The sequence below is a fragment of the Odoribacter sp. genome (assembly GCF_985060555.1).
This window is the reverse complement of record NZ_CFKYFN010000014.1, coordinates 1-57,671: the sequence shown is the minus strand read 5'-3', so window position 1 is coordinate 57,671 and position 57,671 is coordinate 1. Positions and strand designations below refer to the sequence as shown.

General features: G+C 43.7%; 51 protein-coding genes and 2 pseudogenes (1 of these 53 running past the window's edge). 32 read left to right on the top strand and 21 right to left on the bottom strand.

Annotated features, from left to right (window positions below; genetic code table 11):
• Window positions 1–344, top strand: the end of a protein-coding gene (locus tag AC5RDS_RS01960) for a hypothetical protein (RefSeq protein ID WP_013611409.1). It extends 385 nt beyond the left edge of the window; 344 of the gene's 729 nt are visible here — the last part of the coding sequence; its start codon lies beyond the left edge, outside the window; its stop codon occupies window positions 342–344.
• A gap of 19 nt (window positions 345–363) precedes the next feature.
• Entirely contained in the window at window positions 364–2,274 is a 1,911-nt protein-coding gene (locus AC5RDS_RS01955) for a dipeptidyl-peptidase 3 family protein (RefSeq protein WP_013611408.1), read from the top strand.
• Window positions 2,275–2,395: 121 nt separating this feature from the next.
• On the opposite strand, the gene tpiA is transcribed toward AC5RDS_RS01955, so the two are convergent.
• From tpiA to AC5RDS_RS01940, 3 genes are read right to left on the bottom strand one after another with little or no spacing between them, the layout of a single operon-like run.
• The gene (gene tpiA / locus AC5RDS_RS01950) at window positions 2,396–3,163 is read right to left on the bottom strand and encodes a triose-phosphate isomerase (RefSeq protein ID WP_013611407.1); all 768 of its coding nucleotides are present in this window, start codon (window positions 3,161–3,163) and stop codon (window positions 2,396–2,398) included.
• A gap of 55 nt (window positions 3,164–3,218) precedes the next feature.
• Window positions 3,219–4,466 carry a BT_3928 family protein gene (locus tag AC5RDS_RS01945; protein ID WP_013611406.1) on the bottom strand — a complete coding sequence of 416 codons (1,248 nt, stop codon included), beginning with the start codon at window positions 4,464–4,466 and terminating at the stop codon, window positions 3,219–3,221.
• Between the two features lie 13 nt (window positions 4,467–4,479).
• Entirely contained in the window at window positions 4,480–5,031 is a 552-nt protein-coding gene (locus AC5RDS_RS01940) for a DUF1599 domain-containing protein (protein WP_118103364.1), read from the bottom strand.
• A gap of 256 nt (window positions 5,032–5,287) precedes the next feature.
• Here AC5RDS_RS01940 and folP point away from each other — a divergent pair, with 256 nt between their 5' ends.
• Entirely contained in the window at window positions 5,288–6,070 is a 783-nt protein-coding gene (folP, locus tag AC5RDS_RS01935; protein WP_229091337.1) for a dihydropteroate synthase, read from the top strand.
• A gap of 114 nt (window positions 6,071–6,184) precedes the next feature.
• Here the strand turns inward: folP and AC5RDS_RS01930 are convergent, their stop codons facing one another.
• The 3 genes from AC5RDS_RS01930 to AC5RDS_RS01920 all read right to left on the bottom strand — a co-directional run bounded on the left by AC5RDS_RS01930 (window position 6,185) and on the right by AC5RDS_RS01920 (window position 9,386).
• Window positions 6,185–6,739 carry an RNA methyltransferase gene (locus tag AC5RDS_RS01930; protein WP_013611403.1) on the bottom strand — a complete coding sequence of 185 codons (555 nt, stop codon included), beginning with the start codon at window positions 6,737–6,739 and terminating at the stop codon, window positions 6,185–6,187.
• Between the two features lie 8 nt (window positions 6,740–6,747).
• Window positions 6,748–8,079, bottom strand: coding sequence for a tRNA (N6-isopentenyl adenosine(37)-C2)-methylthiotransferase MiaB (gene miaB / locus AC5RDS_RS01925; protein WP_013611402.1), 1,332 nt, complete (start codon window positions 8,077–8,079; stop codon window positions 6,748–6,750).
• A gap of 374 nt (window positions 8,080–8,453) precedes the next feature.
• Window positions 8,454–9,386 (bottom strand): DMT family transporter, encoded by a 933-nt coding sequence (locus AC5RDS_RS01920; protein WP_013611401.1) that lies wholly within the window; start codon window positions 9,384–9,386, stop codon window positions 8,454–8,456.
• 276 nt (window positions 9,387–9,662) lie between these two features.
• Here AC5RDS_RS01920 and AC5RDS_RS01915 point away from each other — a divergent pair, with 276 nt between their 5' ends.
• Window positions 9,663–10,127: a GNAT family N-acetyltransferase gene (locus AC5RDS_RS01915; protein WP_118576904.1), complete on the top strand. Its 465-nt coding sequence runs from the start codon at window positions 9,663–9,665 to the stop codon at window positions 10,125–10,127.
• A 186-nt stretch (window positions 10,128–10,313) separates the two neighbouring features.
• Here AC5RDS_RS01915 and AC5RDS_RS01910 read toward each other — a convergent pair whose 3' ends face one another.
• The 3 genes from AC5RDS_RS01910 to AC5RDS_RS01900 form a co-directional block, all read right to left on the bottom strand.
• Entirely contained in the window at window positions 10,314–10,832 is a 519-nt protein-coding gene (locus AC5RDS_RS01910; protein WP_118103368.1) for a GNAT family N-acetyltransferase, read from the bottom strand.
• Between the two features lie 272 nt (window positions 10,833–11,104).
• Window positions 11,105–12,595 (bottom strand): OmpP1/FadL family transporter, encoded by a 1,491-nt coding sequence (locus AC5RDS_RS01905; RefSeq protein WP_175315753.1) that lies wholly within the window; start codon window positions 12,593–12,595, stop codon window positions 11,105–11,107.
• A 17-nt stretch (window positions 12,596–12,612) separates the two neighbouring features.
• Complete coding sequence (locus tag AC5RDS_RS01900; protein WP_195457647.1) at window positions 12,613–14,307, bottom strand: dermokine domain-containing protein; 1,695 nt, start codon at window positions 14,305–14,307, stop codon at window positions 12,613–12,615.
• A gap of 178 nt (window positions 14,308–14,485) precedes the next feature.
• Here AC5RDS_RS01900 and proS point away from each other — a divergent pair, with 178 nt between their 5' ends.
• From proS to AC5RDS_RS01885, 3 genes are all read left to right on the top strand, one after another.
• Window positions 14,486–15,961: a proline--tRNA ligase gene (gene proS, locus AC5RDS_RS01895; RefSeq protein ID WP_013611398.1), complete on the top strand. Its 1,476-nt coding sequence runs from the start codon at window positions 14,486–14,488 to the stop codon at window positions 15,959–15,961.
• An 87-nt stretch (window positions 15,962–16,048) separates the two neighbouring features.
• A complete protein-coding gene (gene pepT, locus AC5RDS_RS01890) occupies window positions 16,049–17,269 on the top strand; it encodes a peptidase T (RefSeq protein WP_217778157.1) in 1,221 nt (406 codons plus the stop codon).
• Window positions 17,270–17,536: 267 nt separating this feature from the next.
• Window positions 17,537–17,839: an aquaporin gene (locus tag AC5RDS_RS01885; protein ID WP_013611396.1), complete on the top strand. Its 303-nt coding sequence runs from the start codon at window positions 17,537–17,539 to the stop codon at window positions 17,837–17,839.
• Between the two features lie 238 nt (window positions 17,840–18,077).
• On the opposite strand, the gene AC5RDS_RS01880 is transcribed toward AC5RDS_RS01885, so the two are convergent.
• Complete coding sequence (locus AC5RDS_RS01880) at window positions 18,078–18,974, bottom strand: helix-turn-helix domain-containing protein (protein ID WP_013611395.1); 897 nt, start codon at window positions 18,972–18,974, stop codon at window positions 18,078–18,080.
• Window positions 18,975–19,148: 174 nt separating this feature from the next.
• Here AC5RDS_RS01880 and AC5RDS_RS01875 point away from each other — a divergent pair, with 174 nt between their 5' ends.
• Together AC5RDS_RS01875 and AC5RDS_RS01870 are read left to right on the top strand one after the other, a co-directional pair.
• Window positions 19,149–19,409 carry a hypothetical protein gene (locus tag AC5RDS_RS01875; protein ID WP_195305619.1) on the top strand — a complete coding sequence of 87 codons (261 nt, stop codon included), beginning with the start codon at window positions 19,149–19,151 and terminating at the stop codon, window positions 19,407–19,409.
• A 25-nt stretch (window positions 19,410–19,434) separates the two neighbouring features.
• Window positions 19,435–20,517, top strand: a complete 1,083-nt coding sequence (locus AC5RDS_RS01870; protein WP_494222186.1) for an MBL fold metallo-hydrolase — start codon at window positions 19,435–19,437, stop codon at window positions 20,515–20,517.
• 24 nt (window positions 20,518–20,541) lie between these two features.
• Here the strand turns inward: AC5RDS_RS01870 and AC5RDS_RS01865 are convergent, their stop codons facing one another.
• Window positions 20,542–20,922 carry an MmcQ/YjbR family DNA-binding protein gene (locus AC5RDS_RS01865; RefSeq protein ID WP_013611393.1) on the bottom strand — a complete coding sequence of 127 codons (381 nt, stop codon included), beginning with the start codon at window positions 20,920–20,922 and terminating at the stop codon, window positions 20,542–20,544.
• A gap of 445 nt (window positions 20,923–21,367) precedes the next feature.
• On the opposite strand from AC5RDS_RS01865, the gene AC5RDS_RS01860 reads away from it, so the two are divergent.
• The 9 genes from AC5RDS_RS01860 to pncB all read left to right on the top strand — a co-directional run bounded on the left by AC5RDS_RS01860 (window position 21,368) and on the right by pncB (window position 34,002).
• Entirely contained in the window at window positions 21,368–22,537 is a 1,170-nt protein-coding gene (locus AC5RDS_RS01860) for a FecR family protein (protein ID WP_013611392.1), read from the top strand.
• A 183-nt stretch (window positions 22,538–22,720) separates the two neighbouring features.
• Window positions 22,721–26,098 (top strand): SusC/RagA family TonB-linked outer membrane protein, encoded by a 3,378-nt coding sequence (locus AC5RDS_RS01855; RefSeq protein WP_286693630.1) that lies wholly within the window; start codon window positions 22,721–22,723, stop codon window positions 26,096–26,098.
• 11 nt (window positions 26,099–26,109) lie between these two features.
• The gene (locus AC5RDS_RS01850) at window positions 26,110–27,624 is read left to right on the top strand and encodes a RagB/SusD family nutrient uptake outer membrane protein (protein ID WP_013611390.1); all 1,515 of its coding nucleotides are present in this window, start codon (window positions 26,110–26,112) and stop codon (window positions 27,622–27,624) included.
• 6 nt (window positions 27,625–27,630) lie between these two features.
• Window positions 27,631–28,335 (top strand): DUF4843 domain-containing protein, encoded by a 705-nt coding sequence (locus AC5RDS_RS01845; RefSeq protein ID WP_013611389.1) that lies wholly within the window; start codon window positions 27,631–27,633, stop codon window positions 28,333–28,335.
• Between the two features lie 35 nt (window positions 28,336–28,370).
• Window positions 28,371–29,609 (top strand): PKD-like family lipoprotein, encoded by a 1,239-nt coding sequence (locus tag AC5RDS_RS01840; protein WP_118404746.1) that lies wholly within the window; start codon window positions 28,371–28,373, stop codon window positions 29,607–29,609.
• A complete protein-coding gene (locus tag AC5RDS_RS01835) occupies window positions 29,606–29,830 on the top strand; it encodes a hypothetical protein (RefSeq protein WP_118404745.1) in 225 nt (74 codons plus the stop codon). The genes AC5RDS_RS01840 and AC5RDS_RS01835 overlap by 4 nt, the downstream gene beginning before the upstream one ends.
• 21 nt (window positions 29,831–29,851) lie before the next feature.
• Window positions 29,852–31,714: a thioredoxin fold domain-containing protein gene (locus AC5RDS_RS01830; RefSeq protein ID WP_195329082.1), complete on the top strand. Its 1,863-nt coding sequence runs from the start codon at window positions 29,852–29,854 to the stop codon at window positions 31,712–31,714.
• A 258-nt stretch (window positions 31,715–31,972) separates the two neighbouring features.
• The gene (locus AC5RDS_RS01825) at window positions 31,973–32,674 is read left to right on the top strand and encodes an NUDIX hydrolase (RefSeq protein WP_013611385.1); all 702 of its coding nucleotides are present in this window, start codon (window positions 31,973–31,975) and stop codon (window positions 32,672–32,674) included.
• A 170-nt stretch (window positions 32,675–32,844) separates the two neighbouring features.
• The gene (gene pncB, locus AC5RDS_RS01820; protein WP_013611384.1) at window positions 32,845–34,002 is read left to right on the top strand and encodes a nicotinate phosphoribosyltransferase; all 1,158 of its coding nucleotides are present in this window, start codon (window positions 32,845–32,847) and stop codon (window positions 34,000–34,002) included.
• 110 nt (window positions 34,003–34,112) lie between these two features.
• On the opposite strand, the gene AC5RDS_RS01815 is transcribed toward pncB, so the two are convergent.
• Window positions 34,113–34,880, bottom strand: coding sequence for a tetratricopeptide repeat protein (locus AC5RDS_RS01815; protein ID WP_118103380.1), 768 nt, complete (start codon window positions 34,878–34,880; stop codon window positions 34,113–34,115).
• 464 nt (window positions 34,881–35,344) lie between these two features.
• On the opposite strand from AC5RDS_RS01815, the gene AC5RDS_RS01810 reads away from it, so the two are divergent.
• From AC5RDS_RS01810 to AC5RDS_RS01800, 3 genes are read left to right on the top strand one after another with little or no spacing between them, the layout of a single operon-like run.
• Window positions 35,345–36,412 (top strand): spermine/spermidine synthase domain-containing protein, encoded by a 1,068-nt coding sequence (locus AC5RDS_RS01810; protein ID WP_013611382.1) that lies wholly within the window; start codon window positions 35,345–35,347, stop codon window positions 36,410–36,412.
• A gap of 35 nt (window positions 36,413–36,447) precedes the next feature.
• A complete protein-coding gene (locus tag AC5RDS_RS01805) occupies window positions 36,448–36,654 on the top strand; it encodes a hypothetical protein (RefSeq protein WP_013611381.1) in 207 nt (68 codons plus the stop codon).
• 36 nt (window positions 36,655–36,690) lie between these two features.
• Window positions 36,691–37,035 (top strand): TIGR04076 family protein, encoded by a 345-nt coding sequence (locus AC5RDS_RS01800; RefSeq protein WP_013611380.1) that lies wholly within the window; start codon window positions 36,691–36,693, stop codon window positions 37,033–37,035.
• A 143-nt stretch (window positions 37,036–37,178) separates the two neighbouring features.
• On the opposite strand, the gene AC5RDS_RS01795 is transcribed toward AC5RDS_RS01800, so the two are convergent.
• The 3 genes from AC5RDS_RS01795 to AC5RDS_RS01785 all read right to left on the bottom strand — a co-directional run bounded on the left by AC5RDS_RS01795 (window position 37,179) and on the right by AC5RDS_RS01785 (window position 40,900).
• Complete coding sequence (locus AC5RDS_RS01795) at window positions 37,179–38,162, bottom strand: alpha/beta hydrolase (RefSeq protein ID WP_013611379.1); 984 nt, start codon at window positions 38,160–38,162, stop codon at window positions 37,179–37,181.
• A 157-nt stretch (window positions 38,163–38,319) separates the two neighbouring features.
• On the bottom strand, window positions 38,320–39,936 hold the full coding sequence (hcp, locus tag AC5RDS_RS01790; protein ID WP_013611378.1) for a hydroxylamine reductase: 1,617 nt from the start codon (window positions 39,934–39,936) through the stop codon (window positions 38,320–38,322).
• Window positions 39,937–39,985: 49 nt separating this feature from the next.
• Entirely contained in the window at window positions 39,986–40,900 is a 915-nt protein-coding gene (locus AC5RDS_RS01785) for an ATP-binding protein (protein WP_118106994.1), read from the bottom strand.
• Window positions 40,901–41,186: 286 nt separating this feature from the next.
• On the opposite strand from AC5RDS_RS01785, the gene AC5RDS_RS01780 reads away from it, so the two are divergent.
• A complete protein-coding gene (locus AC5RDS_RS01780; RefSeq protein WP_013611375.1) occupies window positions 41,187–41,816 on the top strand; it encodes a Crp/Fnr family transcriptional regulator in 630 nt (209 codons plus the stop codon).
• Window positions 41,817–41,887: 71 nt separating this feature from the next.
• Here the strand turns inward: AC5RDS_RS01780 and AC5RDS_RS01775 are convergent, their stop codons facing one another.
• Both AC5RDS_RS01775 and AC5RDS_RS01770 read right to left on the bottom strand, forming a co-directional pair.
• On the bottom strand, window positions 41,888–42,457 hold the full coding sequence (locus AC5RDS_RS01775; RefSeq protein WP_022159976.1) for a Crp/Fnr family transcriptional regulator: 570 nt from the start codon (window positions 42,455–42,457) through the stop codon (window positions 41,888–41,890).
• A 117-nt stretch (window positions 42,458–42,574) separates the two neighbouring features.
• The gene (locus AC5RDS_RS01770) at window positions 42,575–43,927 is read right to left on the bottom strand and encodes an MATE family efflux transporter (RefSeq protein WP_046403466.1); all 1,353 of its coding nucleotides are present in this window, start codon (window positions 43,925–43,927) and stop codon (window positions 42,575–42,577) included.
• Window positions 43,928–44,687: 760 nt separating this feature from the next.
• On the opposite strand from AC5RDS_RS01770, the gene AC5RDS_RS01765 reads away from it, so the two are divergent.
• The 4 genes from AC5RDS_RS01765 (at window position 44,688) to AC5RDS_RS01750 (ending at window position 47,498) form a co-directional block, all read left to right on the top strand.
• The gene (locus tag AC5RDS_RS01765; protein ID WP_175316019.1) at window positions 44,688–45,755 is read left to right on the top strand and encodes a winged helix DNA-binding domain-containing protein; all 1,068 of its coding nucleotides are present in this window, start codon (window positions 44,688–44,690) and stop codon (window positions 45,753–45,755) included.
• Window positions 45,736–46,041, top strand: coding sequence for a nitrous oxide-stimulated promoter family protein (locus AC5RDS_RS01760; RefSeq protein ID WP_013611370.1), 306 nt, complete (start codon window positions 45,736–45,738; stop codon window positions 46,039–46,041). Before AC5RDS_RS01765 ends, AC5RDS_RS01760 begins: the two co-directional genes overlap by 20 nt.
• A 250-nt stretch (window positions 46,042–46,291) precedes the next feature.
• Window positions 46,292–46,879, top strand: a complete 588-nt coding sequence (gene pnuC, locus AC5RDS_RS01755; protein ID WP_022161289.1) for a nicotinamide riboside transporter PnuC — start codon at window positions 46,292–46,294, stop codon at window positions 46,877–46,879.
• Complete coding sequence (locus tag AC5RDS_RS01750) at window positions 46,863–47,498, top strand: thiamine diphosphokinase (RefSeq protein WP_022161288.1); 636 nt, start codon at window positions 46,863–46,865, stop codon at window positions 47,496–47,498. The genes pnuC and AC5RDS_RS01750 overlap by 17 nt, the downstream gene beginning before the upstream one ends.
• A gap of 93 nt (window positions 47,499–47,591) precedes the next feature.
• On the opposite strand, the gene AC5RDS_RS01745 is transcribed toward AC5RDS_RS01750, so the two are convergent.
• Complete coding sequence (locus AC5RDS_RS01745) at window positions 47,592–48,119, bottom strand: DJ-1/PfpI family protein (RefSeq protein ID WP_013611367.1); 528 nt, start codon at window positions 48,117–48,119, stop codon at window positions 47,592–47,594.
• A 168-nt stretch (window positions 48,120–48,287) separates the two neighbouring features.
• Here AC5RDS_RS01745 and AC5RDS_RS01740 point away from each other — a divergent pair, with 168 nt between their 5' ends.
• The gene (locus tag AC5RDS_RS01740) at window positions 48,288–48,641 is read left to right on the top strand and encodes a winged helix-turn-helix transcriptional regulator (RefSeq protein WP_013611366.1); all 354 of its coding nucleotides are present in this window, start codon (window positions 48,288–48,290) and stop codon (window positions 48,639–48,641) included.
• Between the two features lie 26 nt (window positions 48,642–48,667).
• Here the strand turns inward: AC5RDS_RS01740 and AC5RDS_RS01735 are convergent, their stop codons facing one another.
• Complete coding sequence (locus AC5RDS_RS01735) at window positions 48,668–49,561, bottom strand: AraC family transcriptional regulator (RefSeq protein WP_013611365.1); 894 nt, start codon at window positions 49,559–49,561, stop codon at window positions 48,668–48,670.
• Window positions 49,562–49,669: 108 nt separating this feature from the next.
• On the opposite strand from AC5RDS_RS01735, the gene AC5RDS_RS01730 reads away from it, so the two are divergent.
• The 3 genes from AC5RDS_RS01730 (at window position 49,670) to AC5RDS_RS01720 (ending at window position 52,280) form a co-directional block, all read left to right on the top strand.
• Entirely contained in the window at window positions 49,670–50,836 is a 1,167-nt protein-coding gene (locus tag AC5RDS_RS01730) for a multidrug effflux MFS transporter (RefSeq protein WP_013611364.1), read from the top strand.
• Window positions 50,837–50,905: 69 nt separating this feature from the next.
• A complete protein-coding gene (locus tag AC5RDS_RS01725; protein ID WP_013611363.1) occupies window positions 50,906–51,709 on the top strand; it encodes an MBL fold metallo-hydrolase in 804 nt (267 codons plus the stop codon).
• 40 nt (window positions 51,710–51,749) lie between these two features.
• Window positions 51,750–52,280: a GNAT family N-acetyltransferase gene (locus AC5RDS_RS01720; protein WP_013611362.1), complete on the top strand. Its 531-nt coding sequence runs from the start codon at window positions 51,750–51,752 to the stop codon at window positions 52,278–52,280.
• Between the two features lie 21 nt (window positions 52,281–52,301).
• Here the strand turns inward: AC5RDS_RS01720 and AC5RDS_RS01715 are convergent.
• Window positions 52,302–53,171: pseudogene (locus AC5RDS_RS01715) on the bottom strand (FimB/Mfa2 family fimbrial subunit); the annotation flags it as partial.
• A 28-nt stretch (window positions 53,172–53,199) separates the two neighbouring features.
• Window positions 53,200–54,507: pseudogene (locus AC5RDS_RS01710) on the bottom strand (Mfa1 family fimbria major subunit); the annotation flags it as partial.
• 313 nt (window positions 54,508–54,820) lie between these two features.
• Between AC5RDS_RS01710 and AC5RDS_RS01705 the strand changes: the two are divergent.
• Both AC5RDS_RS01705 and AC5RDS_RS01700 read left to right on the top strand, forming a co-directional pair.
• Entirely contained in the window at window positions 54,821–56,917 is a 2,097-nt protein-coding gene (locus tag AC5RDS_RS01705) for a hypothetical protein (protein WP_087381774.1), read from the top strand.
• 47 nt (window positions 56,918–56,964) lie between these two features.
• Window positions 56,965–57,153 (top strand): hypothetical protein, encoded by a 189-nt coding sequence (locus AC5RDS_RS01700; RefSeq protein WP_013611358.1) that lies wholly within the window; start codon window positions 56,965–56,967, stop codon window positions 57,151–57,153.
• Window positions 57,154–57,671 lie beyond the last annotated feature (518 nt).

Genomic DNA, 57,671 nt, shown 5'->3' with positions numbered 1-57,671 from the left:
AGAAGCAGGGGTATGTACTTTTGCTGGGATGGTCGAAAACCCGGAATACCAACCGGAAAGCGGTATGGGTGGCCTGTTTCCATCCCGACGGAACGGTCACTTATAATCATCCTCTTTTGAGAAAAGGAGAGAGCAGAAGTGCTTCTCTGACCTTTGAATATGCGCTGGATGCGAGTATGCTTTTGAAACAAGATAAAAACGGAAAACGTATCCTTTTCGATCATCTTGCTCCTACAGATCCGAAATATGAAGGCTATTTTATGTTTTATGGGCCCGATGCTTCCTGTGATGCTCTGGTTTTAAAAAAGGAAGAGTGGTGGTATGAAGAGAATCTGACCAATTAATTCAACATATACAAGACAGATGGAAGAAGATAAATTTAATTTTTTAACAGAACAATTCGACGATATAAAAATTCTCCGGTATCAGGTACCGGCTTTCGGGCAACTTCCATTACGGGAAAAGATCTTTGTCTATTACCTGAGTCAGGCTGCTTTGGCAGGCCGGGATATACTATGGGATCAGAATAACCGGTATAATTTGCGTATCCGGAAGATTCTGGAACGGATTGTCCGGGAATATCCCGGGGATCGGAATACCGATGAGTTCGGGCGTTTTCTGATTTATACGAAGAAGGTGTTCTTTGCCAATGGCATCCATCATCACTATTCTATGGATAAGTTTATCCCTGGTTTTTCTAAGACTTATTTTCAGGAATTGTTGGCGTCGATCGGTATTCCGGAGGTGTTTCCCGAATTGGAACGAGTTATGTTCGACTCCGGTTATATGGCCAAGCGGGTGGTTTTGGACGAAGGGAAAGATTTGATCCGGGCTTCGGCTAATAATTATTATATGAATGTAACCCAGCGGGAAGTCGAAGAATTTTACCGCACTTCCGGTGAAGAGGATTCCTGTCCGGTATCCCGGGGATTGAATTCGACCCTGGTCAAAGAGGAAGGGGTAATCCGGGAAGCAGTCTGGAAAATAGGAGGAAAGTACGGTCAGGAATTGGCCCGGGTCGTAGCATGGCTTGAAAAAGCGATACCCTATGCTTATAACGAACAGCAGCAGAAAGTAATTCGGTTATTGATCGATTACTATAAAACGGGAGATTTAAAACTTTTTGACCGGTATTCGATCGAATGGTTGAAAGAGGATCAGGCCCCGGTCGATTTTATCAACGGGTTTATAGAGGTATACGGGGATCCTCTGGCTTATAAGGCCAGTTGGGAATCGGTGGTGGAGATCGTCGATCAGGAAGCCGGAGAACGCACCCGTAAACTGGCCGGAGAGGCACTGTGGTTCGAACAGCATGCCCCTATTCGCGAAGAATTTAAGAAACAAGAAGTGAAAGGCATCACTGCTCGTGTTATGCAGGTGGCTATGCTTGGCGGAGATTGTCATCCGGCTACTCCGATAGGGATCAATTTGCCCAATGCCGAATGGATCCGCGAACGCTACGGAAGTAAATCGGTGACTTTGGACAATATCACTTATGCCTATGATATGGCAGCTAAATCTTCCGGGATGATCGACGAGTTTGCCGGTTCGGACGAAGAAATTCGTTTGGCTCGTGAATGGGGAACTATCGGGAGTAATGTGCATACCGATCTTCACGAATGTCTGGGTCATGGGTCGGGAAAAATGTTGCCGGGTGTGACTACCGAAGCATTGCGTAATTATTATTCTACGATAGAAGAAGCCCGGGCGGATTTGTTCGCCCTCTATTATATCATGGATCCCAAATTGGTCGAACTGGGAATTATCCCTTCGTTGGAAGTGGCTAAAGCGGAATACAACAGCTATATCCGGAACGGTTTACTGGTACAACTCACCCGCATTAAATTCGGAGACCGGCTTGAGGAATCCCACATGCGTAACCGCCAGACGATAGCCGCCTGGGCTTATGAACAGGGGAAAGAAGCGAATGTAATAGAGAAAGTGCAAAGGGCAGGTAAGACCTATTTTATCATTCGTGATTTCGATGCTTTAAGAGTACTTTTCGGGCAATTGCTGGGAGAAGTACAGCGGATCAAATCGGAAGGAGATTTCGAGGGAGCCCGGAAATTGATCGAGACCTACGGAGTAAACGTCGACCGTCGGTTACACCGTGAAGTGTTGACCCGTTACGAAGCTTTGGGAGTGGCTCCATATGCCGGTTTTATCAACCCTGAATATCGCCTCGTCGAACAAGATGGAAAAATTATCGATGTCGGAATCACTTATCCCGACGACTTTCTGGGACAGATGATGGGGTATGGGGAAAAAAGGTAAAAGGATGAAAGGCTATAGGCTAAAAGCAAAAAAGCTATAGGCTTTGGGTTTTCTTACCTTTTGTCTATAGCTTTTAATGCTTCTTCGCCTTTAGCCTTTAGCTTCCTTGCCTTTAGCTTTTTTAATGCTTCTGCCGTGCCGTAATGATAGCCATAAAATCGTCGGCTTTCAGGGAAGCTCCGCCGATAAGGCCACCGTCGACGTCTGCCTGACAGAATAGTTCGTCGGCATTTTTGGGGTTGCAGCTTCCGCCGTATAAGATCGAGGTGTTGTCGGCTACTTCTTTACCATATTTGTCGGCGATGGTTTTACGGATAAAGGCATGCATTTCCTCAGCTTGTGCAGAGGTGGCTGTTTTGCCGGTACCGATAGCCCACACCGGTTCGTAAGCTACGACGATGTGTGCGAACTGATCGGCAGAGAGGTTGAATAAACCGTTTACCAATTGAGATTTTACTACTTCGAAATGTTTGCCGGCTTCCCTCTCGGCTAAAACTTCTCCGACGCAGAAAATGACATCCAGGTTATTTTCCAGGGCACGTTGTACCTTCTTAACCAGGATTTCATCGGTTTCTCCGTAATAGCTTCTTCTTTCAGAGTGACCGAGAATGACATACCGGCTTCCGGTAGAGGCCACCATAGCTGCGGATACTTCACCGGTATATGCTCCGGAGACTTCTGTAGCGCAGTTTTGTGCAGATACGGCAATGACTGCAGGATCTACCATTTTACTTACTTCGGCCAGATGAATGAAAGGGGTACCGATGATGACCTTCACATCCTTTGCATTAGCAGCTTTTACTTTGCTGTTTACCTCTTTAGCCAGTTCAATCCCTTCCTGCAGGGTTTTGTTCATTTTCCAGTTACCGGCAACAATTTTTTTTCTCATGATTCGTTGTTTTAAATTGCTTTATATTCTTTAATTGTCAGTTTGATTTCTTTCTTTATTTTATCATCCTTTTATATTTCCGGATTATATAGAGAAATATGCAGGCGATATAGAGCATAATCAGGCTGTAGATCAGATATCTGTCTGTGATAGCCTGTTGTTCTTGCAGGCAATAGGAAGCTAAGTCTTTGTTCTGTAATTCCTCCACTTCCGGCAGATCCCGGTGGCCCCATTTGTCGAGGATAGTCCCCTGACGTAAAAGGATCAAGCCGGGGTTCGAGCGTACGATCGTTTTCAACTGTATTTCATCGGTTGAACAATAATCATAATTTACCTGATGAGCTTCGGTATATTTCCGGATATCATCGGCGGCAGAAGCACTCAAACCATAAAACCGGTAACCTTTATCTTTGGCATATGCTGCCAGTCGGTTCAATTTTTCCTGATTTTCAGGATCGGTTTTATTGATGTTGTAAGCGATAACCAAAAAGGTATATCCATTATCTTCTAATACTTCCTGGGTGATGTCTCCCAATTCCGGATGTTCGATGACGAAATCATGAATCGGAGCTTTATATCCTTCTTTGATCAGTTTCTGATCCGAGCTGACATATTCCCAGTTTACGGTATCTTGCCAGGGATAGTTTTCTTCTGTAAAGTCTTTTACTTCTCCTGTCTGTTTGTTTTTGTATTTGAGCGTAATCGCATATTCGTCATGCGGAGCTCCGTCGGGGATGGCCATACCCTCGGAGATATTTTTACCGATAGCATAGGGACGGAAATCCACGATAGGCAGGTGACGGAAAGAGTACCATTGTACACAGAACATGAAAATAACCGTCCCCACTAAAACCACAGTTTGTTCCAGAAAGTTGAAAATCGGTTTATACTTATCTCTTGTGTAAAAGATAACTAATGTCATCGCCAGCAGAATGATATTTTTCCAGAAAGTTTCCCAATTGGTTAAGATCAGGGCATCCCCGAAACATCCGCAGTCTGTGACCGGATTCTTGATAGCCAGGATCAGGGTGAGAGGAGTAAAAAATCCCATAAACAAAATGGCTCCCCAGGCAGCTGTTTTTATCTTGATATTCAGGAACAGACAGATACCGATAAGAAATTCTGCCATAGAGAGCAAGAAGGAGAAAAACAGGGTACTGAATCCCATCCAACTCATGCCGAAAGCATTGAAATAATCGGTGAACTTGTAGTCTGAACCGAGCGGGTCCACTCCTTTTACAAAACCAGAATAAATAAATACAATACCGACTAAAATACGGCAGATATTTCTCAATAATTTCATATGGTTGTGTTTATTATAGATTGACATTTTCTACAGTCAGCCGGATCAAAGCGAATACGGCATAATTGATCATATCGTAATAGTTTGCGTCGATGCCTTCCGAAATTAAGGTGTTGCCCTGATTATCTTCGATCTGTTTCGTACGGTTGATTTTCATCAGGATCAGGTCGGTATAAGAACTGGTCCGCATACTTCGCCACGCTTCACCGTAATCGTGATTTTTATCCAGCATCAGGGCTTTGGCTTTTTGAAAATAGTTTTCATATAATTGGGAAATCCGTTGCTGATCGGTCGGGATATCTTCTCCCGGTCCTAATTCCAGCTGAATCAGCCCCATGATGGAGTAATTGACGATACCGATAAATTCAGGGACAATCCCTTCGTTGATTTTGCAGACCCCTTTTTCTTCGATACTCCGGATCCGGTTGGCTTTAATAAATATTTGGTCGGTGATCGATGTCGGCCGTAAAATTCTCCAGGCCATTCCATAGTCGTGCATCTTTTTGGTAAAGATATCGCTGCATGTTCCGATCACTATATCGTATTCTCGAGCTGTTTCAGGCATAGTGTTAAATAATTAAAAACGTACCGATAAAATCGGGTTTATAGACTTTACAGACAAAATAAAAACGGTACGATAAATTTGTTATTATTTTGAACGTGTAAAATTAATGAATAGATTTGAGAAGTAAAAAAGATTGAGGTGAAAGATTGAGGATTAGAAAGAAAGATGGAAAAGAAAAAAGAACTATAATAAATTGAAAGCATTGAAAACAATAAAGTTAGGAAATCAGGAATTGGATTTTACTGTTCCGGTAGTGATGGGGATACTGAATGTAACTCCAGACTCTTTTTATGATGGTGGAAGATACCTGAGTGAGGTAAAAATTGTCGAACGCATTCATCAGATTATGGATGAAGGGGCGGATATGATCGATGTCGGGGCTTATTCTACCCGTCCCGGAGCCGATTATGTAGACGATCGGGAAGAAATCAGACGTTTGTTGCAGGCGGTGGAACTGATTCGGAAACATTATCCGGAGGCGATCGTTTCGATCGATACTTTCCGGGCAAAAGTAGCCGAAGAAATCGTCGCTGCTCAGGGACCTGTTATCGTGAACGATATTTCGGGAGGAACGATGGATGAGGGGATGTTTGATTATGTGACCCGGACCGGTGTGCCTTACATCATGATGCATATCCAGGGGACTCCACAGACGATGCAGAAAAATCCTCATTATGAAAATATCGTAAAAGAAGTAAGGAAATTTCTGACAGATCGGATCGCTTGCCTGAATGCCGAAGGTTTTGATAATATTATTCTGGATCCCGGCTTCGGTTTCGGTAAGACTTTGGCACACAACTATGAGCTGATGAATGGGTTGGAGCATTTTCAGGACCTCGGTTATCCCCTGTTGGTCGGAATTTCCAGAAAATCGATGATTTACAAATTGCTGGGTAATTCACCGGCAGAAGCATTGAACGGTACCGCTGTGTTGAATACGGTCTCTTTACTGAAAGGAGCGAATATTTTAAGGGTGCACGATGTCAGAGAAGCTTGTGAAGCGGTAAAGATCTTCAAGGCATTGTCCGGAGAAATGTAATGCCCCATTTTTGGTAACTGGCTTTCCTTGCAGAAACCGATCGGAAGACCGGCGGAGTTAAAGTTCGGGTTCAGGACCGAAGTGTGTGACTTCGCCGGTCAGCCTTTGGGGCTTTTAATCGGTTTTCAGGGTTCCCAGAAGAGGAGCGATGATTTGCCAAAGGACGATCCCGACAGTCACCGAGATATTGAAAGAGTGTTTCGTCCCGAATTGGGGAATCTCTATACAACCGTCGGACAGATCGATTACCTCTTGTTGCACCCCCTTGACCTCATTCCCGAAGATCAGCGCATATTTCTGACCGGGTGACAGAGAAAAGTTTTCCAGCGAAGTGGTATTTTCGGCTTGTTCGATGGCAAAAATCCGATAACCTTCCTTTTTCAACCGATCGACCGCTTCTGTGGTATCTTTGACATATTCCCAATCGACCGCATCTTCGGCTCCCAGGGCAGTTTTATGCACTTCCCTGTTTTCCGGAGTGGAGGTGATACCGCAGAGAAAGATTTTTTCGATGCGGAAAGCATCGGAGGTTCGGAAGACCGAACCTACATTATTCTGACTGCGGACATGATCCAATAGGATGACCACCGGGAGCTTGGGAGCTTTTTTGAAGGCTTCGGTACTGATCCGGTTCAATTCTTCGTTTTGTAATTTTCGAAAGTTCGTCATGGCGTCTCTTATTGTGTGTTGGCAATTTCTCCGATGAGTGTGGCGGAAGTACAATCCTTGATTTTAACCTGAATCAAAGAACCGATCGGAATATTTTTAGCCGGAAAAACGATTACTTTATTCTGACTACTCCGTCCGAACATCTCGTCGGAGCTCTTTTTAGATACGCCTTCTACCAATACTTCGAAAGTTTTACCGATATCGCGGCGGTTACTTTCCAGCGACCATCCGGTTTGCAGGTCGATCAGTTCCTGCAGACGCCTGCCTTTCGTGGTTTCGTCGATGTTATCCGGGAGGCTTTTGGAAGCTTGGGTACCGGGGCGTTCCGAATATTTGAACATATATGCCAGATCGAACCCCACTTCCCGCATCAATTCCAGTGTTTGCCGGTAATCTTCTTCGCTTTCGTTATGGAAGCCCACAAATACATCTGTCGAGATGCCGCAATCGGGGACGATGCGGCGAATGGCAGCGATCCGGTCGAGATACCATTCCCGTGTATATTTGCGGTTCATATCTTTCAGGACAGAATTACTTCCCGATTGTACCGGCAGGTGAATGGCTTTGCAGATATTGGGCCAACGGGCGATCGTTTCCAGGGTTTTATCGCTCATGTCTTTGGGATGTGAGGTGGCGAAACGAATCCGCATATCCGGGACCGTACGGGCTACTAATTCCAGAAGAGCCGGAAAGTCGACCCTCGTTTGTTCGTCTTTATAAAGATAGGAATTGACGTTTTGTCCCAATAAAGTGACTTCTTTGTATCCCCGGCGTTGCAAATCGATCACCTCGCCGACGATACTGTGCGGACTCCGGCTGCGTTCCCGTCCACGGGTATACGGGACAATACAGTACGTACAAAAATTGTTACATCCCCGCATGATAGATACGAAGCCCGAAATCGCCGTCTCGTCTATGCGCGAGGGGCAAATGTCTTTATAAGTCTCGGTGGTAGAAAGTTCGATATTGATGGCTTTTTTGCCTTGTGCTGCCTGTTCGATCAATAGAGGCAGGTCCATATAAGCATCGGGACCGACGACGATATTGACATTTTTCTCTTCTTCGAAGAGTTTCGCCCCCAGGCGTTCGGCCATACAACCCATCACGCCTACCAGGAGGTGAGGGTTGCGTTTCCGGATTTCCGAGAATCCCTGTACCCGGCCTCTTACCCTTTGTTCGGCATTTTCCCGTACAGAACAAGTATTCACCAGAATGACATCCGCTTCGTTCTTATCGGTTGTATGTTCGAAGCCGGCGGCGGTCAGAATGGCTGCTACAACTTCGCTATCAGCCACATTCATCTGGCAACCATAGGTTTCTATATAAAATTTTTTTACCATAATTTTTGTTGTTTCTTTCTCTCCGAATAGATCGTCCTATTGTTTTTAATCTACCGCAAAAGTAATATTTTCAAATGGAAGAGCTGTCTGATTCATAAATTTTATGGTTGAATGACTAGCGCGGGAGAATAATTCGTTTAAATTTGTGGGATGGATAGAAAACGTATATATTATATGGTTAGTTTTCATCGTTTGATTCATTATCAACTCAATGGTCAACTGCACCATATGGATACGTTTGCCGTGCGTGGTTAACGATACAAAGATACGAATTTATCTTATTTATGTCTTTATAGACTGCATACTTCCCACAAAACATACAGTCTATGGAAGACGTGTTTGTGATTTTCGGTCACTGTTCGTGTTATTAAAAATCATTTTTTTCTTTTGATCGGGAGTCTGGGAAATAATTTCCTGAAACGCACCAGATAAATGGTAATATTTCCTCCTGCAATAATCAGAGTGACTGCGAGAATAATCATCAACATACCGCAACTCAACCGTAGTGTCAGGGATTCTCCGAAAACGACTACTCCGAAGAAGACAGCGGTCAAAGGCTCTAAAGCCCCCAAGATAGCTGTAGGGGTGGAACCGATATATTGTATGGCCTGGGTAGTACAAAGAAATGAAATCGCCGTTGGAAAAATAGCTAAAGCGATCAGGTTACCCCACAAATACCAGGTTTCAGCCACACGAAGACTTTGGCCGAAATCGACCCGGACCAAAAATAAGACTAATCCAAAGAGTAAAACATAGAAAGTCAACGAAAGCGTCGCTAAATTCTTCAGGGTCGACTGGTTCACTCCTACAATATAAATAGCATAGGATAGGGCAGAAATCATCACCAAAATAATTCCTGTCAGATTAAGTGTGCTACCGTCACCGCTTTTATATAGCAGGCCGATACCTCCCAAGGCCAGTAAGATACATAATACTGTCGGTAAGGTTAATTTTTCTTTAAATGCGATCCACATGATCAATGCAACCAGGATAGGATAGACAAACAACAAAGTGGAGGCAATACCGACATCCATATAATTGTAACTCTGAAACAATGCCAGCGAGGAAAGGGCTACCAGTAATCCCATTATGATCAAGGGCAACACTTCTTTACGTTTCAGCTTAAAACTTCTCCCCCTTGCCACGATCATCATCCCCAACACGGGTATGGCAAAAAGATAACGGAAAAAAAGAACCGAATCCGGATTCATACCTGCTTTATACAACGGCAAGGCAAATAACGGATTCATCCCATAAGTGGCCGCTGCAACAGCGCCTAAAATATACCCCTTGGCTTTTACGTTCATAAAATTGAATTTTGTGGTCAAAAATAATTCATTTTTAGTTATCTTATCAGCAACAGGCAAAATTTATCGAGGGAATTAGAGTTACAAGAATTAATAGAATTACAGGAGTTATAAAGGGCAGGATACACCTTTTATAACTCCTTCTTCCAACAAGTAATGAATCAAAAACAGTACCGACAGGTAAGCAGGAGGTAGTAAATAAAACTATAAAGACTTATATTATGTGGTATTTTTCGTAACTTTGCCTGTCGTTTTACATATTGCATTCACTTAAAAATGAAAATAGAAAAATTGCAATCCTTATCAGACGAAATTTTAGATGAATTATTGATCGTATGGGAAAAATCAGTACGTAGTTCTCATCATTTTCTGAAGGAAGAAGATATCGAATACTTCAAACCCTTAGTGAGAGACCAATATTTCCTGGCGGTCAAACTGTTTGTCATACGCAATGAGAACGGAAGGATTGCCGCATTTATGGGATTAAGCGATAATATGCTGGAAATGTTGTTCGTACTGCCCGAAGAGCAAGGACACGGCTACGGTAAAGCATTTGTGGATTATGCCATCAACAAATGTAATACCTATAAAGTGGATGTTAATGAAGATAACACACAGGCTTACCGATTTTATTTGCATATGGGTTATAAGGTTATAGGACGGGATGAATTTGATTCTTTCGGTAAATCTTTCCCTATTATACATTTACAGCAGCCGTCTCTTCCGGATTCAAAACTTTGAATTTATGCACTACAATATCGGATATGGTGAATGGTTTGGGGGTAATCATATGGGTTGCTGCTATGATCTTCGGGGCGAGAAAACAAGGGTTTATCAAATAATCGTGTGATGAAACAATGGTAGTTTTACATATGGGAAAGGCGCATAGCTCTGATGAAGTGACAGATTGTTCGCCAGCAACCAAAATTACGTTGTCGATACTTGTAGCTTTTTTTCTCTCAAATTGCCCTGATATTCTCCATCTGTTATCGTTCTAACATATTCATACCCTAATTTTTCATACCATGAATTCAGTTTTTGATTGCCTACTATACAATCGAGCCTCACAAAGTGCATACCCTGCAATCGTGTATACTCCTCTATTCGTTGGAGAATCTCTTTTCCGGCATTCTTTTCTCCGATAGCAGCTACAAGGTTATGAACATAATATGCTTTGCCATTCGATTGTCCACAACGGACATCTTGCGTTAACAATACAGCACCTGCTATAATCCGATTGCTGTCTTTAGCAGTCAATACATACAGCAATCCTTTTTCAGCAGCCTGAATATAATAACCGTCAGGATAACGTTCACGATAATGGCTTTTATTCCATTGATTTATACCGTTACAATCCATCCATTCAATACGGCGTTCTATAAGTCCGATAATATCGGGGACATCGTAAATGGTTCCTGAACGGAATAGGGAATTATGTAATACCATATCATTTGAGTTCTTTCATTTGGCAGTTACAAAATTAATCATTTTCCGCATATCACATGATGAACAAGTATATATTAGCTGAATAAACCACTTCCTTTTATTTCAGAAAAAGAATTAATTTATCCTTCCGGTAATAATATCGGTATTGTAAAACTTTCGAAAGGAATATTGTTCCTGTCTGACTTCCAGACAGTATCGAAAATACCGAGGGTTACAGATGTTAATTCTAACCGCTGTAACCCTTGTTGCTTAAAAGCGCTTTGATCTTGTTTTTAGAATCTGATTCCCAACGTGATTCGGGCTTCATTACTTAGGTATTTGTTTTTTACAGGTTCGGCTTGAATGTCGTAGTAGGAATAAAATACGGTTTCATTCTCCGAGAACTTATGAATAAATGCTGCATCACAATAGAACATACCGAAATTGAGGCCGGCTCCTGCAGTAAAAGCCTGAATGCGGTTATAATTTTTATGAGTTTCGTTGTGGTAGGGGGAATCCCAGAATGCATAACCGGCCCGCAGGCTGAACAGACTGTTGAAACGATATTCGGCACCAACCCTGAAATTATGGGTAGCACGAAGATAATCTTCGATGTCCTGGTTGGTGGTTTGTTCCATAGAACCGTCATAATCGTCTTCAATCTCGCTGATATTGGCATTCTGGTAATTGACATATTCGTAATCGACACTGACGATAGCCTTTTGGTTGAGTACCGTGGCCATGCTTAACATAGCCCGCCAGGGGGTACGCATATTAAAATCTACCGAATAGTCCGGACTGTAAAAATCGAACTCGTAGCCCTCTCTGCCATTTGACGGATCTTGTGACGTATAGAAAGACGAGTATATCGAAGTGGCCATGCTGTAATTCATATTGTACCAGGTCGGGGTATGGATGGCAGCTCCTAACCGGATTTCCGGGATAGGACGATAAATTACCCCGAATTTCAGATTGGTACCCACTCCATTCATTTTCTTATATTCATAATAAGTATAATAATCTAATCCACTGGGTGAATTTTCGGAGGGAGCTTCCGTATATCCGGAATGCATTTTATACCAGATGGACTGAATACCGATGGTCAATCCCAGGTACAATTTGTCTTTATAATTGGTACCGAAAGAAAAAGCATATTCTCCCTGGTTACCGTCTTCTTTCATGCGTTTGGTCTGGGCCACAATTTCTCCATTATGGAAGATAGAGTGATAGTAGCCGAAATTAGGATCTTCTTCATCCTTGTTCCGGTTGATCAGGTAACATTGATAAGCCAGATAGTTGCGGAAAGAATTCAATTCATCGGAGGGATAATTTCCGCTGCTTGCGGCCAATACGTCCAGCAAAGAGGTGGAGGAGTTCCAGATCACCTGATCGGTTTTTCGGTTGAAATTATTCAAATTGGTATAATTGATACCGAAATTGATGCCTTTCCAGTCGAAGTTGGGAGAATAAAAAGCGAATACAGCTCCCAGATCTCCCAATTGGAAAGAATTATCTTTAGGACTATAGTCGGTAGCCTTGGTGTTGGCAAAATTTAAACTGGGCGTAATGGAGATTTCCGATTTCCTGAAAACGCCGATACCGGCCGGGTTGGAACTTAGGGTTGACAGATCACCCCCCAAAGCTCCGAAGGCACCCGCCATACCTGCCGAACGGGCTGTTCCCCAGTTCTGTATCCTTGAAAATTGTACGGCATCCTCGAAAGTCTGGGCTTGTGAAGCAAATGTGAATCCCAGAAGAACGGATAATATGATTACTTTTTTCATGATGTACTGGTTTAAGTTTATCTTCTAGTTGGACGATTTACTGTGCCCCGGGAGGAACCACCCGAACTCCGGGAAGGGCTGTAACTACTGCCTGAACTCCGGGAAGGCGATGAACTCCGGGAAGGGGTATAACTGCTACCCGAACTCCGGGAGGCCGATGAAGATCTCCGGGGAACATAATTCGAAGAACTGTTGTTATTATAAGTCGGTCTGTAACTATTTTGAGGACGATTATAAGTTTTTACATTACCTGAACCGCTACCGGACGGACGGGTATACCGGTTGTTCGTAGTGGTTGAAGGCCGGGTTGTGGTAGATGGCCGGTTAGTCGTCGTTGATGGCCGCGTTGTCGTTGTCGGGCGATTCGTCGTTGTCGACGGCCGGGTGGTTGTCGACGGCCGGGTTACCGGACGTGTTCCCCCTTGTGAGGGACTGGACGTATTGGTTCCCCGGCGTATATTCGAGCCTGTATTCGGCCGGGTGATCGTTCCTGGACGGGTAGTTGTCGTATTCGGACGTGTCGTACCTGTCGGCCGGTTGATACCGGAAGTATTGGGGCGTGTTGTGCCCGGACGGTTAATCGTTCCGGTTGAACTGCCCGGACGGGTGGTTGTTCCTGTTCCTGGCCGTAAAGAGTTGCTGGTGCCCGGGCGTAACGCACTTCCTGTACCCGGACGGGTGCTGTTCGGGCGGTTCAACCCATTGTTGCTGTTGGGCCGATTTCCGTTTGGGCGTATGCCGCTTACTCCGCCTCCGAATCCAGGCCGTTGTCCTGCCCAATGAGGCCGGTTGGGCCTGTTGGGATAATGACCGCTTCCACCGCCCCAGTGCGGATAATCCCAACCGGGATGTCCCCAATGTGGGTGATGCCAGTGTGGATAACCCCATCCCGGATAGTAACCACCGTACCAGGGGCGATACCAGGGATCGTACCAACCTCCGTACCAAGGATCGTACCAACCTGAATTCCATCCGAATCCGATGCTCCAGCCCGGACCGCCCCAGCCCAGATTCAGACTCCAGTTGAAACGGTTGTTGAAAGTAGCGTCGAAAGCCCAACTGTCGAAGCGGGGATTGTTCCATACGATGGTCCAGATATATTTCGGATAAGTACCGAAAAGCAGGGAAGAATATAAATTGATATTCGTATTGGACGGAAACCACCAGTAACGTCCGTTATCTGTATAGACATTCCAATCCGAATCGAACGAAAGGTTGAGGGCTATTTCCTGCCCATTGCTGAAATTGGCGAATCCTTCGGGATACATGTTGATGATCCGTTGTATTTCTGCCAAATCGCTGGCCGGGCCCCGGTAGCCTCCGATCCAGTATCCGGTATTTTCGTACAAGGTCATATCGATCTCTTCATTGTTGGCAAGCTTCTCTTCTGCTTCCCGGGTCAAGCTTTGGATATTCACTTGCTCCAATTGCCCGCTACGGGCATTGATCTTCGTGTTGTTACTACTCGAGAAGGTGGCAGGCGGTGTACTGCTACCTGCTGAACGGGAGATTTCCCCGGCTAAGACAGTCGGATCGACCGGTTGTTCGGTCCCGATATCATGTCCGGTAAGATTTTCTACTTCCCGGATAGCCAGCGCTTTTTTCCCGGGGACGTAATAGATATCGTCCTCCATGATAGAGCTGAAATTCCGGGTAGTGGAACAGGATACTATTATAAAAGCAAGACCTGCTATGTATAAAGAAAATTTCATGTTGTTTTATTTATTCGTTTTATTATTAATATCAAAAAGTATACCAAGAAAAAATTTGCTATTGTTTTTATAATTCTTTTTTAACCTGTTGCCGATCATGGAATAAAAATAATCAAATTCGGTCACATCTACTATTTTTTTCCTTAAATTTGCTCCCGTTTTATCAAATAATAAGAAGATGGGCAAGTTTTTAACATCAAGAAGCGAAGATTACTCACAATGGTATAATGAATTAGTGGTAAAAGCCGGTTTGGCCGAACAATCCGTAGTGAGAGGATGTATGGTGATCAAGCCTTACGGATATGCGATCTGGGAGAAGATCCAGCGTCAGTTGGACGATATGTTTAAACAAACAGGGCATGTCAATGCTTATTTCCCGTTGTTGATTCCCAAATCTTTTTTCTCTAAGGAAGCCGATCATGTCGAGGGGTTTGCAAAAGAATGTGCTGTTGTGACGCATTATCGCTTGAAAAATGACCCGAACGGAGGAGGAGTTGTTGTCGATCCGGCAGCAAAATTGGAAGAAGAGTATATCATTCGTCCGACTTCGGAGACCATCATCTGGAATACTTATAAAAACTGGATACAATCCTATCGGGATCTGCCGATTTTGTGTAATCAGTGGGCTAATGTGATGCGTTGGGAAATGCGTACCCGGATGTTTTTGCGTACGGCTGAATTTTTGTGGCAGGAAGGACATACAGCCCATGCTACGAAAGAAGAGGCATTGGAAGAGGCCAATAAGATGGTGAGGGTGTATGCCGATTTTGCACAAAATTGGATGGCTGTTCCCGTCATTATGGGCTCGAAGAGTGAGAGCGAGCGGTTTGCAGGTGCCCTGGAAACCTTTACGATCGAAGCTCTGATGCAGGATGGAAAAGCTTTACAAGCCGGTACTTCGCACTTCCTCGGACAGAATTTTGCCAAAGCTTTCGATGTACAGTTCACCAATGCTGAGGGAAAACTCGAATACGTGTGGGCAACTTCGTGGGGGGTATCGACCCGTTTGATGGGCGCTCTGATCATGGCTCATTCGGATGATAACGGTTTGGTATTGCCTCCGAAATTAGCACCTTTGCAGGTGGTTATCGTGCCGATCTATAAAGGGGCCGAAGGATTGAAAAAAATCAGCGATAAAGTACAGGGGCTGATCGAAAAACTGAGAGCTAAAGGAATCTCCGTAAAATATGACGATCGCGATACTCAGAAACCGGGGTGGAAATTTGCCGATTACGAGTTGAAAGGTGTGCCTGTGCGTTTAGCGATGGGAGAACGGGATTTGGAAAACGGTACCATCGAAGTGGCTCGCCGCGATACTTTGACGAAAGAAACTTTGCCTTTGGAGGGTATTGTCGGACATATAGAAAAATTGTTAGAGGATATCCAGGAAAATATTTATAAGAAAGCATTGGATTTCCGCAATAGTATGATCACTAAAGTGGATTCGTACGATGAATTTAAAAATCTGCTGGAAAGTAAAGGCGGATTTTTCCTTTGTCATTGGGATGGTACTGCAGAAACTGAAGAAAAGATAAAAGCCGATACCAAAGCGACGATCCGTTGTATTCCTTTCGATAGCCCTGAAGAAGAAGGAAAAGATATGGTGACCGGTAAACCGTCTCATCGGAGAGTGTTGATTGCGAAAGCCTATTAATGTAATATGTAAAAAGCTAAAAGCTGGCAGGTAAGTTTGCTGTTTTTAGCTTATAGCTTTTTACTTTTAGCTTTTTTGCTTTTTATGATGAATGTTACTGACCGTTTTTTGAAGTATGTAGGTTATGGTACTCAGTCTGATCCGAATACGGGATTGAATCCCAGTACACCGGGACAGATGGAGTTTGCCCATGTATTGAAGGAAGAGATGGAAGCTATAGGTATCCAGGAGGTGGAACTGGATGAATACGGCTATGTGATGGGAGTTATACCTTCTACTGTGGAACGGGAAACGCCGGCTATCGGGTTTATCGCCCATATGGATACCAGCCCCGAAATGAGTGGCAGGCATGTGAACCCCCGGATTATCGAGAATTATGCGGGCAATGATATTGTGCTGAACAAAGAGAAGGGAATCGTACTTTCGACGGAGGAATTTCCGGAATTGATGAATTATGTGGGGCAAACATTGATCACTACAGATGGGAATACCTTGTTGGGTGCTGACGATAAAGCCGGAATCGCCGAGATTTTGACCGCAGCCGAATATTTGATCGGACACCCCGAAGTTAAACACGGTAAAATATGCATCTGTTTCACTCCCGATGAGGAAATAGGGGAAGGGCCCGATCATTTTAATGTAAAAAAATTCGGGGCTAAGTTTGCCTATACGATGGATGGAGGAGAGATCGGAGAATTGGAATTTGAGAATTTTAATGCCGCTAATGCCCGGATCGTTTTCAAAGGACGGAATATTCATCCCGGGTATGCGAAGAATAAAATGGTCAATTCGATTGCTGTAGCCAATGAGTTTATGGCTAGTCTGCCTAAAAAAGAAGTGCCTGAAAATACTTCCGGTTACGAAGGTTTTTTCCATGTGTATTCGATAAAGGGAGATGTGGAAACTACCGAGATCGAAATCCTGATCCGTGATTTTGACCGGGAACGTTTTGAATGGCGCAAAAATACGATCGAGAACGGGGTGCGTGAATTTTCCAAACGTTTTGGGTTGAAAATCGAGTTGGAATTGAAGGAGCAGTATAGCAATATGCGTGAAAAGATCGAACCGGTTCACTACATTATCGATATTGCAAAGCAAGCCATGCAGGAGTTGAATATCAAGCCGTTGATCGTGCCGATCCGGGGAGGTACGGATGGGGCACGGTTGTCGTTTATGGGGTTACCTACTCCGAATCTTTTTACGGGAGGACATAATTTTCACGGGCGCTATGAATATATACCCGTTTATGCAATGGAAAAAGCCGTACAGCTGATTATACGGATTGCCGAATTGTGTACGAAAATCTAGTTTGACTTTTTAAATCGTTTCATAAGGCAGAAATTCAGAAAACCGACTTTCTTTTCCGGCTTCGGATTGTTTTCTGGTTAGAGATGAAATTATATCTCGTCATCACGTTGTGATTGTCATTGATATTCCGGTCCGATCGGGTGATGAGCCGGTAAGAATCGGTATTGTTGCCGAAACCGGTTCAGGAACCGGTTTCGGTTGGGAAATATTGTGATAAATTAAAATAAATTCACTACTTTTGAGGAAGTGTTTTTAAATAGCGTGGTTATGAAAAAGTACATTTCTGAAATGATCTTTACTTTCATCTTTGTACTGGTTGTTTTGGGTGTAACCGATGACAAGAAGGGAACACCGGTGATGTGTGGTTTGGCGATCGGACTGACGTTAGTGTTGGTACATATCGTTTGTATCCCTATCACAGGAACTTCTGTAAATCCTGCCCGTAGCATCGGACCGGCTCTTTTCGAAGGGGGGAAGGCATTGACACAGTTATGGTTGTTTATTGTCGCTCCTTTTGCCGGTGCTGCTTTATCGGCTGTCGTGTGGAAGAGTATCGGCAGCGAAAAATAACGATTCGAATTCTTTCGTTCTTGTCGGGAACAGGACTGCCTCTGTTTGGATAGTCCTATAAATTCTCCCGACCAGAACGAATGAAGTTTCGGTGAACTGAAAAGCGGATAAAGTATAACAATGGGCGGGGAAAGCATCGTCCAATCGACGAAAGTCCCCGGGGGAGCGGGAATCTGACGTATTTCCCTCTTTTACGATGCTTTCAGGCTTTATGTTATCGGAGTAACCGATAGGGCTGTTAATTCAGCATCCGGTATTCGTTGGGAGTGACTCCTACCACTTTCTTAAATAGGCGGCTGAAATGTTGCGGATATTGGAAACCGAGCTCATAAGCGATTTCGCTGATGGTTTTGCCGGTGTCGAATACTTTTTCTTTTGCGATATCGATCAGTTTGGTCTGGATATGTTCGGAAGCGGTTTTCCCGGTCTCTTTTTTGATCAGATCGCCGAAATAATTGGCGGACAGATGCATTTGATCTGCACAGTATTTTACTGTCGGCAGGCCCGAACTCTCCGGTTTTTCGGAATAGAAATAGTCGTTCAGCAAATTTTCGAACCGGGTGAGAATGTCTTTGTTGACATTTTCGCGGGTGATGAATTGACGGTCGTAGAAACGGACACAATAGTTGAGGAATAATTCGATATTGGATACGATCAACCGCTGGCTGTGTTTGTCGATGGTGTGATGCAGTTCTTCTTCGATATTACGGAAACAGTCGATGATGATATGACGCTCTTGCTCGGAAAGATGAAGGGCTTCGTTCACCTGATACGAAAAAAAGGTATAGTCTTTGATCGTACGGCCTAGAGTGGTTCCCCGTAAAAGATCCGGGTGAAAGACCAGGGCCATCCCCTGCGGTTGATAGACTTTACCGTCGTCTTCGACACCGATGACCTGTCCGGGAGCGAGAAAAACAAGTGTTCCTTCCTGATAATCGTAATAGTTACAACCGTACCGAAGGTTTCCACATTTTATTTCTTTCAGAAATACCGTGTAAAAGCCGAAAGAATGGAGACCGTGCCGTAGACGGCATGATTTGGCCAGATCGATGACATTAACCAGCGGATGTAAAGTCTCTTGTCCTAAAAGTTCATTATACTGATGAATCGTGTCGAATTTTTGAATGGTATTCATGGCTGTTGTATTTTATTCGATACAAATTTAAATATTTTTTTATAGCCTGATTCATAGGATGTACCGGATCGGTAAAAATGGTAGGATAATCCGTAATTGGTGTACTCCCGACCTGTTTGTCTCCCGTATTTTTGTCATGTCGGAAAAACTTTATAATTTGGAAGATGAAAAAATGTGAAGACTATAAAATTGAAGAACGGTATTGAAATGCCGGTTTTGGGTTTCGGAGTCTGTCAGGTGGCTTATTTCATTGCAACCAGGGCGGAGACGGAGCCGGAAAAGATCGAACGTACTTTCGATTGTTTACGGGGTACGGCTTGTCTGGAAAATTCCTGCGGGAAAAGGGTGATCGCTGTCACCGGACTATGGCAAAAGGGAGAAATGAACGGTTTGCTTGATATGAAGCAGACCAATGAAATGGGTAAAGCGGTTTAAGGCCGGGAAAATAAGTCGGAGAAATATGGGTAAAAAAAGATTTCGTATGATGTGGGTGATTTTGAGTGTTATCGTTTTGTCGGCTCTAGTTGGAGTCGTATTTGTGAATATGCCGCAATTCGGTCGTTTACCCCGGGGAGAACGTTTGGCTAGAATCGAACGCTCGGCCCATTACCGGGATGGAGAATTTCGTAACTTACACGAAACGGTATTGATGACTTCCGGCAAAGGATTTTTTCAAAATTTGACGGGCTTTTTATTCAGGAAACAAGCAGGACTAAAGCCGGATAGTACTCTGCCTGTTATCAAAACCGATTTACAGACCTTGAACCTCTCAGAAGATCTGTTGGTTTGGTTCGGCCATTCTTCCTATCTGATCCAGATGGAGGGGAAACGTTTACTTGTCGATCCGGTATTTTGTACGGCTGCACCTGTTTCGTTCGTAAACAAACCTTTCAAAGGAACGGAGGTGTACCGGCCGGAAGATATGCCCGATATCGACTACCTGATCATTACCCACGATCATTGGGATCATTTGGATTACCGGACAGTGACGGCTTTAAAAGATCGTGTGCAGAAAGTGGTATGTCCGTTGGGGGTAGGTGAACATTTCGAGTATTGGGGGTTTTCTCCGGAGCGGATTGTGGAATTGGATTGGGAGGAACAGGCCCTGTTGGATGACGGCTTCCGGATACATTGTTTGCCGGCTCGTCATTTTTCGGGACGCGGATTGGCCCGCAACCGTTCGTTATGGGCCTCATTTCTTGTGACCGGCTCCCGACGTAAAGTTTTTATCGGCGGGGATGGTGGATACGACACGCATTTCGCTGAAATCGGTATGCGTTTCCCGGATATCGACTGGGCTATTCTGGAAAACGGTCAGTACAACGAAGGGTGGAAATATATCCACCTGATGCCCGGATATATGGCAGCGGTAGCCAGGGAATTGAAAGCGGCAAAAATTCTGACGGTTCATCATTCTAAATATGCTTTGGCTGCTCATCCCTGGGACGAACCGTTGAAGAATGCACGGAGGATGCGGGATAGAGATTCGCTACCTGTAGTTATTCCGCAAATAGGCGAAGTTGTAAATATGACGGGACATTAACCGGATGCTGTATGGATATGCTTATCAATCATCATCTGAGGTCAGCTTTTCCCGTTCTTTTTTGCTTAGGCTTCGGACTACGATTTCGTAGGATTTGCCGACCAGTTCTTTTATCATGATATCGGGGACATCCTGGTTAAAGTAAATACTGATCCAATATTTCTTGTTCATATGCCAGCCCGGTTTTATTCCAATATATCCGGCTTGTAATTCTCCGGATTCTTCGGGTTGGCATTTGAGGCAACAAAAATCGAAAACTTCGATATTGACGAAGCAAAACCATTTATCCGCTACGTAGAAACACAGGACGTCACGGCTGTATTTATCGGCAACTCCTGAAAATGGCATCTTTTCGTATACTCCTTTGAATGACAAGCAATATGCTCTGAACTCTTCAATATTCATTTCTGTTACGATGGATGAGACCGGACAAAAATACGGTATATTTATTTAGATTCAAGCTTAAATTCTCCTGTTTTTATGGATAGATATCCGGAAATGTGCCGTAGGCCGGGTATTGAAATTATCTCTCTTTCTTTTCAGGGTTTGGCTGCAACGTATGGTTATCCGGTCGGCTGGAATAGCAGAATGTAAAATGTGGTCGGTTGGATGATTTTGTAGAAAGGGGTAGACTTGTAAATAAATAAATTTTTTTCAATCCTGACTACCCCATTTTTCGTTTGAGATTGTTATAAGAATGAAAACACAATAAATTTCAGCAGATTTTTCAAAATTTAATGAATGTAATTAATCCGGAATGAGGAGCTTAAATCTGTAAATAGAAAGACTTTGAAAGTGGCAGAAAGCTATTTGACGATTTTTGATTTAGGATAGATTAAAAAATGTTTTTATGCGATTGGATATGAATATTTTTCAGATAGCGGCTAAGTATGCAGCCAACTTAATGGGGATTGCTACGCCGGAAGAACGGGAGGCGTTGGAAAACTGGAAGCAGGAAAGCGTGTGGCATACCAATCTGGCGGAGAGATTGGATCAGGAAGAAGATTTTAAAGAAAACCAGCAGTTGTTGGAACGTTTTTCTGTTACAGAGGCCTGGAAAAAAATGGAGAAGAATCTGGATAAGGCTATGGGAAGACGTGCCGGGGGGAGGAGGTGGTGGAAATATGCTGCTGTCATTTTAGTGATGTTGGGAGGTGGATTCTGGTATTTTCAGATGAAAACAGCTGTGCCCGTAAAGCCGCCCCTTATTGTGCAGCAGAGTATTCCTTCCGGAAAGCGAAGTGCAAAATTAACCTTAGGAAATGGAAAGGTGGTAAAGCTTGTTCCGGACGGTCGGTTTACTTTGGCAGAGATGGATGGTACTGTGATTCAAAAGGATTCTACGGGGATTGATTACAGGCAGATCGGAGTAGGTGAAGATACGCTTGTTTATAATCAGATGGAAACTTTGACCGGGATGGAGTATACGTTGACTTTATCTGATGGTACGCGGGTTTATTTGAATGCTGAGAGCCGGCTAAAATATCCGGTAGTATTCCGTGGCACAGAGCGGGTGGTAGAATTGAGTGGAGAGGCTTATTTTAAAGTGTCTAAAGATGCACTTCGTCCTTTTGTAGTAAAGATGAATGGGGTGAATGTACGGGTGTTGGGGACTTCGTTTAATGTTCGTTCATATGCAGATGAAGGGCAGGTGGTAACAACTTTGGTGGAAGGAAAAGTGAAGGTGAACGATCAGGATATTGTGGCAGGAGAGCAGGCCGTGTATTCGAAAAATGACGGTAAAACGACCGTACGGCAGGTTGAAGTAGAACAATATGTGGCCTGGCAGGAAGGAACGTTTGTATTCCGGAATGAACGATTGGAAAATGTTATGAAAACATTGGGGCGTTGGTATGGGGTGGAATTTCATTTTATAGACGAAAGAGCTAAAGAAATCCGGATCGGTGCAAGGTTTGGAAGGTATGATGATATGCAACCGATTGTTGATATGATAAAGAAGACAAATTTAGTAGAGGTGTTGCAGACAAACCGTTGTTTGTATATATCGGAGAAAAAATGAAATTAAAGATGATGATACTGAATACGAATAGGGTGGATGGCAAGGGGATATGAGGATAGAGAAATGAAAATATAGCGTTTGGGGTATACGGGTTTGAAATAAAAATGTTCCCGGTGGTCTGCGAAACTGGCCGGGAACATGCTTAAATAATCAAAGTGTGTTAAACTTTAATTCAACAAATTTATGAAAAAAAATCCTGGAATGGTTTTTCCCGCCCGGGGAAAACTCTCTAAAATTTTATTTGTGGTGAGACTGAAGTTTTTTTTGATTCTGTTTAGCTGTTTTCAGCTGAATGCAGCAGTACATTCTCAAAATAATGTAAGAATCAGTTTGGATTTGGAAAATGTGTCTTTGGAACAGGTGATCTGGGAGATTCAAAAGAAGACGGATTTTGTGTTTATGTACGGAACCCGTGACATTGAAGGAGTGAAGCAATTGACGGTACAGGAAACGGATAAGGAGGTGAATGAGATTTTGAAAACGTGCCTGAAAAATACTGGTCTTTGGTTTGAGATTTCCGGAAATGCCGTAGTGATAAAAAAAGAAGTGACAGCAACCGAAGGTCGTAAGATCACCGGAAAAGTGGTGGATGAAAAAGGGAATCCACTACCGGGAGTGACGGTCATTATCAAGGGAACTTCTTTAGGGACGGTGACTAGCGTAGAGGGAGAGTTTACAATCACTTTACCTGTGGCTGATGGACAAGCCTTGTTGTTTTCTTTTGTGGGGATGGAGACGATGGAGGTGAAGATTACGGATAAGAATGATTATAAGATTGTCTTAAAGGAGGATGTAAAGGCACTTGACGATGTGGTGGTGACCGGATATTTTAATAAGAACAAAGATAGTTTTACAGGGGCACAGGTAACCGTGAAAGGGGACGAGCTAAGGAAGGTGACTACCGGGAATGTGCTTCAGGCACTTTCTGTATTTGATCCTTCTATCCGCTTTGAGGACAATATAGACATCGGATCGAATCCTAACCGGATTGCTGATTTTACGATTCGGGGAAATTCTGGAATCGGGCTGACTGAATTTGAAAAGGAAGCAGTGAGCCGGGATAATCTGAAAAATAATCCGAATCTGCCTACGTTTATCATGGATGGTTTTGAAGTAGATGCAGAGAAAATTTTTGACCTCGATATTGAACGGATCGAATCGTTGACTATTCTGAAAGATGCTTCGGCAACGGCTATTTATGGTTCTCGGGCAGCGAATGGAGTGATTGTTATCAAAACGAAAGCTCCCTCGGAAGGACAGTTGCGGGTGAACTATAATTTTACTGCTTCTATCGCTATACCGGATTTAAATGGATACGACTTATTGGATGCCCGTGAAAAGTTGGATTTTGAAAAGAGCATAGGCATGTATAAAGATAATAATGCTGATGCGCAGATCAATAAAGATAAAGATTATAATTATAAACTGAGTCTTGTTGAGAGTGGAGTGAATACCTATTGGTTGTCTCAGCCTTTGAAGGTAGAGTTTAATCAAAAGCATAGCATATTCATTGAAGGTGGGGATAAAGCGGTTAGATATGGTATTGATTTTAAGTATGATAAAGACAATGGGGTGATGAAAGGATCGGCTCGTGACCGCGGAGCTTTAGGTTTTTCACTTTCTTATAATCTAAAAGATAAACTTTTAGTAAGGAATTATCTGACTGTCAATAAAGTAAAATCTAAAGAATCCCCTTATGGTGACTTTTCCCAATATGCCTTGCTGAATCCCTATTATCCTTTTCAGGATGAGCACGGTAATCTGATCCGTAAGATGACGCAATACATAAATACCAATAAACAAATTTGGAACCCTGTGTATGAAGCAACGGTAGGAAATCGGGATGAAAGCGAGTATCTGGACGTGACCAATAATTTCAGTCTGGAATGGAGTATCGTACAAGGATTACGTTTGCGGGCCAATTTCTCTTACGGTGAAAAGAAAGAACAAGTGGAGACTTTTATTTCACCGGAATCATTGCAGTATGAAAGTTATGAGTTGTCGTCCGGTGAAGGATTGTTGAATAAAGGAGAAGGGTACCACGGGACGAGTAATACGTATAGTATGGATTTTAACTCGGTATTGACTTATTATTTGGGAGTGGGTAAACACTTTGTCAATACGGCATTAGGTGTCAATCTGACAGAAAGTGGTAGTCGTAGTGTGAACTTCGACGTGAGAGGTTACCCTTCCAAGATGATGGATTATATCTCTTTGGCGAAGGAGTTTACCAATACCCATCCCGGAGGAAGTGAGGGAAAAACCCGATTGGCAGGTTTTTTTGCCAATGTCAATTATTCTTATGCGAATCGCTATTTATTGGATTTATCGGCTCGTTTGGATGGTTCGTCCATGTATGGTTCGGAATCTAAATTTTCTCCTTTCTGGGCAGTTGGTTTGGGTTGGAATATACACCATGAAAAATTTATGGAAAATACCGGTATTTCCAGACTGAAGATCCGTGGGTCTATTGGAACGACAGGAAAGGCTTCTTTTCAACCCTATCAATCTCAGACGATGTTCGAATATATACAGGACGGCTGGTATGCGACAGGAATCGGGGCAACCCTGATGGCTTTAGGGAATCCGAATCTGAAATGGGAAACGACGACTGCTTACGACTTGGGATTGGATTTCGGCATGTGGGAAGATCGGTTGACGGTGACTTTCGGGTATTATCTGAAAAAGACCAAAAACCTTTTGAGCAGTGTTACTTTGCCTACTTCTCTGGGATTTATTGATTATAAAGAAAACCTGGGACAGATGGAAAATGAAGGAGTGGAATTGGCTTTACGGAGTTTTGTCTATAAATCGAACGATTGGAATGTCAGTCTGTTTGTGAATATGGCTCATAATAAGAATCGTATCGTATCCATTTCGAATGCTTTGAGTTCCTATAACGATAAAGCCGATCAGGAACAGGCTAACAATGACGACTATAAAACCAAGCCGATGGTCCGGTATAAAGAGGGAAGATCTTCAACCGCTATTTATGCGATGAAATCGTTGGGTATCGACCCCGCTACCGGAAAAGAGTTATTCCAGCGTCAGGATGGTACTAATACGTACGTTTGGGATCCGAAAGAGAGTGTGGTGTGCGGTGATACAGAACCGAAAGTGACCGGAGCATTCGGAACGAATATAACCTGGAAGCAACTCAATCTAAACATGAATTTCAGTTATCGTCTGGGAGGACAGGTGTACAACCAGACCTTGATCAACCGGGTAGAGAATGCTGATCCGAGAGATAATGTAGACCGTCGGGTATTGGAGCAACGCTGGCAGAAACCAGGCGACCATACATTTTATAAAGACATCAACGATAAGTCGACGACTCCGGCTAGTTCCCGTTTTATACAGGATGAAAATGTATTACAGTTGGGATCTTTGTCATTGTCTTATGATTTGAAGAAAGAATGGCTGAAACCTATCGGTTTTGATATGGTTCGTTTGACAGCAATGATGAATGATGTGTTTCGTTTGTCGACAGTGAAGCGGGAGAGAGGGATTTCTTATCCATTTGCCCGTAGCATGAGTTTAGGTGTAATGGTTCAATTTTAATGCAATAGAATATGAGTTACAAAAAAATTAAAAATATGACAGCTGCAATCCTGTTGGGATGTGCTGTCCTCTCACAGTCCTGTACGTCGTGGTTGGATATTACTCCGGAGGCACAGGTGAACGACAAGAAAATATTTTCTACTCCTCAGGGATTTAAGGATGTATTGAACGGGATTTATATTACCGCTTCGGGTGAAAAATTGTATGCCAATAATTTATTGTTCGGATTTACGGATGTTTTGGCTCAGTATTACGCTATTCCGGACGAGACACATGAGTTTGCCCAGTTGGCCAAGTACCAATACAAGGATGTGAATATTTCGCCTAAAATTGATGAGATGTGGCTGGAATTGTATTTCTGTATTGCCAATTGTAATATTTTATTGGAAAGATTGGAGGAAGTCGGTCCGGATTTTTTTGAGGATGAGCGTACTTATTATATTTTACATGGAGAAGCCAGGGCTTTAAGGGCTTTTTTCCATTTTGATCTGTTGCGTTTGTTTGCATCTTCGTATAAAGCAGATCCGGGATATACAGCTATTCCGTATATTACAAAATATTCGAATAAAGTGTCGCCTCAAAAGACGGTCAGTGAAGTGATCGATAGTGTGATTGTAGATCTGAAAGCTGCCGTTACCGATCTGGAAGGCCGGGATCCTATTTTTGATCCGTTGTATCAGGCAACTACTGGCTCGGATATGTATATGTGGACCCAGCCGATGCCTGACCGGAATGAATTTTTGTCTTATCGTGGATTCCGTCTGAATTATTATGCTGTGAATGCTTTGCTAGCACGGGTATATGCTTATAAACTGGACAAAAAACAGGCTTACGATTATGCTAAAATTGTGTTGGAATCGGGAGTATTCAAATTTATCGATTATTGGAAGATTACTAGCGATATTCAATATCGGAACCGGATTTTACGGCCTGAGATCGTCTTTGGATTCAATGTACCCCGGATGACTAAAGTGTTTGAACCTTATTCGCCCAGCTATAGTAGCAGCAAAAAGTGGTTGACGATAAAGAATAGTGAACAGATGTTTGAAGGAAGTGCCAATGATTACCGTTTGAACTATCTGATGGAGCATGAAATATTGGCTGCTTTCGATCGGCCCAGTTGTATCAAATTTGTGAAGCCTGAGAATGCTGATGAGATGACGGAAGAGGAGATGGGGAGGATAGCTCCGATGATTCGGATTAGTGAGATGTATTATTATGTTTGTGAATATCTGATGGATAGCGATCTGAATGGAGCTAAAACAGAATTACAGAAATTACGGAATGCCCGGAATGCCAAGGAGGCCTTGATTGCAAATTCACCCGCAGAGCTGGAAGATGTGATTGTTAACGATGCCCGCCGGGAGTTTATGTGCGAAGGGCAGCTGTTTTATTTCTACAAACGGTTGGGACGGAAAGTAGTAGATGAGTCCGGAAATTATACCATGACGGAGAAAGATTTCGTATTACCGTTGCCGGATGTGGAATTGGAATTCGGTAACAGATTGTCTGAACTTTATAAATAGAAAGGTATGAAAGCAAAGATATTGGCATTGATCATAGGGTTGGGAATGGGATTGGTGTTCTGTTCCTGTGAAAAAGACCTCGAAAAGTATTCGGGTACGGACTATATACGTTTTGTATCGGTGTTTGAAAAGGACAGTGTGGATTATAATTTCGGATTGGCTGGAAAGACAACGACAGATCGTATTGGCATAGAAGTGAAAGTGACAGGCGAAGTGTTGGATTATGACCGCGAATATAAGGTAAAGGTAAATCCGGCAAGTACGGTTCAGGAAGGGGTGCATTTCAATATTCCGGCGCAAAACTGTAAGTTGCGGGCCAATCGGGTTACGGATACACTTTGGGTTGAAGTGATGAATACAGAAGAATTGAAAGCGGAAAAATTGTATCTGCAGTTGGATTTGGTGGAGAGTGCCCATTTTAAATTGTGTTTCCCGGAGAGTAATAGTTGTAAAATATATCTGACTGATCGGATCGTTCGGCCCGGATGGTGGGATGAGTGGCATGAAACCGAAGGATTGGGTAGTTATTCTGAAACGAAATATCGTTTGTTTATCCGGATTAGCGGTACTTTTGATTTGGAAAATATTGCTTATCCGGAAAAGAGGGCCGCTATCCTGAAGTTTAAATATTATCTGGAAGAAGAAGCCGCTCAGGGACGGGTAATCATGGATGAGAATAATCAACCTATGCAGGTGAAGATGGTGGGATAGTAATAAAGGGGTACCAATTAAATTTAGATCGAGTTATGAATAAGATATATATATTGTTACTGGCATTACTGGTAATGGCCGGTTGCTATAAGGATAAAGGAAATTATGATTATAAAACAATGTATGCAATTGAAATTGATGGGATCGATGAAAATAAAAAATATGAACTCTGGTTTGGAGAACCTTTTACGATGCCGGAACCGATTATTCGTTTTACCGATAGTACACAGGCACATGATGATCTGTCCTATCAATGGAAGCTGGATACGTTTGTGGTTTCTACTGAAAAATGTCTGAATGTTACTTTTGGGATAGAACCCCAAGGGTGGAATGATATTTTCGGTGCTTTTATCGTTAAAGACGAACGTACGGGAATCTCATATAGTCAGCGTTTTCGGGTGACTTTGCTAAGTAATTTTACGAATGGTTGGATGTGGATGACTGAAAATCAAGGAAAAGCGGAGTTGAACATGTTGGCGAGCAGTAAAAAGTTTTTTCAGAATGTTTATACGGCAGTTAATAACAGGGAATTGGGGCCTAAAGCTTATGGAGTGGTAGAACATTTTGATGCCGGTTTGAATGCAAACGGTGTATTGATGATGGCCGGAGGGCCGGGATCGGACGGACCGGTAGAATTAGACTGGAGTAACCTTCGGAAAGAGGTGTGGACCGGAGAGGAATTTGTCGGCGGAAGCTTGCCGGAAGATTTGCAAGAAATTAAGGCAGCTTGTTTTATAAAGAATTATTCCTGTTTGGTTTCCGGGTCCGGGAAATTGTATGTCCGTTATTCTCCCGGAGGGTATTTGTACCAGGACCGGTATCCGGATTTTCCTTTCTACGGGGATTATAAGCTCTCTTCTGTGGTGGGGTATAGTTTCCCTCCTGATTATAATGTCGCTTTATTTTATGAAGAAAATGAAGGAAGATATTTGTTTTTGGATAACGGAGAGTTACGGGGATTAGATCAGGTGGAGGATGCGGGACAAAAATTCAGCCTGGTTGATCCTGATAAAGAGTTGATCTATCTGGCTCCGGCTTCTCAGCAGCAGGGGAAGAGTTTGTTTTATGCCGTTTTGCGGGATAAGTCGGATGGAAAATATTATACTCAGCGTTTTCAATTCGGGATCGTGGGAGGACAACCGACATTGACAACAATTGCACAGGATGTATTTCCGGCAGTTGTGAATGAAAAGACCCGTTTTGCAGTGGGATATACAACGAAGGAGGCTTATTATTCTCAGGGAGCACAAATTTTCCGGTATAATTTGAATTGAACGATACTCCGGTAGCTGTAGCCGATTTTAAAACAGGAACAATAACAGCTTTTACCCTTGATTCTTATGGAGAACAGTTCGGTGTGTGTGTACAAAATGGAAATACTCATGACTTCTATTGGACGAGTACGGATGGACAGGAGTTCGAGCATGTGAAACAAATTCCCGGAGAAGTCAAAGGTTTGATATATAAATCGGGTGGTTCTTGGAAGTATGAATAATATCTAATGGAATAAAATTTGATGAGAAGATTAGTTGTTTTATTTTGTCTGTTCTTGTTGTGTATACAGGAAATATATGCACAACAGCAGGTGTCTGATGAGCTGCGTGCTTATAATGATTATCTATTGAGTTTATCCTGCTATAAAGCTTCGGGTGAGTTGAATATGGCTATCGGTGAGAAGTTTATGGAGGGAGATATTGCCGGAGTACGCCGGCTGTCGGCAGAGAGAGAAAAGTTATTGATGCAATCCATTGATAGTGTATTGGCTTTCCGTGCAGATGCCAAAAAAAGTGAAGCGGCGGCACAGTTGGTTACCCGGTTGGTATTTAATCTGGGATTTGAAAATACCGGAAAAGTATTGAATCGGTTTGAACCGGGATTCGATCCTTTGTGTTTACAGGAAGTGAGACAAAGTTTAGAGAAGGAGAGTAAAGTGCGTCCGGGAATGCCTGCTGCCGATTTTAAGGTGTTCGACCGGGAGGGAAAAGAGTATACCTTGGCTAGCTTTAAGGGAAAATATATTTTTCTGGAATTCAGTGCATCCTGGTGTAGTTGGTGTAAGAAGGAAATTCCTTCCATCCGGCAGGCTTATGAACGGTTTAAAGATAGTGTGGTGTTTATCACCATTCATTTAGATGATAACCGGGATAAATGGTTGAAGGACCTGGAAACTCATGCTGTGCCCTGGTATTGCCTGACAGATCTGAAAGCCTGGAAGAGTCCGGTGGCTAAGGCATATAATATTGCCGGAGTGCCTGATTGTTTTATCATTGGTAAAGACGGTTTGATCAAGGCGAAGGAGTTGCGCCGGGAAGAGATTACGCAACAGTTGGAAAAGTTATTGGCTGCCGGCAAAGGAATTCAATTCAGGACCGGTAGTTTTCAGGATGCTTTACAAGAGGCTGAAGCGACGGGTAAACTGATCTTTTTGGATGGTTATACTTCGTGGTGTGCTCCTTGTAAAATGATGAATACTACTGTCTTCACCGATCCGGAAGTGGGGCACTTCTTTAACGAGCATTTTATCAATGTTAAATTTGATATGGAAAAGGGCGAGGGACGGGAGTTATTGAAGCGTTATGGGATGCAGGTATTTCCAACTTATTTATTGCTGGATGCAGCAGGGAACGAGGTACACCGGGTCGTTGGCGGACATGATGCCGGTGAATTTATCCGGCTGATCCGGGAAGGAATGGATCCGGAAAATTCGATTGCAGGGATGCAGAAACGTTATGAAACAGGTGACCGGGAGGCTGATTTCCTTCGCCGGTATATTACGACTTTGGGGGGGGGATATCGGTTTGATAAAATTCCGGCCGTATTGGATGAGCTTTGCCGGAAAAATGGAGAGACGGTTAACGAAGAGGACTGGCAGCTGATTCGGCGTTACCTGTCGGATCCTTCGTCGTATACATTCCATTTTGTCGCAAAACACCGGGAATTATTTACTGCCTATATTGCTCCGGAGGAACTGGAAGCATGGATTCAGAAAGTACTTTACGTTCCGGTATTCAATACTGTCAATAGTCTTGTATTTGATGAGAAAGAATATGATGCCGGACGTTTTAAGACTCTGAGGAAGGATATCAAAATTGTTCGGCCGGAACGGAAAAGTTATTTGTTGTCCATATTGGATTATTACGATGCATTTCGGATGGATAAAATGGATAAAGTACTTTCTATTTTTAAAAAACAATTTATGTCCCTTCCTGCTTCGGACCGTTGGGGATTGACGATGCAATTAAATGCGATGTTGTGTGCAAAAGGAAATAAAGCTCAGTGTGAAGAAGGATTACATATATTCCGTCAGCTTTTTAATCCGGTTGATCCTATACTGAAAAATTTTGAAAATGCTTTGAATAAACGGATCGGTTCGTTATAGATCAAGGAAATGTGGCGATTGTGTGGAGCTCCCACACAATCGCTCCCGTTCCTGGAGCGCTGTATTATACTTTTGAATACAATCTTATCGGCTATTCGGGCTTCTTACCTTTGTATCCCGGCCGGGCACTGAGTTGAGTCCTGGTAAACTCAGAAAGAAAACTTATAGGTTAGCTGGAAACATTTTTTTGTTGAACCTTAGGACTGGTTTTGTGTTGTTGTTTTTATTTCTTTCATTTGTGATATAAAAGGCAGATGCATGATGGAAAACCAGTATTGTTATAAATATCCCCGTCCCGCGTTGACGACCGATCAGGTTATCTTTGGATTCGGCGAGGGGGAGTTGAGGGTATTATTGATCCGGAGAGGGAACGAACCGTTTAAAGGGAAATGGGCTTTGCCGGGAGGTTTTATGGATATGGATGAAGATGCAGAAACCTGTGCCCGCAGGGAGTTGGAAGAAGAAACCGGATTGAAAGTAGTGAATTTCGAACAATTATATGCTTTTTCGGATGTCGATCGTGATCCTCGTTATCGCGTTGTCAGTATCGCTTATTATGCTTTGGTCAGATGGGAGGATTGTAAAGTGAAGGCAGGGGACGATGCCGATAGGGCCCAATGGTTTCCTTTGTCCGGAATACCGCCCCTGGCATTCGATCATCGACGAATTCTGCAAATGGCTGCCGACCGATTAAAGTTAAAAGCCCGGTATCGGCCGATCGGGATCGATCTGTTGCCCCCTGAATTTAAGATGGCCGATCTTCGGCATTTATACGAATCGGTTTTACAGTGTACACTCGACCGGGATAATTTTCGTAGAAAGATGGTAGGGACCGGATTATTGGTCGATGCAGAACAGGAAAATCGGGCGAAGAACGGTAGGAAGGTCAGGTATTATCGCTTTGATCGGGTAAAATATCGGTATTTTACGGAAAAGGGTTTTTATTTAAAATGGGAATAATGAAGATTACCCGGATTCAGGCGGAAGCTGGGGGTATGGAAGCCTAAGGTCGACGGACAAGTGGTGCCGGACTATTTAAAGGCATTATGTACATACGATCTGGCCTGAGCCTTTAGGTGCCCGTTTTACAACGACAACGGCGCTGAGGTCGAATTTTTAATCGAAGGCATATGATAATCAAAGATTTTACAGATAACGATCTCTACAAATTTACAACGATGAATGCCATTCAGAAGAAATTTCCGGATGCCGAAGTCGTATATCGTTTTGTCAACCGGGGAGAAACCGATTTCCCGTCAGGATTTGCCGAAGCTTTACAGGCAGAAGTGGAAGAGATGCGCGGATTGACTTTGACCGACGAGGCCGAACGGTTTATGCGGCGAAAATGTTATTATTTCGATTCTGTATTTTTCGATCTCTTGAAAGGATATCGTTTCGATCCTTCAGAAGTAAGGATTCTGCAAAATGGGGGTAGCCTGGAACTCGAGATCCGTGGATTATGGTATCGTACGGTACTCTGGGAGGTCCCTTTAATGGCGATGATATCGGAACTTTATTTTCAGATGACCGGCCAGTTTGCCCGGCAGGTGGAAGAAAAAGCGATCCATAAAGCCCGTCGTTTTGCAGAGATCGGTGCAGAAATATCGGAATTCGGCACACGGCGCCGCTTTTCATTCGAGGTACAGGATCGGGTGATCGGAATATTGAAGGAGTATTCCGGCAAATACTTGAAAGGGTCCAGTAATGTATGCCTGGCGATGAAGTATAACCTTACTCCTATGGGAACTCATCCCCACGAATGGTTTATGTACCATGGGGCACATTATGGCTATCGGTCTGCCAATGCTCTGGCTTTGGCTAATTGGGTGGATGTGTATGACGGGCATTTGGGGATAGCCTTGACGGATACCTATACAACCGATAACTTTTTCAGCAGTTTCGATACGCAGTATGCTAAGCTATTCGACGGGTTGCGTTGGGATAGCGGTGATCCTTATGTATTTACCGAGAAAGCTTTGAAACATTACCGGGAGAAACGGATCGATCCGCGGACAAAGACCGTGGTCTATAGCGATGCTCTCGATCTGGAAGGGGTAGAAAATATTCGCTCCTTTGTGAACGGACGATTACATGATGTTTATGGGATCGGTACTTTCTTGTCTAATGATGTCGGAGTAAAACCGCTGAACATGGTAATCAAAATGTTCGAGTGTAAACCTCAGGGAGGAAAAGAATTTTGGCCTGTCGTAAAGCTTTCCGATGTGGAAGGTAAACATACGGGTGACCCGAAGGAAATAGCCCTTTGCCAGGGATTGTTAAGGATTTGAGCGGATAAAACGGTAATGACGGATAAACGGTCACTACACTGGAAATTGGAGGGGCGATAGATTACACTTATTCGATCGTAGCTTTTGCCGGCATCGTAAAATGCGGAATTTTAGTTTGCCGGACGATCCTGTTCGCTGGAGGTATCGCTATGCAGATGGGCCAGAAGAAGTTGGGAATGTTGTAATGAACGGATGAAATTGCAGCGTTCATATTCGTTTTCACAGAGTTCTTGTAATATTTCGATCGATTTGCGGTAACATTGCTCTGCTTTCGGATAGTTTTTTAAATGTACTTCATAAAGTTTTCCCAGGCTTCGCTGGCATTGTGCCGTTGCAGGACGATACCGGTATATATCTTCCCGGTCGAATTCGGATCGGGTATCCAGACTGGCCGAATACAGCCGTTCCGCCGAATTGAAGCGTCGCATGTCGACATATAGATTGCCTAGCCGCCATTGGGTTATTGCTACATCTTCGAGGTAAATCCACCAATAGTTTTCTGCCAGTTTCTTTTGTATTTCCAACATTCGCAGTAATATTTGTTCGGAAAGTTCCAAACGATTCGAACGGTTGTATAGGTTTACTAAAAAGTCCATAATCTTCAATTTATGACTCTGTATGATGATTCTGCGCCCTGAATATTTTTCGTAGTTCTCCAATGCCTGAAGAAATAACTTTTCAGCTGAATGGTAATCTTTATAATCATACCAGTAAATTTGAGCCAGATTAGCTTGTAATTCGGCTATTTTAGGGCGATAGACGTTGGGCCTTCGGGAGAGGTTGGATCGGTATTCGGCGATATGGTTATGGATTGTTGTGATCATTTGTTGTATTGAGTCGATTTCGGTATTTTCTTGAAATAATATTTCGGATGTCATAATTTTAAGATTTTTTAATCGATGGTTTTTACTTTTTGTCGATAAATCTATTTACGGGCTGATAGATGAGGATATGTCAAAGAACGATATAAACCGGACCCATTACGGATATTGGTTTCACTTCAAACAGTGATAAATAAATTTAACGGTAACTGGCAGTCCGGATATCCGGCGGTATCCGGACAAACAATTTGACTGCGGTGGTATTTTCGTGGCAAAGATAGTGATTATTTTTTATACAAAGAAAGTTTTTTCAATGACATTAGGCGTTAACTTGATTAGCGGGAGATTCGTATATGCTTTGTTAATCCTGTCGGAGAGATATTAAAAGTGTATATTTACAAAACATTTTCCTTTGAAGAAATACCGGAGGCACAAAAGTTGATGGAAGTTGGAAAAGTGGTGGTGAGAGTAGGAAAGAAGACTTCTGAGGAGTGAAGATTGAATTTTTAGAATAGGAGAAAATGAATATCGATTTAAGTCCGATCGACCGCCGGAAAGTAAAAAATCTGGGTGAGGTTTTGGAGATGAATAATGAGGTGCTGGGATTAATGAGCAGATATCTTACGGTATGTCCTGATTTTATCACGAAAGAACTGATAGAGGGGATCACCGGTGAGTGTGAAATTACGTTAGCAGAAGCCTATACCAGCTTGTTGGTCGCTGCTTGTGGACTGGATGTGGAAAATAATCCCCGGGATCGTTATCTGTCGACAGCTTATCTGAGGTCCGGTATCCGCCGGCTCGATCCGCAGGAATATCGGATGAATCCTTATTACCGGCAAATTCGGATTCCTGAAGCTCATTTTGGAAATTGGAAGCTGACCATTGAAAAATATAAACCCTATGAAGCGTTTGTTTGTGATGATATCCGGACCGATGAAGAGTTGAAAGAAATTCCACAGATCGGATTTTTCGATACGGAATTTTCATTCCCGGCAGTCATGGAGGACGGGCAGGAGTGGATGGCTATTAAACCGAATGAAATAGAAACCATGCGGCAACCCATAGCCAGGGCAGCGGGGCAGGTTGTTGCTTTCGGACTCGGAATGGGGTATTATGCTTTTATGGTTTCTGAAAAACCGGAAGTGAAAACGCTGACTATTGTCGAAAGGGACGAAAATGTCATCGCTCTGTTCCGGGAGCATATCCTTCCTCAATTTCCTAAAAAGGAGAAGATCGATATCGTTCGGCAAGATGCTTTTGAGTTTGCGACGAATTGCATGTCCGACGGCTATTACGACCATGCTTTTGTGGATTTATGGCACGATGTATCCGACGGATATCCTCTTTACAAGCAAATGAAAGCTTTGGAAAAAAATAGTCCGAATACCCTTTTTTCTTATTGGATCGAGGATTCTTTGCTTTCTCATCTGCGTTGGGAATTATTTCACCGGATGTCGGATCTGCTTTCAGCGACTGCACCTGCCGGAGAGCCAGTCATCCTCCGGCCGGTATATACTTACGAGCAGTTTGTCGCTTGTCTTCGCAATCCGTTTTTACGGAAGCTGGCAGGGACCGGGCTTTTATAATTGATATAGAGTGAGAAAATAAAAAGGATAGTTATATGAAAAGACGTTTGTGTCCGCAATGTAAAATACCGAATTTCTATGTGTTGAACGAGAAAAAAGAACGGCGTTTGGTGTTTGTGACAGTTGAGTTTGAGGTTATTGCCGCCAAGGAGGGGGAGAGTCTCGAAGGGTTCGACCTGACTGTGATTTATTGTTTGGGATGTTCCTGGAGCGGTTCACCTCGTCGTACGGTACGTTATTGAATATAAGATGGTTTAATAATTTGAAATCGGAATACGATGAAAAAAGTAAAGATAACGGTGTTGAAAACCACTTTGGACGAAGAGTTGGTAAAAGAGTACGGAGCAGAAGGTTTGAAGGCTTGTCCGATGTTAAAAGCCGGGCAGGTATTTTATGCCGACTATGCTAAACCCGAGGGCTTTTGCGATGAGGCCTGGAAAGCGATCTACCAATATGTTTTTGCGCTTTCGCATGGAGCGGGTGAAACATTGTTTTATTATGGCGACTGGATCAGAAAACCCGGGGTAGCTATATGTAGTTGTAATGACGGTTTGCGTCCTGTCATATTTAAACTGGAAGCGACCGAAGAGGAATCGGTTATCGACTATACGCCGGTGAGGTAAGAAGTGAGTTTACCCCTAAAGGATCGATAAGCGGTTGTGTCAACCTGGGTGGTTGGGTTTACAGATCGCTGACCGGTCGGGCCCTGCGAGGGACACTGATCCCCACAAGCCTAAAGGCATGGCTTGTGGGGGGGGGGAGGGAGCTATTCCAGGTATCTCTTGAGCATAGCAGCTGAAAAAAGGATCAGGGAACGGGTAGGAGGTAAAGTGGCGAATCCGTTGAGCATCCCCCAATCGTGGATCACGCCGTTGAAACGGATGGTGGTGACATCAACACCTGCTTCGTCGAGACGACGGCCCAGGGCTTCTCCCTGGTCTCGAAGGATATCGTTTTCTGCAACTTCGATCAAGGTGGGAGGAAGACCTTGTAACTCTTCGGTAGAGGCTTGTACAGGAGAAAGATGAGGATTCAGGCGGTCGTCTTGCTCGGTAAGATATTGGTCGAACATCCATTGCATCAAGGGAATGGTTAGGAAACGTTGCTCTCCGTAGAGATCATAGGATTCCCAGTCGAAATTCGCGTCCGTTACCGGCCACATCAGGATTTGTACCTTGATTTCAGGCCCTTTTTGCTCTTTGGCCAGCATACTGGTGACGATAGTCATATTGCCCCCGACGCTGTTGCCGACGATACCGAGGCGGTGACCGTCTACATGAATTTCATCCCCATGCTCGGCCACCCAACAGGTCGCTGCATATATTTCATCGATCGCTTGTGGAAATTTGGCTTCGGGCGAAGGCGTGTAATTGACGAACACACAGGCGTAACCGGACTCGACTACCAGATCACGGGCCAGACGTTTGTGGGTGGGGTAATCTCCTAATACCCAGCCTCCACCGTGGATGAAGATGAATACCGGTAACTTTTCCTTAGAACCTTGAGGACGGAGGATATTCAGACGGAGCATGTGATCGTCCACTGTGATTGTTTTTTCCGATTCTTCAATGCCGGAAAGGTCTGTTTTTACGCTGGCTTGTGCTGTTACCAACACCTTTCTGGCTTCCGGAACAGAGAGCGATTCCACCGGCTTGTCACCTGAATTCAATACTTTGAGATATTCTTTTGTACCGACACTAAGATGATCGTCTTTCAGATATTCGGGTGCTTTTTTTCGATTTGCTGTCATGATATAAATTTTTATTTTCCGGTTGTACGCAGAAAAGAAAACCGGAGTTTCTCCGTGACAGCCTTTTGTATTAGATGATGACAGTAACAGCGGATAAAGCGATCTGAATTTGATTTTTATCGCTTTGTCCGCTGTTACTCTTTCATTTTCCGGCGCTTTAAATTTTGCCGCTCAAACCGAATTTTTCCGTAAGGACTTTGGCGACATTCGGTGAAAGGAAAGCGGGCATGGTCGGTCCCAGATGGATATTTTTGATACCTAATGACAGTAAAGCCAGTAGTACGATAACGGCTTTTTGTTCATACCAGGCGATATTGTAAACAATAGGGAGTTCATTGATATCTTTCAGTCCGAATACTTCTTGCAGTTTCAGGGCTATGCGTACCAGTGAATAACTATCGTTACATTGTCCGGCATCCAGGACACGGGGAATGTTTCCGATGTTTCCCAAACCCAGTTTGTTGTAACGGTATTTGGCACAGCCAGCTGTGAGTATCACTGTATCGGAGGGGAGAGATTTGGCAAATTCGGTATAATATTCCCGTATTTTCATGCGTCCGTCACATCCGGCCATGACTACAAACTGACGGATAGCTCCGCTTTTTACAGCTTCGACCACCTTGTCTGCCAGTTGAATGACCTGGTGATGGGCAAAGCCACCGACAATGGTTCCTTTTTCAATTTCTACCGGAGGTTTACAGGTTTTTGCTTTTTCGATGATTTCCGAAAAATCCTTTTTCCCGTCCGCATCTGTTACGATGTGTTTACATCCGGGATATCCGGCTGAATTGGTCGTGTACATCCGGGCTGTGTAGGTGGCTGCCGGTAATGGGGGTACGATACAATTGGTCGTGAAAAGGATCGGTCCGTTAAAAGTTTCGAATTCCTCCCGTTGTTTCCACCAGGCATTTCCATAATTACCGGCGAAATGTTTGTATTTTTTGAATGCCGGATAGTAGTGGGCAGGTAACATTTCACTGTGGGTATACACGTCGATTCCGGTTCCCTCGGTTTGCCGTAACAACTCTTCCATATCTTTCAAATCGTGTCCGCTGATCAGGATTCCGGGATTAGAACGGACGCCCAGATTGACTTCGGTGATTTCAGGATTACCGTAACTTCCGGTATTGGCCTGGTCGAGTAGGGCCATGGCCTGTACGCCGAATGTCCCGGTTTGCAGGACACGGGCGGTGAGTTCTCCGACCGACAGGTTACCGATAGCGATATCGGACAAGGTACGTTGTATAAATTCGTGAAGAGCCGGATTATCGTATCCCAGGCGCATAGCATGCCCGGTATAAGCCGCCATTCCTTTGAGTCCATATACAATTAATTCTTTCAGTGAACGCAGATCTTCGTTCGGTTCGCGTAATACCCCCACTTCAGCCGCTTTATCATCATAAGCTTCCGGGGCTCCGTTCCAGGTCAATTCGTCGGCCGAAGGAAAGGTGATGCCGGCTGACGATGCCTGAGCAACCAGACGGTTGCGAAGATTGAACCCCCGATTGATCCGTTCGGTGATGCTTTTTTCGTCGAAATTAGCATTGGTAATAGTCGAAAAGAGGGCGTCGATGACAAAAGCATTGACTTGTGGATCGGGTAATATCCGGTGCGTACGTAAGGTGTGGGCTGCAATAGAAATTCCTCTGATTACAAAGAGCAGCAAATCCATGCGAGCCGAAGTTGTACTGTTTTTACCGCATACTCCGCGGACTGTACAGCCTGTCCCTTTGGCTGTCTCCTGACATTGAAAACAAAACATCGATTCTTTCATAACATTTTATTGATTTGTATACCTTTTACTTTATACGTAAAAAGTAATCTTATAGCCATATTTCTTCTAAAATTTCGCCCTGTAGGCTGATTTTGACCATCTTTAAAGGAATGTTGCGTTTTGCTTTTTGACGGGCTTTCTGGCAAAGGTGCAATAACCCACTGCAACAAGGCACTTCCATGATCATAACGGTCAGGGTGTCTATTCCTCCTTCATCGATCATCGTAATCAATTTTTCGAGATATATTTCTTGTCCATGATCCAGTTTCGGACACGCGATAGCCAGGCGTTTCCCACGAAGCCAGTTGGTATGAAAATCCCCGGCAGAATAGGCTGTACAATCCGCAGCAACCAATAGATTCGCCTTCTTCAGCCAGGGAGCGGTCGGAGACAGTAAATGTAACTGAACGGGCCACTGTTGTAATTCGCTGGGCATCGATACCGGTGAGGTGAAGGTATCCGTTTGGCTTTGCGCCGATGCCGGGATACCGATGGCTTGTTTTTGTGATTGTGGAGTGAAGGTTATATTCCGGCTTCCGGGACAACCTCCGGTGGCTGAAGTCGGCGTTGCGTGAAACAGAAAGGAATTTTGGGGTGTTGACTTGTTTGCCGGAACAGGTATAGGAAGATGATTTTCCTCCAATACGTCGATGGCTTGTTGGAGATAATCCTGCTGTCCCTGAGTTGCCAGATGACGGAGATGAGCGGAGATCACTTTTTCTCCTTTGGGGAGCAGGCGTTGCATCACTTTACGTTCGTCATAAGCTTCGGCTTCTCTCTCTTCCAGTTCTATCGCTTGCTGCGGGCATTCTCCTAAACAGGCCCCCAAACCGTCGCAATAGAGTTCGCTCACTAGAACGGCTTTGCCCTCGATCAGTTGCAGAGCCCCTTCGTGACAACCTTTTACACAAAGACCGCAACCATTACACCGGGAGTCGTCGATTTTAATTATCGTGCGTTTCATATTTGTCTGTTTTAATGTAATGACAAAAATCGGAATCTTATTACAGAAGAATTGTCACAAATGTTACAATGGAAAAAAATATGGAGGGGAATTGTGCTATATTTGGGGAGGAGAGTTGTTGAGTTGTAGAGTTGTTGAGTTGTAGAGTTGCTGAGTTGTTGAGTTACTGAGTTATAGAGTTACTGAGTTGTTGAGTTACTGAGTTATAGAGTTATGAAGTTGTTGGGTTATTGGGGGAAAAGGTGTTTGCAGGGAGAAGGATAATAAATAATAAACAAGACGGATGATGGATTATAAGAAATTGGCAGAGGCTCCGGTTTTCAGAGGGCTTTCAGAAAGGTTCCTGGAAAATTTTATCGGTCGTACTCCGAATGCTTTGCGTGAGTTTGGTATCGGTGATTTTATTGCTTTACAGGGGACGGTTTGTCAGTCGTTGTATTTGTTGTATAGTGGCCGGGTACGGACTAATATGGTGAATGAAGAGGGGAAACAGGTGACGATAGAGGAGATCGAAGCTCCCCGTTTGTTGGCTCCGGCTTTTATTTTTGCTACAGACAACCGTTTCCCGGTAAATATTACCACTTTAACAAATTGTGAAGTGCTGGTTTTGAACCGGACTGATTTTGTAGACCTGATGCATCGGGAAAAGATAGTGATGCAAAATTTTCTGCGGATCATTTCCGACCGGAGTATTTTTTTGAGCCGTAAGTTGAATGCTTTTGCCTTACAGGATTTGAAAACCCGCTTGCTGGCTTATCTTCGCGAACATGAAAATCCGCGTAGTCGACAAGAGATCGCCGATATCCTGGGAGTGGCACGTCCCTCCTTAGCCCGGGTATTGTCGGAATTGGCCGATGAAGGATATCTCCGGATCGAAAAGCGGAAAATCACTGTCGTACGGCATAAGATCGATTGACGGGGATAAGTGAGGTGAGCAGTTTGGGAAGTCTCAACAAACTAAAAGTTTCTAAACACGAAATTCCTGCTCTATAGCTTTATTTTTGCCCGAATCCGGCTCAGTGACTGCGGGGTGATCCACAGATAAGAAGCGATGTGTTTTTGCGGGACATGTTGCAATAATTCCGGGGTTTCCCGGATTAAAGTCAGGTAGCGTTCTTTAGCACGCGGACTGTCATTACTGAGTAACCAGTTTTCAGTGGTAAGCAATTGTTGCTCCATCAGACGGCGCCCGAGGTTGGCTAATCCAAGGGATGAATCGAATAACTTGGTTAAAAGATGGCGCGGAATACTGTATGCGATACTGTCATTACAGGCTTCTATAGAGATTTGGGAGATCGAATTGTCGGCATATCCCCAGATCGAAAAGGCTATTTCACCGACAGAAGCAAACCAGATAGTCGTATCGGTTCCGTCTTTCAGATAATGTCCTCTCCAGATTCCTTCTTTGATCAGGTATAAATTGCTATTGCGTTCTCCTTCAATGACAATAGCTTCTTTTTTTCTAAAACGTACTTCCTGCATTTGTTCTGTCAATGCTTTTACATCCGTTTCTGAAAGGTTATACCTTCGGCAGAATTTCTCGATAAAGACTTCCATAGTTGATCTGTTCTTTTTGCTCTGCAAAGATAGTGCTTAATTTTAGATTAAGGTAGTCGTAAGGGCGGCGGACAAGACCGAAAGTTCTCCACAGGAGTAAAGCCGATTTCGGTAAATTTAAGACTTCTGTTTCTGCTTTTCGTGCAGATAAAGGCTGCCGATCAGGAGAAGGGTGAGTACTTCTGCCAGAGGGACGGCCAGCCATATTCCTTTTACATCGAGTAATATAGGAAGCACCAGGAAGCCCACCAGCATAAATAGTATCCCGCGTAGCAGGGTGATGACGGTAGCCCGATGTGCCCGTTCGATACTTTGATAATAACCGATTCCAATCATATTGACGGCGAAAAATATAAAGCCGAAGGCAAAGTAAGGCAAACCTTTCACTGCAATCTGATAAGCTGCATATTCCGGTCCGATAAACAGAGCGACAATCTGGTGGCGGAAAAGGGCGGTGAGGGTGAAAAAACTTATTCCGCAGAGGAGTGCTGTTCTGTACATCAAACGGAGGGTTTGTTTGATCCGTGATGTATCCCGGAGACCGAAATTATAACTGAGGATCGGCTGACCCGATAACACGATTGCGTCGTATATCATAAAAATAATCGGGAAAAAATAACAAGCGATACTGAATGCTGCTACTCCGTCTTCTCCTAAATGACTGATGAATACGTAATTTCCCAGAAACATCATAAAGGCGATGGATAGTTCGGTGACAAAGGCCGATGAACCGAGCTTAACCATATAACCGATATTCCGGGCGGTAAGTTGCATACTTTTCCGGCTTAATTTGATTCGTTGCAGATGTAAAGTATGTGACCGGCGCAGCAGATAACCAACTGTCATCAGTCCCCCGATCGTTGTCCCGAGACTGGTTGCAAAGGCTGCCCCCATCAGTCCCCAGCCGAAACGGAAGATGAAAATATAATCGAGGAGGATGTTGGTTACTGCTGCTATAGCATTACACATCATGGCATAATTGGGGGAACCGTCTAAACGGATGAAGAACATCCCTGCATTCAGGATTAGATAGAATACCAGAAAAGGAATATACCAGATCATATATTCCATAACGCCGGGCAATAGGCGTTCCGAACTTCCCAGCAAGTGGGCCAAAGGTTCTAAAAACAGACAACACAGGGCGGACAGAATCAGAATGAGTAAAGAAGCGAATCCGATTGCCTGGGTGATATTGATATTCGCTACTTTTACTTTCCCCTGGGATAAGTGAATAGAAGCGACTACAGATGCGCCCATACCGAACATCAGGCCGATACCCGTCGTGATCATAAACAAAGGGGCAGTGATGTTAACGGCTGCTAAAGCATCACTACCGATTCCTTTCCCGACAAAGATACCGTCGGTGATTACAAATACTGCTGAAAATATCATTCCTAAAACTGTCGGAATCAATAATTTTCTGAACAAGGTCGAAATGTTCATGCTTCCGAAATCAATACTGTCTCTCATATTCCTCTTTTTTTGAATTTCGTCGCAAAGGTAAGGCAAACTATAGGGTAAAAAATTACCAAATGATAACTTCTCGGTTATTTTTTATGTAGAATTATTCCGGTCCTTGTTCGTCTTCGGTATTCGTGTTGGGGGACGCGGTCGCTTCTGTCGGTCGTCTGGCTTTTTCTTTCACTGACCGGAGGAACTCCTCACTCCGCAAAAAACTTTACGTTACGTTTCCGTCAGACACCACCGGTCGGGCGTTCAGAAAAAGCAAGACGACACTCGCCGGAGCTCCAATGGTCCCCGAACACGAACACCTCCGACTTACGTTATCACTGCCTGGCAAGCTAAACCGGACCTGAAAACCATAAATTTCAGCGAAAAAAGATTTTCCGGTAAAGTAACCCAACTATCCATAATCCGATAGAGGTGAGCCGGTATTTTATTCTATAAAATTTTTCTAATTTTTCCTTTGCCAGGTCGTGTTAACGTGAGATGCAGGGTTTATGCCGGAAGACCATTGGAGCAGGACCGTTCCAGGCGAACCGGTCTGACGGCACAAAACCCGGAACCGGAATAGAAAGAAAAAATAAACCTACGAATATGTCATCGGTCCACAGCGTAGCATGATCGGCCTGGCATTTTTACGAAAATCTTTTGTTTTAAAAATAGTGATTTCAGTGATGACTTCGGTAAATTTGCCGGAAAATTATGATTTGAATATGCATTATTCTCAGACAATTTTGCCAACTTGCGGCGGTAAAGATCGGATAAAATGGGTACATTGACAAATATTCGGATGGCATGCCATCAGTTGGCAGAACCTGAATTCGGGCATCCTGCCGATTTGGTCGGTTGGATGGGAGCCATGCAGGCACAAGATTATACCATGTCGAAATGGGCTGTCGGGCTGCGTTTGAAGTCGGCTACGATTGCGCAAGTAAATGAGGCCCTGGCGAAAGGGGAAATTGTGCGGACTCACATTATGCGTCCTACCTGGCATTATGTTGCCGGAAAAGATTTACGCTGGATGTTGCAACTCACTTCTTCCCGGCTCAAAAAGGTGATCGATTCCTGGGTGAAAGCCAGTGGACTGGACATTTCAGAAAATCAATATACTCAGTGTAATGATTTGATCGGTAAGATGCTGTCCGGAGGAAACTGCCTCACGCGTGAAGAGATAGAAATGGAGTTGGGGCATGCCGGTGTCCCTGTTACCGGCGATCGGGTAAGACGTTATGTGCTCCGGGCCGAAATGGAAGGGATTGTATGTAGCGGTGCGGATAAGAATGGAAAGCCCGGTTATGCTTTGCTGGATGAACAGGTGGCCCCTGCCTCCTCCTTGCCCAGGGAAGAAGCTTTGGCGCGTCTGGCTGTCAATTATTTTCGTAGTCATTCTCCTGCTACTCTAAAAGATTTCGTCTGGTGGTCGGGACTGACGGTGACAGAAGCCCAACAGGCGATCGGTTCGATTAAAGAACTTCTAGTTGAAGAACATTTTGAAGGACAGGCGTTTTGGGTGTTTGCAGCTTGTCGGAAAACGGAAAATAGAGATCTGATCCAATTGCTTCCTCCTTTCGATGAGTATTTGGTGAGCTATAAAGACCGGACTCCCGTTATTCCGGAAAAGCACCATTCGAAAGCTTTTAACAGGTGGGGGACGTTTTATCCGGTGATTTTATATGGCGGACAGATTATAGGTAATTGGAGCAAGGTGAAAAAAAAGGAAGGGTTGACGGTAACGGTTTCGTTTTTTGATAAACGATCGAAATGTCCTTTAAAGCTCTTGCAGGAAGTTGAAAAACAATATCGGAAATTTGTAGATGGATATGTCCCGGATTGAAAGAGAAAAAAGAGTGGTCGGGATGATGGTCCGTTTGTATTGCCGGAAGCAGGAAGGGAACGATTGTTTGTGCGAGGAGTGCCGGGCTTTGTTGGAGTATGCGCATGCCCGTTTGGAGCATTGTCCGTTTGGAGAACGTAAAACTTCGTGTAAACATTGTAAAATACATTGCTATAAACCCGGTATGCGGCAGAAAATGCGGCAGGTGATGCGCTATGCCGGTCCGAGAATGTTATTTTATCACCCGCTGATAGCTTTGAGACATTTGTTCGGTGATTTTAAATGATCGGGAAAGAACGCCGGTCGATGCATTTTATGAACTTTATAGACTTTATAGGCCGATTTGATTCTAGGTTTATTTTTTCTTTCTATTCCGCTTCCGTTTTTTATATCGTCAGACCGGTTCGCCTGGACCGGTCCGTTAAGGCTTTCCTTCACTGACCGGTGGAAGTGACCGGGTCGACAATTCCGGTCACCGGAGACGAATAAGTAACGAAATAAACTTACTTTTGCAGTTGTATATTTAAGGAAAACGCATGGAACAAGGACTGGAATATTTCGGTGTATTGACGGGTTTGCTTTATCTCGGTTTGGAGATCGTTCAGCATCGGGCAATGTGGATTGTCGGGTTTGTTACTTCGTTTGTCTATATCTTTGTTTTTTTCTTCTCTAAATTCTATGCCGACATGAGCCTGAATATTTATTATGTCTGCATCAGTATATACGGTTTCTGGCAATGGCATAAGGGAAAGGCTGTACAGGAAGGCACTGAAGTGCTGATATTGTACCGTCGTTTGAATATCAGGCTGATATGGGGCATTACTGTCGTAACTGTTTTTTTGTACGGTACGTTGTATTTCATTTTGTCGGATTATACCGATTCGCCCGTATCGGCCGGAGATGCTTTTACCACAGCTTTGAGTATTACGGCAACGTGGATGCTGGCCCGGAGAATATTGGAACACTGGTGGTTTTGGGTGGTGATCGACGGGGTGTCGGCATTGTTGTATTATCAGCGGGCTTTGTATCCGACCTGCTTTTTATTTGTATGTTATGGCGTATTAGCGATTGTAGGATGGATCAATTGGAAAAAGAAAGGAAAGTGGTATGATCAAAAGATATAAATGTGTGGTTGTTGCAAACGGTTTATTTCCGACAGGGCAACAGGCATTGGAACTATTGAGGCAGGCTGAATTTGTTGTTGCCTGTGATGGGGCTGTGATCGGATTGGAGAATGGCCGGCTACCGGATGCGGTTGTCGGTGATTTGGATAGTTTGCCGGAACCGGTTCGAAACCGTTATTCCGATCGGATTCACCGGGTGAAAGATCAGGAGACGAACGACTTGACCAAGGCTGTGAATTATGTCAAAACTTTAGGCTTCCGGGAAGTATTGATTCTGGGGGCTACCGGTAGGCGTGAAGATCATACCTTGGGTAATATTTCTTTGCTGGCCCAGTATGTGACTGAATTCGAACGGGTAGAAATGGTTTCCGATTTCGGATGGTTTACACCCTTATACCGGACGACTACTTTGGATAGTGAACCGGGACAACAGGTTTCCTTGTTTTCATTGTATCCTAATGGTAGGATTTCTGTATCCGGACTTCGTTATCCGATAGAAAAAAGGCGTCTCCTGTATTGGTGGGAAGCGACATTGAACGAAGCTACCGGCAAGGAGTTTACCGTTATTCTGGAAGAAGATGCCAGGGTGTTGGTATACCGTACTTTCTCTAGTTTATAAAGTTTATAAAGTTCTTTACGAACTTTATAAACTAATTCCCTTCCGGCAATGGCAGAGGAATGCTAAACGATAAAAACGTCTGCCGGAAGCCTGTTATGCTAATGCTTCTACCAAGCGGGGCATTAATACCGGGAGGGTATGCTCGCATTGAGCCGTGTAGAAATTATCGTCGATCACAGCAGGTTCGTCGGTTGCGATGCCTTTTTGAATAGCGGCTTTGGCCAGAGGATGAATGGCCAGGCGTTTCCCTTCTGTGATACCTGCAATTTCAAAAATTAAACCTGCAGCACAATGTCCGGCCATTATTTTCTTTTTAGTGGCGAATTCCTGAATGACTTTTAATAGATCGACATTGTAAGGTTGGGTCGCATTGTTCTGGAATACAGGTACTGCATCACCACATGAAAATACCAAAGCATCGAATTCGTCGGAATGACCGGACAGATGGGCTATGATATCGTCTGCTTCCAGGGGGATACCTGAATTGGTCCTGATGGTTTTCGTATCGGAAACTGCAAATACTTTGTAAGAGATTCCTTTTTCAAAGAAGGTTTCGAGGTATTGGAATAATCCTGATCCGTTAACCGGATTTACTGCTAATACTGCTACTTTTTTTGACATAGTCGTATAATTTATAAATGAGACAATAGTTATTTTTAGTAAGTTTATTACTTTTGTGATGTAAAGGTAAGCGGTGTTTTTTGAACATGCAAGAACGCACTTGAAGATTAGTAAATTACCTCGATGTAACTAATATTGAAAAACAGCTGATTGTAAAAAGTTAAAAAAATGAAAAATTTTCATCATGCCGAGAATTGTCCGATCCGTGATATACTGAGCCGGTTGAGTAGTAAATGGGCGATGTTAATATTGATTACGCTGGATGCAAATGAAGTAATGCGCTTCAATGATTTACAGAAAAGTATCGGCGATATATCCCAACGTATGCTCTCGGTGACTTTGCGTACTTTGGAGGCCGACGGTTTAATCGGGCGTAAAGCCTATCCTGAAATTCCTCCCCGGGTGGAGTATAGCCTGACTCCCCGGGGGCTTAGTTTGATTCCTTATCTGGAAGGCCTGGTCGGTTGGGCGTTGGCTAATATGCCGCAGATTATGAATGAACGTGAGGAAAAAGTTGTATAACCGATTGTCTGGAGAAGATTGGCTTTTTAAATAGGGTGTCTTTTCCGGTAATCGACAGGGGATTGTCCGTATCGTTTTTTGAAAAACTTACCGAAAGCGGATTGATCGGAAAAGTGTAATAGTTCGGCTATTTCTTTGATCGATAAATCGGGATGATCGAGTAGAGCCCGGGCTTCACAATAAAGTCTTTCAAAAATAAACTGACTAGGCGTACGCCCGGTCAGGCTTTTAATGACCGAAGAAAGATATTGTGTGGTGATATTCAGTTGATCGGCATAGAACGGTACTAAATGTTCCCGGCGATAATTTTGCATCAGAGAGTCGAAAAAACGTTTCAGGATATATTCGTATCTGATTTGATAGGGTTCATCGAGCAAGTTCCAATGATTTTCGATCCAAATGTTGCTGAGTTCCAGAAGAAAGGTTACCAGGGCATTTTGTATGATTTCGTGTTTTAGGTGGTGATGGGTCAGTTTTAATTTTTCCTGAATGGTATGTATACTTTCGGATACAACCCGATGTTGTTGCTGATTCAAAAGATTGACCTGCCGTTGTTGTAGCATGACTTTCGTGATGTGCCGGTACATTTTGTCGGAGGCGGGTAAAGTGTCTAAATAAGATTTATCGACTAACAATAAACTGCCTTGAAAATCAGAACCGATCTCTGTAAATTGACAATAGTATTCCGGGGCAAGAACCACCAGGCAGGAAGGTTTTAAAAAGTATTCCAAACCGGTAATCGTGATTTGTGCCGTCCCTTTTTGAATTAAAAGATAACGGAATATTCCGTCGAATAAGGGAGTATTTTCGAACGTATTTTTTTCAGTCAAAAAAAAAGAAGCTATTCCTCTCTCCTGAAGAAACGATTTGTCCCAAAGAGAGGAAAGACAGTCCTGGGGTGAATGAATCCTGTTTAGCATGTTGTAAAGATAAAGTTATTACCAAATAAAACCAATTGCATAGGAAATGAAACTTTTGGGAATGAGGAAATCGATAGAACTTTGTAGCGTGATTTTAAATAGGAAGATATGCAAAATTCAAAGACATTTTTACTGGTTTTATTAGGTATTCTGGCTGCTTTCGGCCCTTTTGTGACAGATATGTATTTACCTGGCTTACCTTCTATGACCGTTTATTTCGATACAACGGCTTCTATGGTGCAATTGGGGATTACGACAGCTATGCTGGGATTGGGATTCGGACAGATAATCGTCGGCCCTTTGAGCGATAAATACGGACGAAAATTGCCACTTCTGCTTTCCTTATGGCTTTTTATTTTTTCGACCATCGCTTGTATTTGCTCTTGGAGTATCGGAGCTTTTATCTTTTTTCGTTTTCTCCAGGGAATTGCAGGGGCCGGTGGTATTGTGATTTCCCGTTCGGTGGCTACCGATTGTTATGGTGGTAAAGAATTGGCGAAGGCTTTTGCTATGATTTCGGCGGTAAACGGATTGGCGCCTATATTGGCTCCGGTGGGGGGAGGAGTTATGTTGAAATTTACCAACTGGTTGGGTATTTTTGTTTTTCTACTGTTTTTAGGAGTTCTGTTGCTTTTACTTTGCTTGCGCCTGAAAGAGCCTTTACCTCCTGAACGTCGGATCGATGTACCGGCTTTTTCTTCTTTCCGGACTTTTCTGCCTCTTTTCAAAAAACGTCGGTTTATGGACTATGTGTTCATACAAGCTTTCGTTTTTGGAATGATTTTCGCTTACATTTCTTCTTCTCCCTTTGTTTTACAGGAACATTATCGGTTATCCCCTCTGTTATATAGCTTGTGTTTTGCTGTAAATGCAATTGCACTGATTATCGGAACAACGCTTGCCGGCCGTTTTCGGCATATTAGGCAGGGGATGGTTACCGGGGTGATCGGTTCGTTTGTGTTGGCTGTATTTACCGGACTGACTTTGTGGTATGAAATGCCGATCGCTTACTTTGAAACGGCTCTTTTTTTGAATCTGATTTTCGGGGGCCTTGTTTTGCCGACTTCTACAGCTTTGGCGTTGGACTCCGAACGGCAGAACGCCGGGGCTGCATCGGCGGTATTCGGGGCCGTCAGCTTCCTGGCGGGAGGAATCGTTTCGCCTTTAGTCGGAATAGGAAATATCCTGCACACTACGGCAATTATTATGGTTGTCAGCTCTGCGATCGCCGTCTTGATGATCGGAGGAAAGAAAAATGCTGCTTCGACCACCTGATTTTTCGGTCGAAAGGCAGAAAAAGGAATAAAATGATGTATTTTTATCCCTGATTTTAATCTGATCGGTATGGAATTAATTATGTTAGGTACAGGCAATGCCATGGTGACCCGTTGTTATAATACCTGTTTTGTACTCTCTTCAGGAGAAGAATATTTTTTAGTGGATGCAGGAGGCGGAAACGGCATTTTCAAGCAGCTGGAGCAAGCCGGAGTTCCTTTTACAGGTATTCGTGAGATGTTTGTAACACATGCCCATACCGACCATATCTTAGGAGCGATCTGGGTTATCCGGAAAATAGCTACTTTGATGTCGAATGATAAATATAGAAGGAATTTTATCGTTTACGGGCATAATGAAGTGATCGATGCACTGAGAACCTTTTGCCGTTTGACACTCCCCGGGAAAATTTTGAAATATATAGATGAACGTATCTTTTGGGGTGAGGTAAAGGACGGTACCCGGAAAGAAATCCTGGGACTGCCAATCTGTTTTTTCGATATTCTTTCTACCAAGATGAAGCAGTTCGGATTCCGGGTTTTGTTACCCGATGGACAGGTGCTGGTTTGTCTGGGAGACGAACCTTATAATGAGGCCTGTAAGAAATATGTCGAACAGGCCGACTGGTTACTGGCCGAAGCTTTTTGTTTGTATCGCGACCGGGAAATTTTTTCACCTTATGAAAAACATCACAGTACTGCTTTGGATGCCGGTCGTTTGGCCGAAGCTTTGGGGGTAAAACATTTAGTCCTGTATCATACGGAAGATAAGACTCTGGCTGAACGTAAGGAAGCATATACCCGTGAAGCCTCTTCGGTGTTTACCGGCAGGGTTTATGTGCCGGATGATTTAGAGCGGATTTCACTGGAATAACTTGAGAAATTTTATCGATTCGAATGTAAACCTATAATACATGATTTATTTAGAAACAGAGCGATTGGTTTTACGGGATTGGAGAGAAGAGGATTCGGTTGTTTTTTCTCGAATGAATCGGGATCCCAAGGTGATGGAATATTTTCTGAAACCACTGACCGACACAGAAAGCCGGGATTTTTATGAACGCATCCGACGGGAAATCGACACATTCGGTTGGGGATTATTTGCTGCAGAAGTAAAAATATCCGGGAAATTTATCGGTTATATCGGCTTACATCATACGAATTTTGAAACAGATTTTTGTCCCTGTATCGAGATCGGTTGGCGCTTATGCGAAAACTCCTGGGGACGGGGATATGCTACCGAAGGTGCCCGGGCTTGTCTGGATTATGCTTTCAGGCAATTACAACTACCGGAGATTTATTCCTTTACTTCTTTACCCAACAGACGCTCCGAAAGGGTAATGCAAAAGATCGGATTGCAAAAAATCGGGGAGTTCGATCATCCGTTGGTCCCTGCCGGACATCCGTTGCTCAGGCATGTACTTTATCGGGCTGAAAAAGGGTAAAACAGCTTCCTCGATAATGATTTCCCAGTCATTGATCCGGATACTGACGGGTACATAATAACTGTCGAAAGTGATTTCTATAGTGAAGTCATGGTCGGAATTAAAATCAATATCGGGATTCTCGGCAAGTAATCCGCTGATCAGTTTTTCATTGTATTGAAGCTCCTTTTCGGGACTGTATATCTTTAGCCGGGTGTCACTATCGGTTTGTAATTGCATGACATTGAAATCGGCGATCCAGGTATTCGGAGAATCCGACGGTTGGGAATATTCCGGGAGGTAGCTTATCGGTTGACCGGATAGAGTTTCTCCTTGATAATCATAATTACCGTTATTATCTTCTATACTGATCCGGAGTTGTAGAGTGGGGGTGGCATAATGGACGATTACGTGGATATTGTTGGTGATCCGCCGGAGATCAACTGTGATTTCCTGGTCCTCGTCGGCGTTTACGTCGATCGTTTCATGTAGGCCATGATAGAGTAATGAAGGGAGAATAGGGACTGTATTATCGGTTGTCCGGTTTAACTGTAATCCGAAATCTTCGAGATGGGTTTGTGAAGGGACATGGGAAGATAACCGGTAACTTTCGGATAAACCGGCCCAGACGACAAACTGGTATCGGCCTTGGGGAAGGGGCATTTCCATCATGTAGTGATCGAGTTGCAAAGCCGAATCTTTTCGTTCACATACGAATATTCCTTGCCGGTCGAAAACAAAAACCGACAAATGGTCGGTTTCGGGAAATCCCGGCGTCAAAGGAGCACCATTAGAATCGGTGTAGCGGAATTTCAATGACAAATATCCCCCGCAGCCGGAACGATTTTCACGTATACAACCTGCGGATAAAAAGATTAACGTGATAAACGACAGGGTTGGGATCACCTTCATTATCCGTAGGTTGTACTGTATTTTTATTTTATAGGTCACAATCTTCATCGATTTCCTGCCATTCGTCTACGGTGATATTTACGTCAACCCAAGTGTTGGGGCTGATAACCTGATTGTGGTCGAAATTATCGTTCGGGTTACCCGGGGCTTGAATAGAATTGAGGGTCATGCGGTAATATTGGTTCCGGTAAATTCCATAGGGACCGTATTGCCCGCTGGCTGCACTGTTTACAAGTACATGAAAATAACACATCCCGTTGGTGAAGGTGTTGTCACTCAAGGAATAACCTCCGGTAAGTGCCGGCATATCCGGAGCATGGGCAATACATAATTCGGCATATTTTTCTGCATCTGTGCCGGTAATGAAATAGTTACTGCTACCATCGTCGGTACGTACGACATAAAACGTCCCGTAACCATTCGGGTTATTGACGAATTCGAAGTCTGTCGCTCCCTGGGGAGCAGTAACTCCGGTCTTGATTCTGCAAATCTGGGTCGGAAGAAATTGCCCCTGTATACTTAAAAAGGTGGTTTGGTCGACCAACGAACTTCCGGGGATATAATTGAATGAATTTTCAAGAGCATAACTAAAAGTAGTGGGAGTGGCCGTTGCTTCATTTACCGGAATCTGATCGGTTCCGCGAACAAAATCATTTACATTATAGCTATCCCAATTGTAATCTTTGATGATCCCTCCATCGATTTTAGGGATAAAATAAAAGCGTCGGTTTATATTTCTCCAGCCATAGGTGATATTTTGCATAGTCCCACCGCCGTTGACGACGAAAGAAGTGCTTTTAACGACAGCAGCTTTGGCCACTACCCGGGAAACAGGGATAGAGATCGGATTCGCTTTGGCCGCTTCGGCCGAAGTGGCTAAGGCATCGCCGGGAGTGACGGCAGGATATGTCGTGTTGAACATGACGAAACCATCGGTCGGATTGGTTAAGTCGGAGATACTTTGTTCGAATTCTTTATAACTGAAAGCTCCCAGGCCTCTGGAGGTAATTTCATTGATAATGGCAGGAGTCAGGTTGATGCCGGCAAAGATATATTTATCGGCTTTTAAGGTCCGGATTGGGGTAGAAGCTGTCCAGCTATTACCTGAATTGATCAGGGTATTGGCGTCGGTACTGAAAGATGCGATTGTCGGGGCGTGAGGAGAAGCGACATCATAAATAAAAACATGGAGGGTTTTTACTGCCGTTTCCTCGGCGGTACCGCTGTTTGTGGCTTTGGTCTGCATATTTGCCGGGGCATTGATTTTGAATGTGGCGAATACCTCTGTCGGATTTTGATCTATGGGCAGGTCGCTTTCGGCCGGCGAAGCATCGTTTTTACTGCAACCCTAATGGGTTGCAGTAGCGAACATTATCATAAACAAACAATTCTTTCTCATTGTATTCTTTTTTAGTTTGTCAATTTATAAGGGTTTTACTGGGATTTTTGTTTTTTGTTTTATATTCCTGAAGTTTTGACTTTTCGTCCGTTTCATTAAATTTTATTTGCTATTGAGCGGTGGCCGGTAGAGAAATAAGAAAAGTTTTTTCATAACCAAGAAAGAAAAGTTTCGTTTATCAGTAAAAAAACAGAGTTAGAGGAGGAAATATAATATGAGGCGAACGGGCGTTCTAATATGGATTTTATGGATGGGATTGTTCGGATTTACATCTTGTACAGACCGACTGGAAGAAGTGGAAGAGCAGTATACCGGAGAAAATGAGGTATGGGTGCGTTTGATTGTTTCCAGACCTTATTCCGGTAAAGAGGTCCGAAGTAAGGCCGGGAATGATCGGGAGACAGAAATAGATGAAATTCAGTTGTTGGTTTTCGAAGAGGGGGGATATAAATACCGGGTTCCGGGCATTTCGATCACAAATTCAGGAACGACCACTTCGTTCAGTGCCCGTTTGCTTGCAACAGATAAAACCTTGGACCTTTATATTGTTGCTAATGCTACAGCAGCAGTATTGGCGAATGAACCTCAGGTCGGTGATACCGAAAACGAGGTACGGACAAAATTACAGCTGGGGTTCCCCCTCGGTGGAAATTTCACTACTTTACCGATGTCCGGACATTACCGGCTGGTTTCAGGGCTGGATGCGAATTACCGGCAAGAAATCAGCGGTGTGAGCATGTTAAGAGCTGTTGCCCGGGTAGATGTGTTGGTCGGTGGGATTACGAATTTTGAATTGACAAGCATACAAGCTTATCGGGTGAATAGCCGGATACAACTCATAGCGAATCAGGATCTTCCTGTTGTTACCGCTCCAAGTATTCCGGTGAATAGCCGGATGGAGGTCAATACTCCGGTCTCGGCAGTAAGTGGTAACCAGGCGGTTTCCGGACTTTATTTGTCGGAATCGGTTTCTCCTGCCGAGTCTGAACGGGTGAACGGGGCTACTTGTGTTGTCGTTGGAGGAAAGTATGCAGGTAGTGGGGAAGTGACCTATTACCGGATTGATTTTGATCCGGACGATACTCAGGGAAGTTTCGGTCAGATATTGAGGAATCATCGTTATGTTTTCACGATACGGAGCGTTGCCGGGCCGGGTTGGCCATCGGCTGATGAAGCGGCCAGTAATCGTTCTGCACAAATTAATCTGGATATACAATCCTGGGACGAGTCGACGACAGACATGTATTTCGATACGGATCATCATTTTGGAGTATCTACACGCGAGGTTGTCCTGGGAAGTAAACAGAATGCAGCGTTGACCGTTCAGGTCGATACAGATCTTTCCGATTATACCTTCCAATGGTCGGATGAACAGGGCAATGTGTCGGGGACAGCTGCACAATCGCTTACCGGTTCGTATTTCAAAGTGGAAAAAACGAATAACGGGAGGCATATCGTGGTCACTGCATTGCAAAGTAATAACAGCGACAGTGATGAACGAAAAGCATATTTTGTGATCAATGCCAGCCGTTGGCGTATATTGATGACTATTCGCCAACAAATTGTGGATATTTCGGGCCGGACGATAAATATGGTTTCGTTCAGAAGCTATTTAGGACATTTAGGAGAAAATTTGTTATTACCCAATATTTCGCCTGAAAGCCGGGGAGCAGGCCTGCAGGGGATTCTGAATAATCCGGCTAACTTCGGTACTGGTGGTACTGTCACTTGTGGAGGCTTTAATTTGCTGTTGACGAATGTATCTGCCAGTAGTATAAACGATGCTGCTTTAGCACTTGCCGATGTTATTTATTTCAATTATGTCAGTAATGGTGATTTAAGGATTGATCTTTCACCCGTCGGCAGATGGTTGAAGGCTTCTGCAAAACGGGTATTGATTTTGTCTTTCGATTCCCAGGGAGTCAATACTCCTATCATGCAGGAATTTCTCGGAAGTACTCCGGATTTGATGCAAACTTCACCGAAAAGCGGTTCATATCCGTTGGCCGGAAAGTCGGCTTCTGATTTTTTTACGGATATGGGGCCCTTTACTGTCACGCCTTATACTCCTGTCGATGCAAATTTCAAATTTCAGAATTATGACGTTACTCATGGAGAAATCGGTCCCGGGAGTGCAGAAGGGATTACCCCTCTATTGAACGGACCGGGCGGTGGCATTGTCTTGGGCGTCGATATGTCTCGCCGGATTATCTATATCGGAGATATCGATATCTTTTCTGCAAATAATAGTAATAGCGGAATTAACAATTCGAAAGGAACCATCAATAGCAATGCGTCGAAACTGATAGCTAATCTGTTTGCCTGGGTCGTCGGGGTCGTTCAGTAAAAAACTTATCGGAACGATAACTTCGGTTTCTAAAGTTCATAAGGCTTATGGAGTTTATAGACCCTATGGCCGTAAAAGAAAAAAACAAAGGGGATATGATGTACTCCGAATCCCGTTTTCTAGGCCATTATCTGTTTGAAAAACCGGATTTCCAGTTGAAAAAAATTACAGGATTCTATATCGATATTTTGGATTATACCGATACGGAACCTTATCCCCCTGTTACTGATCGGTGATATAAAAGAATAGTAGGGGAGAGATTCTGGAATTATTTTCCTATTCTACATATGAAAATCCGGTGACCGCATGAATCGGTCTTAGAAATCGGTTGCTAAAGGTTTGTTGATTTCTTTTCTGTTTATTTACTTTTTTATGTAAAGTATTTAAGAAATACGGTAATTACTTTCGTAGCGTATATGGCGGAAGGATTTAATTCGTAGTTTTATGGTCAGGAAGTTAATCATCTGGATCACTATCGTGCTTCGGAAAATAGGATTTTTTATCTGGTTGTATTTTTATCGGATGAAATAGAAAATTTAGTCTTTTGCTTCGAAAATGTGGCAGTAGATACACTTTCATTTTCCGTTTCTCCAAACTTATGGTAGGTTTATTTTTTCTTTCTATTCCGATTCCGGGTTTTATCCCGTCAGACCGGTTCGCCTGGAACGGTCCGGTAAGGCTTTCCTTCACTGACCGGCGGAACTCCTCACTACGTTCGTCAGACACCACCGGTCGGACGTTCGGAAAACCTAAC

Excerpts from the sequence above, each read along its gene's own strand:
- AC5RDS_RS01955 (WP_013611408.1), top strand. The coding sequence starts at position 364 with ATGGAAGAAGATAAATTTAATTTTTTAACAGAACAATTCGACGATATA.
- tpiA (WP_013611407.1), bottom strand. The coding sequence starts at position 3,163 with ATGAGAAAAAAAATTGTTGCCGGTAACTGGAAAATGAACAAAACCCTG.
- AC5RDS_RS01945 (WP_013611406.1), bottom strand. The coding sequence starts at position 4,466 with ATGAAATTATTGAGAAATATCTGCCGTATTTTAGTCGGTATTGTATTT.
- AC5RDS_RS01940 (WP_118103364.1), bottom strand. The coding sequence starts at position 5,031 with ATGCCTGAAACAGCTCGAGAATACGATATAGTGATCGGAACATGCAGC.
- folP (WP_229091337.1), top strand. The coding sequence starts at position 5,288 with ATGGGGATACTGAATGTAACTCCAGACTCTTTTTATGATGGTGGAAGA.
- AC5RDS_RS01930 (WP_013611403.1), bottom strand. The coding sequence starts at position 6,739 with ATGACGAACTTTCGAAAATTACAAAACGAAGAATTGAACCGGATCAGT.
- miaB (WP_013611402.1), bottom strand. The coding sequence starts at position 8,079 with ATGGTAAAAAAATTTTATATAGAAACCTATGGTTGCCAGATGAATGTG.
- AC5RDS_RS01920 (WP_013611401.1), bottom strand. The coding sequence starts at position 9,386 with ATGAACGTAAAAGCCAAGGGGTATATTTTAGGCGCTGTTGCAGCGGCC.
- AC5RDS_RS01915 (WP_118576904.1), top strand. The coding sequence starts at position 9,663 with ATGAAAATAGAAAAATTGCAATCCTTATCAGACGAAATTTTAGATGAA.
- AC5RDS_RS01910 (WP_118103368.1), bottom strand. The coding sequence starts at position 10,832 with ATGGTATTACATAATTCCCTATTCCGTTCAGGAACCATTTACGATGTC.
- AC5RDS_RS01905 (WP_175315753.1), bottom strand. The coding sequence starts at position 12,595 with ATGAAAAAAGTAATCATATTATCCGTTCTTCTGGGATTCACATTTGCT.
- AC5RDS_RS01900 (WP_195457647.1), bottom strand. The coding sequence starts at position 14,307 with ATGAAATTTTCTTTATACATAGCAGGTCTTGCTTTTATAATAGTATCC.
- proS (WP_013611398.1), top strand. The coding sequence starts at position 14,486 with ATGGGCAAGTTTTTAACATCAAGAAGCGAAGATTACTCACAATGGTAT.
- pepT (WP_217778157.1), top strand. The coding sequence starts at position 16,049 with ATGAATGTTACTGACCGTTTTTTGAAGTATGTAGGTTATGGTACTCAG.
- AC5RDS_RS01885 (WP_013611396.1), top strand. The coding sequence starts at position 17,537 with ATGAAAAAGTACATTTCTGAAATGATCTTTACTTTCATCTTTGTACTG.
- AC5RDS_RS01880 (WP_013611395.1), bottom strand. The coding sequence starts at position 18,974 with ATGAATACCATTCAAAAATTCGACACGATTCATCAGTATAATGAACTT.
- AC5RDS_RS01870 (WP_494222186.1), top strand. The coding sequence starts at position 19,435 with ATGGGTAAAAAAAGATTTCGTATGATGTGGGTGATTTTGAGTGTTATC.
- AC5RDS_RS01865 (WP_013611393.1), bottom strand. The coding sequence starts at position 20,922 with ATGAATATTGAAGAGTTCAGAGCATATTGCTTGTCATTCAAAGGAGTA.
- AC5RDS_RS01860 (WP_013611392.1), top strand. The coding sequence starts at position 21,368 with ATGCGATTGGATATGAATATTTTTCAGATAGCGGCTAAGTATGCAGCC.
- AC5RDS_RS01855 (WP_286693630.1), top strand. The coding sequence starts at position 22,721 with ATGAAAAAAAATCCTGGAATGGTTTTTCCCGCCCGGGGAAAACTCTCT.
- AC5RDS_RS01850 (WP_013611390.1), top strand. The coding sequence starts at position 26,110 with ATGAGTTACAAAAAAATTAAAAATATGACAGCTGCAATCCTGTTGGGA.
- AC5RDS_RS01845 (WP_013611389.1), top strand. The coding sequence starts at position 27,631 with ATGAAAGCAAAGATATTGGCATTGATCATAGGGTTGGGAATGGGATTG.
- AC5RDS_RS01840 (WP_118404746.1), top strand. The coding sequence starts at position 28,371 with ATGAATAAGATATATATATTGTTACTGGCATTACTGGTAATGGCCGGT.
- AC5RDS_RS01830 (WP_195329082.1), top strand. The coding sequence starts at position 29,852 with ATGAGAAGATTAGTTGTTTTATTTTGTCTGTTCTTGTTGTGTATACAG.
- AC5RDS_RS01825 (WP_013611385.1), top strand. The coding sequence starts at position 31,973 with ATGATGGAAAACCAGTATTGTTATAAATATCCCCGTCCCGCGTTGACG.
- pncB (WP_013611384.1), top strand. The coding sequence starts at position 32,845 with ATGATAATCAAAGATTTTACAGATAACGATCTCTACAAATTTACAACG.
- AC5RDS_RS01815 (WP_118103380.1), bottom strand. The coding sequence starts at position 34,880 with ATGACATCCGAAATATTATTTCAAGAAAATACCGAAATCGACTCAATA.
- AC5RDS_RS01810 (WP_013611382.1), top strand. The coding sequence starts at position 35,345 with ATGAATATCGATTTAAGTCCGATCGACCGCCGGAAAGTAAAAAATCTG.
- AC5RDS_RS01805 (WP_013611381.1), top strand. The coding sequence starts at position 36,448 with ATGAAAAGACGTTTGTGTCCGCAATGTAAAATACCGAATTTCTATGTG.
- AC5RDS_RS01800 (WP_013611380.1), top strand. The coding sequence starts at position 36,691 with ATGAAAAAAGTAAAGATAACGGTGTTGAAAACCACTTTGGACGAAGAG.
- AC5RDS_RS01795 (WP_013611379.1), bottom strand. The coding sequence starts at position 38,162 with ATGACAGCAAATCGAAAAAAAGCACCCGAATATCTGAAAGACGATCAT.
- hcp (WP_013611378.1), bottom strand. The coding sequence starts at position 39,936 with ATGAAAGAATCGATGTTTTGTTTTCAATGTCAGGAGACAGCCAAAGGG.
- AC5RDS_RS01785 (WP_118106994.1), bottom strand. The coding sequence starts at position 40,900 with ATGAAACGCACGATAATTAAAATCGACGACTCCCGGTGTAATGGTTGC.
- AC5RDS_RS01780 (WP_013611375.1), top strand. The coding sequence starts at position 41,187 with ATGGATTATAAGAAATTGGCAGAGGCTCCGGTTTTCAGAGGGCTTTCA.
- AC5RDS_RS01775 (WP_022159976.1), bottom strand. The coding sequence starts at position 42,457 with ATGGAAGTCTTTATCGAGAAATTCTGCCGAAGGTATAACCTTTCAGAA.
- AC5RDS_RS01770 (WP_046403466.1), bottom strand. The coding sequence starts at position 43,927 with ATGAGAGACAGTATTGATTTCGGAAGCATGAACATTTCGACCTTGTTC.
- AC5RDS_RS01765 (WP_175316019.1), top strand. The coding sequence starts at position 44,688 with ATGGGTACATTGACAAATATTCGGATGGCATGCCATCAGTTGGCAGAA.
- AC5RDS_RS01760 (WP_013611370.1), top strand. The coding sequence starts at position 45,736 with ATGGATATGTCCCGGATTGAAAGAGAAAAAAGAGTGGTCGGGATGATG.
- pnuC (WP_022161289.1), top strand. The coding sequence starts at position 46,292 with ATGGAACAAGGACTGGAATATTTCGGTGTATTGACGGGTTTGCTTTAT.
- AC5RDS_RS01750 (WP_022161288.1), top strand. The coding sequence starts at position 46,863 with ATGATCAAAAGATATAAATGTGTGGTTGTTGCAAACGGTTTATTTCCG.
- AC5RDS_RS01745 (WP_013611367.1), bottom strand. The coding sequence starts at position 48,119 with ATGTCAAAAAAAGTAGCAGTATTAGCAGTAAATCCGGTTAACGGATCA.
- AC5RDS_RS01740 (WP_013611366.1), top strand. The coding sequence starts at position 48,288 with ATGAAAAATTTTCATCATGCCGAGAATTGTCCGATCCGTGATATACTG.
- AC5RDS_RS01735 (WP_013611365.1), bottom strand. The coding sequence starts at position 49,561 with ATGCTAAACAGGATTCATTCACCCCAGGACTGTCTTTCCTCTCTTTGG.
- AC5RDS_RS01730 (WP_013611364.1), top strand. The coding sequence starts at position 49,670 with ATGCAAAATTCAAAGACATTTTTACTGGTTTTATTAGGTATTCTGGCT.
- AC5RDS_RS01725 (WP_013611363.1), top strand. The coding sequence starts at position 50,906 with ATGGAATTAATTATGTTAGGTACAGGCAATGCCATGGTGACCCGTTGT.
- AC5RDS_RS01720 (WP_013611362.1), top strand. The coding sequence starts at position 51,750 with ATGATTTATTTAGAAACAGAGCGATTGGTTTTACGGGATTGGAGAGAA.
- AC5RDS_RS01705 (WP_087381774.1), top strand. The coding sequence starts at position 54,821 with ATGGGATTGTTCGGATTTACATCTTGTACAGACCGACTGGAAGAAGTG.
- AC5RDS_RS01700 (WP_013611358.1), top strand. The coding sequence starts at position 56,965 with ATGGAGTTTATAGACCCTATGGCCGTAAAAGAAAAAAACAAAGGGGAT.